The organism is uncultured Oceanisphaera sp. (genome assembly GCF_947495715.1).
In the GTDB taxonomy this organism is placed as follows: domain Bacteria; phylum Pseudomonadota; class Gammaproteobacteria; order Enterobacterales; family Aeromonadaceae; genus Oceanimonas; species Oceanimonas sediminis.
In genome coordinates this window covers 1-52319 of sequence record NZ_CANLZU010000024.1, presented here as the reverse complement: position 1 = coordinate 52319, position 52319 = coordinate 1, and the positions used below count along the sequence as shown (strand labels likewise).

The 52319-nt window shown below is 55.5% G+C and carries 49 protein-coding genes, 4 tRNA genes and 1 pseudogene; 24 read left to right on the top strand and 30 right to left on the bottom strand.

The annotated features are described in order from the left end of the window. Positions 1-119: 119 nt before the first annotated feature. The 4 genes from Q0753_RS14645 to Q0753_RS14630 all read right to left on the bottom strand — a co-directional run bounded on the left by Q0753_RS14645 (position 120) and on the right by Q0753_RS14630 (position 2773). Positions 120-196 (bottom strand) — tRNA-Val (locus Q0753_RS14645). Between the two features lie 47 nt (positions 197-243). Then, a tRNA-Val gene (locus Q0753_RS14640) sits at positions 244-320 on the bottom strand. A gap of 91 nt (positions 321-411) precedes the next feature. Beyond that, positions 412-1446: a DUF3080 family protein gene (locus tag Q0753_RS14635; RefSeq protein WP_298722683.1), complete on the bottom strand. Its 1035-nt coding sequence runs from the start codon at positions 1444-1446 to the stop codon at positions 412-414. After that, positions 1391-2773 (bottom strand): MATE family efflux transporter, encoded by a 1383-nt coding sequence (locus tag Q0753_RS14630; protein ID WP_298722692.1) that lies wholly within the window; start codon positions 2771-2773, stop codon positions 1391-1393. The genes Q0753_RS14635 and Q0753_RS14630 overlap by 56 nt, the downstream gene beginning before the upstream one ends. A 166-nt stretch (positions 2774-2939) precedes the next feature. On the opposite strand from Q0753_RS14630, the gene Q0753_RS14625 reads away from it, so the two are divergent. Then, positions 2940-3545 (top strand): riboflavin synthase subunit alpha, encoded by a 606-nt coding sequence (locus tag Q0753_RS14625; protein ID WP_298722680.1) that lies wholly within the window; start codon positions 2940-2942, stop codon positions 3543-3545. Positions 3546-3586: 41 nt separating this feature from the next. On the opposite strand, the gene Q0753_RS14620 is transcribed toward Q0753_RS14625, so the two are convergent. Genes Q0753_RS14620 through Q0753_RS14610 form a run of 3 tightly spaced genes read right to left on the bottom strand, consistent with a single transcriptional unit; the run spans position 3587 to position 5436 of the window. Further along, positions 3587-3790: a CPXCG motif-containing cysteine-rich protein gene (locus Q0753_RS14620; protein WP_298722677.1), complete on the bottom strand. Its 204-nt coding sequence runs from the start codon at positions 3788-3790 to the stop codon at positions 3587-3589. Between the two features lie 27 nt (positions 3791-3817). Further along, a complete protein-coding gene (locus Q0753_RS14615) occupies positions 3818-4564 on the bottom strand; it encodes a pteridine reductase (protein ID WP_298722674.1) in 747 nt (248 codons plus the stop codon). A gap of 8 nt (positions 4565-4572) precedes the next feature. Then, the gene (locus Q0753_RS14610; protein WP_298722671.1) at positions 4573-5436 is read right to left on the bottom strand and encodes a fructosamine kinase family protein; all 864 of its coding nucleotides are present in this window, start codon (positions 5434-5436) and stop codon (positions 4573-4575) included. A gap of 335 nt (positions 5437-5771) precedes the next feature. Between Q0753_RS14610 and thrS the strand changes: the two genes are divergently transcribed. The 10 genes from thrS (at position 5772) to Q0753_RS14560 (ending at position 15143) form a co-directional block, all read left to right on the top strand. Then, positions 5772-7706: a threonine--tRNA ligase gene (thrS, locus tag Q0753_RS14605; RefSeq protein ID WP_298722669.1), complete on the top strand. Its 1935-nt coding sequence runs from the start codon at positions 5772-5774 to the stop codon at positions 7704-7706. Further along, positions 7703-8245, top strand: coding sequence for a translation initiation factor IF-3 (infC, locus tag Q0753_RS14600; RefSeq protein WP_298722689.1), 543 nt, complete (start codon positions 7703-7705; stop codon positions 8243-8245). Before thrS ends, infC begins: the two co-directional genes overlap by 4 nt. A 75-nt stretch (positions 8246-8320) precedes the next feature. Further along, positions 8321-8515, top strand: coding sequence for a 50S ribosomal protein L35 (gene rpmI / locus Q0753_RS14595; RefSeq protein WP_298722666.1), 195 nt, complete (start codon positions 8321-8323; stop codon positions 8513-8515). 14 nt (positions 8516-8529) lie between these two features. Further along, the gene (gene rplT / locus Q0753_RS14590) at positions 8530-8886 is read left to right on the top strand and encodes a 50S ribosomal protein L20 (protein ID WP_071474079.1); all 357 of its coding nucleotides are present in this window, start codon (positions 8530-8532) and stop codon (positions 8884-8886) included. A gap of 155 nt (positions 8887-9041) precedes the next feature. Then, positions 9042-10025, top strand: coding sequence for a phenylalanine--tRNA ligase subunit alpha (pheS, locus tag Q0753_RS14585; protein WP_298722662.1), 984 nt, complete (start codon positions 9042-9044; stop codon positions 10023-10025). 15 nt (positions 10026-10040) lie between these two features. Then, positions 10041-12428: a phenylalanine--tRNA ligase subunit beta gene (gene pheT / locus Q0753_RS14580; RefSeq protein ID WP_298722657.1), complete on the top strand. Its 2388-nt coding sequence runs from the start codon at positions 10041-10043 to the stop codon at positions 12426-12428. Position 12429: 1 nt separating this feature from the next. After that, positions 12430-12735 carry an integration host factor subunit alpha gene (locus Q0753_RS14575; RefSeq protein WP_298722653.1) on the top strand — a complete coding sequence of 102 codons (306 nt, stop codon included), beginning with the start codon at positions 12430-12432 and terminating at the stop codon, positions 12733-12735. 120 nt (positions 12736-12855) lie between these two features. Next, positions 12856-13572: a Sir2 family NAD+-dependent deacetylase gene (cobB, locus tag Q0753_RS14570; RefSeq protein ID WP_298722651.1), complete on the top strand. Its 717-nt coding sequence runs from the start codon at positions 12856-12858 to the stop codon at positions 13570-13572. A 207-nt stretch (positions 13573-13779) separates the two neighbouring features. After that, on the top strand, positions 13780-14535 hold the full coding sequence (locus Q0753_RS14565; protein ID WP_298722649.1) for a hypothetical protein: 756 nt from the start codon (positions 13780-13782) through the stop codon (positions 14533-14535). Further along, positions 14532-15143 (top strand): DUF2987 domain-containing protein, encoded by a 612-nt coding sequence (locus Q0753_RS14560; RefSeq protein ID WP_298722646.1) that lies wholly within the window; start codon positions 14532-14534, stop codon positions 15141-15143. The genes Q0753_RS14565 and Q0753_RS14560 overlap by 4 nt, the downstream gene beginning before the upstream one ends. A gap of 243 nt (positions 15144-15386) precedes the next feature. Here the strand turns inward: Q0753_RS14560 and ttcA are convergent, their stop codons facing one another. The 11 genes from ttcA to ccoN all read right to left on the bottom strand — a co-directional run bounded on the left by ttcA (position 15387) and on the right by ccoN (position 25552). Next, complete coding sequence (gene ttcA / locus Q0753_RS14555) at positions 15387-16355, bottom strand: tRNA 2-thiocytidine(32) synthetase TtcA (RefSeq protein ID WP_298722643.1); 969 nt, start codon at positions 16353-16355, stop codon at positions 15387-15389. 71 nt (positions 16356-16426) lie between these two features. Next, entirely contained in the window at positions 16427-17338 is a 912-nt protein-coding gene (uspE, locus tag Q0753_RS14550) for a universal stress protein UspE (protein WP_298722640.1), read from the bottom strand. Between the two features lie 27 nt (positions 17339-17365). Then, positions 17366-18112: an FNR family transcription factor gene (locus Q0753_RS14545; protein ID WP_298722637.1), complete on the bottom strand. Its 747-nt coding sequence runs from the start codon at positions 18110-18112 to the stop codon at positions 17366-17368. A gap of 61 nt (positions 18113-18173) precedes the next feature. Then, a complete protein-coding gene (locus tag Q0753_RS14540; RefSeq protein WP_298722634.1) occupies positions 18174-18857 on the bottom strand; it encodes a sulfite exporter TauE/SafE family protein in 684 nt (227 codons plus the stop codon). After that, a complete protein-coding gene (gene ccoS, locus Q0753_RS14535) occupies positions 18841-19077 on the bottom strand; it encodes a cbb3-type cytochrome oxidase assembly protein CcoS (RefSeq protein ID WP_298722686.1) in 237 nt (78 codons plus the stop codon). Before ccoS ends, Q0753_RS14540 begins: the two co-directional genes overlap by 17 nt. 5 nt (positions 19078-19082) lie before the next feature. After that, positions 19083-21452 carry a heavy metal translocating P-type ATPase gene (locus Q0753_RS14530; protein ID WP_298722631.1) on the bottom strand — a complete coding sequence of 790 codons (2370 nt, stop codon included), beginning with the start codon at positions 21450-21452 and terminating at the stop codon, positions 19083-19085. Between the two features lie 2 nt (positions 21453-21454). After that, a complete protein-coding gene (locus Q0753_RS14525; RefSeq protein WP_298722628.1) occupies positions 21455-21940 on the bottom strand; it encodes a FixH family protein in 486 nt (161 codons plus the stop codon). A gap of 355 nt (positions 21941-22295) precedes the next feature. Further along, the gene (ccoP, locus tag Q0753_RS14520) at positions 22296-23270 is read right to left on the bottom strand and encodes a cytochrome-c oxidase, cbb3-type subunit III (RefSeq protein WP_298722625.1); all 975 of its coding nucleotides are present in this window, start codon (positions 23268-23270) and stop codon (positions 22296-22298) included. Further along, positions 23267-23485, bottom strand: a complete 219-nt coding sequence (locus Q0753_RS14515) for a cbb3-type cytochrome c oxidase subunit 3 (protein ID WP_298722622.1) — start codon at positions 23483-23485, stop codon at positions 23267-23269. Before Q0753_RS14515 ends, ccoP begins: the two co-directional genes overlap by 4 nt. A gap of 12 nt (positions 23486-23497) precedes the next feature. After that, complete coding sequence (gene ccoO / locus Q0753_RS14510; RefSeq protein ID WP_298722619.1) at positions 23498-24115, bottom strand: cytochrome-c oxidase, cbb3-type subunit II; 618 nt, start codon at positions 24113-24115, stop codon at positions 23498-23500. Positions 24116-24127: 12 nt separating this feature from the next. After that, positions 24128-25552 carry a cytochrome-c oxidase, cbb3-type subunit I gene (gene ccoN / locus Q0753_RS14505; protein WP_298722617.1) on the bottom strand — a complete coding sequence of 475 codons (1425 nt, stop codon included), beginning with the start codon at positions 25550-25552 and terminating at the stop codon, positions 24128-24130. Positions 25553-25860: 308 nt separating this feature from the next. Between ccoN and Q0753_RS14500 the strand changes: the two genes are divergently transcribed. After that, the gene (locus Q0753_RS14500) at positions 25861-26331 is read left to right on the top strand and encodes a hypothetical protein (protein WP_298722614.1); all 471 of its coding nucleotides are present in this window, start codon (positions 25861-25863) and stop codon (positions 26329-26331) included. 9 nt (positions 26332-26340) lie between these two features. Here Q0753_RS14500 and Q0753_RS14495 read toward each other — a convergent pair whose 3' ends face one another. Continuing rightward, positions 26341-27123 (bottom strand): dienelactone hydrolase family protein, encoded by a 783-nt coding sequence (locus Q0753_RS14495; RefSeq protein WP_298722612.1) that lies wholly within the window; start codon positions 27121-27123, stop codon positions 26341-26343. A gap of 157 nt (positions 27124-27280) precedes the next feature. On the opposite strand from Q0753_RS14495, the gene Q0753_RS14490 reads away from it, so the two are divergent. Continuing rightward, the gene (locus Q0753_RS14490) at positions 27281-28567 is read left to right on the top strand and encodes a site-specific integrase (RefSeq protein WP_298722609.1); all 1287 of its coding nucleotides are present in this window, start codon (positions 27281-27283) and stop codon (positions 28565-28567) included. A gap of 118 nt (positions 28568-28685) precedes the next feature. On the opposite strand, the gene Q0753_RS14485 is transcribed toward Q0753_RS14490, so the two are convergent. After that, the gene (locus Q0753_RS14485; protein WP_298722606.1) at positions 28686-29117 is read right to left on the bottom strand and encodes a hypothetical protein; all 432 of its coding nucleotides are present in this window, start codon (positions 29115-29117) and stop codon (positions 28686-28688) included. Between the two features lie 432 nt (positions 29118-29549). Here Q0753_RS14485 and Q0753_RS14480 point away from each other — a divergent pair. Next, positions 29550-29723 (top strand): annotated as a pseudogene (locus tag Q0753_RS14480) (transposase); the annotation flags it as partial. A 212-nt stretch (positions 29724-29935) separates the two neighbouring features. Here the strand turns inward: Q0753_RS14480 and Q0753_RS14475 are convergent. Continuing rightward, positions 29936-31147 (bottom strand): MFS transporter, encoded by a 1212-nt coding sequence (locus Q0753_RS14475; RefSeq protein WP_298722603.1) that lies wholly within the window; start codon positions 31145-31147, stop codon positions 29936-29938. Positions 31148-31421: 274 nt separating this feature from the next. Here Q0753_RS14475 and Q0753_RS14470 point away from each other — a divergent pair, with 274 nt between their 5' ends. Next, positions 31422-31895 carry a hypothetical protein gene (locus Q0753_RS14470; RefSeq protein ID WP_298722600.1) on the top strand — a complete coding sequence of 158 codons (474 nt, stop codon included), beginning with the start codon at positions 31422-31424 and terminating at the stop codon, positions 31893-31895. A gap of 452 nt (positions 31896-32347) precedes the next feature. Here Q0753_RS14470 and Q0753_RS14465 read toward each other — a convergent pair whose 3' ends face one another. Both Q0753_RS14465 and Q0753_RS14460 read right to left on the bottom strand, forming a co-directional pair. Next, positions 32348-32551, bottom strand: a complete 204-nt coding sequence (locus Q0753_RS14465; protein ID WP_298722597.1) for a cold-shock protein — start codon at positions 32549-32551, stop codon at positions 32348-32350. Between the two features lie 167 nt (positions 32552-32718). Then, on the bottom strand, positions 32719-34335 hold the full coding sequence (locus tag Q0753_RS14460) for a diguanylate cyclase (protein ID WP_298722595.1): 1617 nt from the start codon (positions 34333-34335) through the stop codon (positions 32719-32721). A 208-nt stretch (positions 34336-34543) separates the two neighbouring features. Between Q0753_RS14460 and Q0753_RS14455 the strand changes: the two genes are divergently transcribed. The 4 genes from Q0753_RS14455 to Q0753_RS14440 all read left to right on the top strand — a co-directional run bounded on the left by Q0753_RS14455 (position 34544) and on the right by Q0753_RS14440 (position 38296). Beyond that, positions 34544-34831, top strand: coding sequence for an MTH1187 family thiamine-binding protein (locus Q0753_RS14455; protein WP_298722593.1), 288 nt, complete (start codon positions 34544-34546; stop codon positions 34829-34831). A gap of 262 nt (positions 34832-35093) precedes the next feature. After that, complete coding sequence (locus Q0753_RS14450; protein WP_298722591.1) at positions 35094-36329, top strand: DEAD/DEAH box helicase; 1236 nt, start codon at positions 35094-35096, stop codon at positions 36327-36329. A 27-nt stretch (positions 36330-36356) separates the two neighbouring features. Beyond that, positions 36357-37160, top strand: coding sequence for a PhnD/SsuA/transferrin family substrate-binding protein (locus Q0753_RS14445; protein WP_298722590.1), 804 nt, complete (start codon positions 36357-36359; stop codon positions 37158-37160). Positions 37161-37348: 188 nt separating this feature from the next. Next, complete coding sequence (locus tag Q0753_RS14440; protein ID WP_298722588.1) at positions 37349-38296, top strand: class I SAM-dependent methyltransferase; 948 nt, start codon at positions 37349-37351, stop codon at positions 38294-38296. Positions 38297-38469: 173 nt separating this feature from the next. Here the strand turns inward: Q0753_RS14440 and Q0753_RS14435 are convergent, their stop codons facing one another. From Q0753_RS14435 to Q0753_RS14425, 3 genes are all read right to left on the bottom strand, one after another. Next, on the bottom strand, positions 38470-40551 hold the full coding sequence (locus Q0753_RS14435; protein WP_298722586.1) for a sensor domain-containing diguanylate cyclase: 2082 nt from the start codon (positions 40549-40551) through the stop codon (positions 38470-38472). Positions 40552-40585: 34 nt separating this feature from the next. Next, entirely contained in the window at positions 40586-41176 is a 591-nt protein-coding gene (locus Q0753_RS14430; protein WP_298722584.1) for a biliverdin-producing heme oxygenase, read from the bottom strand. Between the two features lie 173 nt (positions 41177-41349). Then, on the bottom strand, positions 41350-42870 hold the full coding sequence (locus Q0753_RS14425) for a PAS domain-containing methyl-accepting chemotaxis protein (RefSeq protein WP_298722583.1): 1521 nt from the start codon (positions 42868-42870) through the stop codon (positions 41350-41352). A gap of 396 nt (positions 42871-43266) precedes the next feature. On the opposite strand from Q0753_RS14425, the gene Q0753_RS14420 reads away from it, so the two are divergent. From Q0753_RS14420 to fabA, 3 genes are all read left to right on the top strand, one after another. After that, positions 43267-43998, top strand: a complete 732-nt coding sequence (locus Q0753_RS14420) for a hypothetical protein (protein WP_298722581.1) — start codon at positions 43267-43269, stop codon at positions 43996-43998. Positions 43999-44199: 201 nt separating this feature from the next. Beyond that, positions 44200-46155, top strand: coding sequence for a Lon protease family protein (locus Q0753_RS14415; RefSeq protein WP_298722579.1), 1956 nt, complete (start codon positions 44200-44202; stop codon positions 46153-46155). Between the two features lie 104 nt (positions 46156-46259). Then, positions 46260-46790 (top strand): 3-hydroxyacyl-[acyl-carrier-protein] dehydratase FabA, encoded by a 531-nt coding sequence (fabA, locus tag Q0753_RS14410; RefSeq protein ID WP_298722577.1) that lies wholly within the window; start codon positions 46260-46262, stop codon positions 46788-46790. 66 nt (positions 46791-46856) lie between these two features. Here the strand turns inward: fabA and rmf are convergent, their stop codons facing one another. From rmf to rlmKL, 4 genes are all read right to left on the bottom strand, one after another. Further along, the gene (gene rmf, locus Q0753_RS14405; RefSeq protein WP_071474110.1) at positions 46857-47033 is read right to left on the bottom strand and encodes a ribosome modulation factor; all 177 of its coding nucleotides are present in this window, start codon (positions 47031-47033) and stop codon (positions 46857-46859) included. A gap of 534 nt (positions 47034-47567) precedes the next feature. Further along, complete coding sequence (locus Q0753_RS14400; protein ID WP_298722565.1) at positions 47568-49493, bottom strand: ABC transporter ATP-binding protein; 1926 nt, start codon at positions 49491-49493, stop codon at positions 47568-47570. Continuing rightward, complete coding sequence (locus Q0753_RS14395; protein WP_298722562.1) at positions 49490-49723, bottom strand: glutaredoxin family protein; 234 nt, start codon at positions 49721-49723, stop codon at positions 49490-49492. The genes Q0753_RS14400 and Q0753_RS14395 overlap by 4 nt, the downstream gene beginning before the upstream one ends. Beyond that, positions 49723-51822 (bottom strand): bifunctional 23S rRNA (guanine(2069)-N(7))-methyltransferase RlmK/23S rRNA (guanine(2445)-N(2))-methyltransferase RlmL, encoded by a 2100-nt coding sequence (gene rlmKL, locus Q0753_RS14390; protein WP_298722559.1) that lies wholly within the window; start codon positions 51820-51822, stop codon positions 49723-49725. The genes Q0753_RS14395 and rlmKL overlap by 1 nt, the downstream gene beginning before the upstream one ends. Before the next feature lie 179 nt (positions 51823-52001). Between rlmKL and Q0753_RS14385 the strand changes: the two genes are divergently transcribed. Continuing rightward, positions 52002-52078, top strand: a tRNA-Met gene (locus Q0753_RS14385). Between the two features lie 53 nt (positions 52079-52131). After that, positions 52132-52208: transfer RNA gene (locus Q0753_RS14380), tRNA-Met, on the top strand. Positions 52209-52319: the final 111 nt, after the last annotated feature.

The following is a 52319-nucleotide window of genomic DNA, read 5'->3' as shown; positions in this document are numbered from 1 at the left end:
CGTCCTAGTGGATTCGAACCACCGACCCCTACCATGTCAAGGTAGTGCTCTAACCAGCTGAGCTAAGGACGCAGAGTATTGGTGTTAACGTGTTGTCTCACGATGTATCCACAATGAAGTGGTGCGTCCTAGTGGATTCGAACCACCGACCCCTACCATGTCAAGGTAGTGCTCTAACCAGCTGAGCTAAGGACGCAGAGTGTTGATGTTAACGTGTTATCTCACGATGTAGCCACAATGAAGTGGTGCGTCCTAGTGGATTCGAACCACCGACCCCTACCATGTCAAGGTAGTGCTCTAACCAACTGAGCTAAGGACGCATACTGTCTTGAAGCGAGCGGTATACTAGCCAAGGGCCGTGGGCGGGGCAAGCCTTTTTTCTTATTGAACAAGCGGATGAGGAACTATTGCTCAAGTCGGTGAAATATCGCACCGTTCAAGAAAGCGCTGCCATAGCCGGGCGTGCTCCAGGGTCAGGGTTCGATAGCGACGATAGATTTCGCTGTTCAGTCCTTTACCAAACTGGGTGCGATACAGCGTCATCTGCGCTTGCCTGGCCGAAGGCGGGTACAGTGTGCTTTGCAGCAAGGGAGCCAGCTGTGCAAACTGTCGGTCAATTTGGCCGAAATAACGCTGAATACCGTCGATATAATAACGTTGCATGGCATTGCGCAACCGTTCGGCTCGGACTTTGCCACCTCGCCGGCAGTCAAGTTGTTCCAGTTGTCGCAGAAAAGCCAGACTCTGCTCGAGGTAGTGAGCGGCGCTGTGCAGGGAGTAAAACAGTCGACCGAGATAGTCATTGCGATAAAGCCCACTCAGTGCCTGGTTTAACTCCTTTGGGGTCAGCATCATCACGCTGGACTGACCTTTGGCCTGTAACTGCAGCCGCTCGAACAGGCTGAAGGCATTGACCGTTTCCTGGTAGCCATCTTGCTGTTCAAAGGCCAGAGTTCGCAGGCGAGGGGTGAGAGCCGCGCGAATATCCGGCTCCGCCACCATCATGTTCCAGTGATAACCGGGTAACAAGGGTGACTTTTGGGCGGCTATCTGGTGCAGCCAGTCGGTTAATTCCGCATCCTCGGTATTGGCCAGACAACGTTGCAGGCCTTGTTGAAACCGCAGATGATAAAGCAGCTGAACGGCGGCGGTCTGGCTCTTGCCGACCGGGCTGTTGTGTTCACCGACCAGCGTCAGCAAGCCGCACCGGCCCAGCTTGAGGGCGTCAAGCAGCCCGGTGCTGATCCTGGGCTGCTGTTGTTGTAACTCCCGCTGAGGGGGTAACGGCGGCAAGGCCGACGCCTGACTCAAGGTGGGCTCTTCCACCTCCAGTACATGAGCAACCCGCTTCAGATAAGTCTGAAAGTGCGCTTCCAGTTCATTGGCCGGGCTACAGGCCGTCAACCAGAGGCAAGCCAGCGCGATGACGATGTTCGACCCGTACATAAATAACCCGTAGTCTCCATATCAGCATGAGTGCCGCTACCGATAAGCCTATCAGAAAACCAATCCAGAAACCGTGTGGCCCCATGGCCGGCACCAGCCAGTCGGTCAGGCCCAGCACCATGCCCGCCGGCAGGCCGCATAGCCAATAGGCCACAAAAGTTATGTAAAAAATGGTCTGGGTATCCTTGTAGCCACGCAGGGCGGCGGCAGCAATTACCTGGGCCGAGTCGGAAATCTGGTAAAAAGAGGCCAGCAACAACAAGCCGGCGGCAAGATCCAGCACGGCAGTGTTGTCGGTATAGAGGGCACCAATCCAGTGGCGGCCCCATACGGTCATCAAGGCGGTCAGTATCGCCACGAGACAACCAAATACGATACCGGCAATGCTGATCATTCTGGCCTGCTCTGCCTTGTTTTCACCCAGGCTATGACCCACGCGGATGGTCATGGCCATGCCCAGACTCAGAGGAATCATGAAAATCATGCTGGAGAAGTTGATGGCAATTTGATGGCCGGCCACCACCTCGGAGCCGAACGGTGCCAACAATAACGCCACCACGGTGAACAGCGTCACTTCGCAAAAAATGGCCATGGCGATGGGAAATCCCAGGCGAAACAGGCGACCAATCCGGGGCCAGTCGGGGGAACTCAAGCGCGTAAAGACGTTAAACGAGTGCAACAGGGGAGAGCGGCGGGTATAGATGACCATGGCCACCAGCATGGCCCAGAATACCAGCGCCGAGGCATAACCACAGCCTACGCCGCCCAGGGCCGGCATGCCCAGTTTGCCGTGAATCAGGATATAATTGGCCGGCACGTTAATCGCCAGGCCGATAAAGCCGATGACCATGGTAGGCAGAGTATGCGACAGCCCCTCGCTGAAGTTACGCAATACCTGATACAGCGCATAGCCGGGCATGCCCCACAGAATGCCGTGCAGGTAACCGGTGGTTTTTTCGGCCAGCAGTGGCTCCACATCCATCCAGTGCAGGGCTTGAGGCGAATAATACAGTGCCAGCATGGCCGGTATTGTTACCAGTATGGTCAGCCAGAACCCCTGATGCACGGCCCCGGCGACCTCACCATGACGACGAGCGCCATTTAATTGCGATATAATGGGCGTCAACGCCATGATCACGCCCTGTACCAGCAGGATCAGCGGCAGCCAGAAACTGGTGGCCACCGCCACCGCGGCCAGATCGGTGGCACTGACCTGACCGGCCATCAGGGTATCGACAAAGCTCATGGTGGTCTGGGCGACTTGCGCCACCATGATGGGACCGCACAGTCGTAACAAACGGGGAATTTCGGCAATATAAGGCTTTATGGCCATGGTGTTCTCGCTTGCTGTAAGGGGATTAGGCTGTCGAAAGCGGGGTTCGCCAACCGATAAAGAGTGGAAAGTAGATGGAATATCGACAATGCCTGGGAATATAACCTTGATGAAGGCATATTCCCACTATCTTCAACTGACGATTTAGCTGGAAAAAACCATGTTTACCGGAATAGTACAAGGGCAGGGCACACTGCTTGATATCATAGAAAAACAGGACTTTCGCACCCACCTTGTTCAACTGCCACCGACCATGCTGGCGGGGCTGGAGCTCGGTGCCTCTGTGGCTCACAACGGTTGTTGCCTGACGGTGACCGCCATTGATGGTGACTGCATTGCGTTTGATCTAATGCAGGAAACCCTGCGGGTGACCAATCTGGGTCGGTTAAACGTGGGGGACAGCATCAACCTGGAACGAGCGGCACGCTTTGGTGACGAGATAGGCGGCCATGCGATGTCCGGCCATATCATGGCACAGAGTGAGCTGTTGGAGCGGCTCGTGACACCAACCAATACCACCTTGTGGTTTGCGCTGCCGGCCTCCCTTGCCAAATACGTTTTTACCAAGGGGTATATCGGCATCGACGGTATCAGCCTGACATTGGGAGAAGTGCGAACAGACCGCTTTGCGGTGCATTTGATACCGGAAACCCTGGCGCGTACCAATCTGGGCCATATAGAGCCGGGCTGGTTGATTAATATAGAGATTGATCCGCAAACTCAGGCGATTGTGGATACGGTAGAGCGGGTGATGGCAACGCGTTAATATTATGCCAACATACAATGTGTTACCTAATCAAGACATGGTCAGAAATACTGCTCATCATCGGCATCAACGCTAAGCTCAACGTTATCGCTTAATTCATTACGTTTAACAACAATGTGCATGGCGTTACAACACGCCATGCAGTCTTCGTAGTAATCCTGATCGCCTTCGGACGCATCAACCACGATGCGAGTATGATGACCACAGTGAGGGCAGAGGATGTTTTGCTCAAAATAGTCTCGCATCGGGTATTTCCTTATGTCGGTTTCAATTCAGGCTTCGGCTAATCCTCGGCTGGAACGTCCGCCATCGAGGGCGATAATCTGCCCGGTCAGGTAACGCGGTCCCGCCAACAGAAAGGCGACCGTCTCGGCAATTTCGCTAGGCTCACCCAGTCGAGCCATCGGAATGGATGCCAATACTTGCTGTTTCTGTTGCTCGGTCAAGGCATGAGCCGGCCAGATAATGGCCCCGGGTGCGATGCCGTTGACCCGAATCAAGGGAGCCAGCTCTTCCGCCAGTCCCCGAGTCAGAGTGGCGAGGGCATTTTTCGCCATGGTGTATAACAGATGATCTTTCAGCCCTTTTTCTGCATGAATATCCACCATATTAATGATAGAGCCCCGGCTGTCTCTCAATGCCGGTACCAATGCCTGACTCAAAAAGTAAGGGGCGGCAGCATTGGTAGCCGACAAATCCAGCCATTGTGCCGGTGTACCTTCACCGAAAGGGGTGGGGTAAAAGCTGGAGGCATTGTTGATCAAACCATCGAGGCGGCCGAAGCAGTTCAAGGCTCGGTCGGCCATGCCGCTCAATTCATCGAGTCGGGTCAAGTCCTGGCATAACAGACAAACGCTGTCTGGGCGCTTACTGTTCAGTTCCTGCATCAGGGCGGTGGCCGGCGCCTCACTACGGTGATAATGCAGCACCAGTCGATATCCCTGCTGATGCAAATGGCGGCTTATTTCGGCACCAATGCGTTTGGCGGCACCGGTGATCAACACCACAGGTTGCGGCATAGCGTCTCCTAACTGGCAATAATACGATACAGGCTGTCTTTGGCCTGAGCGAGATATGGCTCGCCGAAATGATTAACATGGTTAAGCAAATGGTAGAGATTGTAAATATCTCGCCGCTCCCTGTAACCCGCTTCCAGCGGCCAGACTCTATTGTAGCCTTGATAAAAGACCTGAGGGAACTGGCCAAACAGCTCTGTCATGGCAATATCGGTTTCTCGGTCACCAAAATAGCTTGCCGGATCAAACACCACCCCCACGTGATCGCAAAAGGCGACATTGCCCCGCCAGAGATCGCCATGCAGCAGTGAAGCCCGGGGCTGGTGATGGATGAGATGCAACTTGATGCCGCCGATGATTTCTTCAATGTCTCCCAGCCGGATATTCTTCTCTTCCAGCAACTTCAACTGCCAACCGATGCGTTGTTCGGCAAAGAACATGGCCCATTTTTTGTGCCAGCTATTGGGTTGTACCGACAAACCGAGAAAGTTGTCTTCATCCCAACCGTACATCGGCTGATGCTGGCTCTGATGCAGCTGCGCCAACTGACGGCCGAACATATACCAGTCTTCTTCCTCCGCATCACCGAAAGACAGGTATTCCAGCACCAGAAAACTGGTGGCGGCGGTGGTACCACTGCAGACAGGCCGAGGAATGGTCACCGTCTGGCTGCGTCGTAAATGGTCCAGGCCGTTCCACTCGCCTCGAAACATATCCACCCGTTCCTTGTCGTTCAGCTTGACGAAATAACTGTGCCGGCCGTCCGAAATCCGGAACGCCTGATGAATATCGCCACCGGAGAGCGGCGTTTTCTCGCAAATGATAAAATCTTTGCCGGTTGCTTCTGCAATCTGATGCGCGATCACCTGCCACATAATACCTCCGCCGGGGCTGGGTTTGCCCACAGTATAGGCCAGGACCCAGGCACCCAAGTCAACCGGGATAAAAATCCAGGCCGAACAGTAAGTGAAGATCATCACACGGGGCAGGGCAGCGTAATAATGGTGCGGTCATGGCAGAAAAAGAGCAATTCTGCTAAGGTCTGTGGCTTTCAACCTGTGCCGCCGGGCTGTGTTCGCATCCCCGGGCGCGCCGGACTGGCAGAGTACGCCAGATGGTTGATGCAGTCGTGAAGCTTTTCATTAAATAGGTTCATTTTCATACACTACATGTGCGCTTTGGTAGGGTGCACCACTGTTAAGGACATTTCATGCCGACAATTACTCTTCCCGATGGCAGCCAACGCCATTTCGAACAAGCCGTTTCCGTACTCGAGGTGGCCCAGGATATCGGCCCCGGCCTGGCCAAGGCCTGTATCGCCGGGCGTATCGACGGTCAGTTGGTAGACGCCTGTGAGCTGATAACCAACGACGCCAAACTGGCCATCATTACCGCCAAGGATCAGGATGGTCTGGATATTCTCCGTCATTCCTGTGCCCACTTGCTGGGTCATGCCATCAAGCAGCTGTGGCCGCAGACCAAGATGGCGATAGGTCCGGTGATAGACAACGGCTTTTATTACGACGTCGACCTCGACCACGTATTGACCGAAGAAGACATCGAGAAGCTCGAAGCCCGCATGCTGCAACTGGCCAAGACCGAGTATGCCGTCATCAAGAAAAAGGTCAGCTGGCAGGAAGCGCGAGACACCTTTGCCGCGCGACATGAACCTTACAAGATTGAAATTCTTGAGCAGAATGTCAGCCAGGACGACAGCCCCGGCCTTTATCACCACGACGAATATGTCGACATGTGTCGTGGTCCTCACGTGCCCAACATGCGCTTCTGCCAGCACTTCAAGCTGCAGAAGGTCTCCGGTGCCTACTGGCGCGGCGACGCCAAGAACAAGATGCTGCAACGCATCTACGGTACCGCCTGGGCCGACAAGAAGGCACTCAAGGGATATCTGTTGCAGCTGGAAGAGGCCGCCAAGCGGGATCACCGTAAAATAGGCAAGCAGCTCGATCTCTATCACATGCAGGAAGAAGCGCCGGGCATGGTGTTCTGGCACAACGACGGCTGGACCATCTTCCGCGAGCTGGAACAGTTTGTACGCGACAAGCTGCGTGAATATCAGTACGAAGAAGTGAAGGGTCCCTTCATGATGGATCGGGTGCTGTGGGAAAAATCCGGCCACTGGGACAAGTACGCGGATCATATGTTCACGACCCATTCCGAAAGCCGGGACTATGCCATCAAGCCGATGAACTGCCCGGGTCACGTGCAGATCTTCAATCAGGGCCTGAAGTCCTACCGCGATTTACCGCTACGCATGGCCGAATTTGGCTGCTGCCATCGTAACGAGCCGAGCGGCGCCCTGCACGGCCTGATGCGGGTGCGGGGCTTTACCCAGGACGACGCTCATATCTTCTGTACCGAAGCGCAAATTCAGCAGGAGGTGTCCGCCTGTATTCAGATGGTCTACGACACTTACGAAACCTTCGGTTTCAGCAACATCGCGGTCAAGCTCTCGACTCGTCCCGAACAGCGTATCGGCAGTGACGAAGTCTGGGATCAGGCCGAACTGGCACTGGAGCAGGCGCTCAAGGCCGCCGGTATCGAGTATGATCTGCAGCCGGGCGAGGGCGCTTTCTACGGTCCCAAAATCGAATTCACCCTGCATGACTGTCTGAACCGGGCCTGGCAATGTGGCACCGTTCAGCTCGATTTCGCGCTTCCGGGCCGTCTGGGAGCCAGCTATGTGGGCGAAGACAACGAACGTCACGTGCCGGTGATGATTCATCGTGCTATCCTAGGGTCAATCGAGCGCTTTATCGGTATTCTGATCGAAGAGTACGCCGGTCTGTTTCCGACCTGGCTGGCTCCCAATCAGGTAGTAGTGCTCAACATTACCGATAATCAGGCCGATTACGCTCTCAATCTGGCTAACAGCCTGAATAATGTTGGCATTCGGGCCAAAGCGGACTTGAGAAATGAGAAGATAGGCTTTAAAATCCGCGAGCATACCCTGAAGCGGGTACCTTTCATGCTGGTTTGCGGCGACAAAGAAGTCGAAGCCGGCAAAGTAGCGGTTCGTACCCGGAAAGGACAGGATCTAGGCGTCTTCAACGTAGAAGAGCTGACCTCGCTGATACAGCAGGAGATCCATACTCGCGGTAAGAAAACAGTGGAGGATAGGTTATAAAAGGCGCTAAAAGAGGGAGCAAACCAGCTCCTCGCAATCGACTGAATGAAGAAATCCGACTGCCAGAAGTTCGATTAGTCGGCCTGGAAGGCGAACCCATGGGTGTGGTCTCCATTGCTGAGGCTCTCGAAACTGCAGCCACTGCAGGTGTAGACCTGGTGGAAATCAGTCCCAATGCCGAGCCGCCCGTCTGCCGCCTGATGGACTACGGCAAGTTCCTCTACGAGAAGAGCAAGGCGACCAAGGAACAAAAGAAAAAGCAGAAACAAATCCAGGTCAAGGAAATCAAGTTCCGACCCGGTACCGATGATGGCGACTACCAGGTAAAACTACGCAACCTGGTTCGCTTTTTAGAAGAGGGCAACAAAGCCAAGGTCACGCTGCGTTTTCGCGGTCGTGAAATGGCGCACCAGGAGCTCGGTTTCGATTTGCTCAACCGTATCAAAACGGATCTGGACGAATTGGCCGTGGTCGAGGCCTTTCCCAAGCTGGAAGGGCGTCAGGCCGTCATGGTGCTTGCCCCGAAGAAAAAACAGTAAGGTTTTACAAGTAGCCGGGTAATGGTTATCCGGCTCGCCTTGTCTGTTTGTTGTTATTAACAATGCGGAGTTGTTATGCCGAAGATGAAGTCAAACAAAGGCGCTGCAAAGCGCTTTAAGAAAACAGCGAGTGGCTTTAAGCGCAAGCAAGCCCACCTGCGTCACATCCTCACCAAGAAAAGCACCAAGCGTAAGCGTCAGCTGCGCGGTAAGTGTCTGGTAGCGGCGTCTGACGTTGCCCAGATCAAATCCATGTTGCCGACTGCTTAAGAGGATAGTGAATAATGCCAAGAGTTAAACGTGGTGTGACTGCACGCGCTCGTCACAAGAAAGTACTGAAACAGGCCAAAGGTTATTACGGTGCTCGTTCACGCGTCTATCGCGTAGCGGTACAGGCAGTAACCAAAGCCGGTCAATATGCTTACCGTGACCGTCGTCAGAAAAAACGTCAGTTCCGTCAGCTGTGGATTGCCCGTATCAACGCGGCAAGCCGTCAGAACGGTCTGTCATACAGCCGCTTCATCAATGGCCTGAAAAAAGCCTCTGTTGAAATCGATCGCAAGATCCTGGCTGACATCGCCGTACACGACAAAACCACCTTCACCGCTTTGGTTGCCAAAGCAAAAGAAGCCCTGGTTTAAGTCGCTTAGACGATAAATAAAAAAGGAGGCTCCGGCCTCCTTTTTTGTTGCTCCTTGCCAGGCTCAGAGGTGGCAGGAACGAGACATATCCTTTATTATCAAGACCTTTCAAATTATTCAGTGTCTGCATCAAGCGGGCAAGTAACGAGGAATACATGGATCAGCTGGAAGACGTGATCGTCAAAGCACAGGCGGAGATCCAGGCTGCCGCCAACGCCGCCGAACTGGATGACATCCGGGTACATTATCTGGGTAAAAAGGGCTTCTTTACCGAGCAGTCCAAGGCCCTGGGCAAGCTGTCTGCCGAAGAGCGTCCCGCTGCCGGCCAGATTATCAACCAGGCCAAACAGGCCGTCAGCAACGCCATTAACACCAAACGAGAAGCGCTGCAGCTGGCAGAGTTGAACCAGAAGCTGGCCAGTGAAACCCTGGACATTACCCTGCCGGGCCGCCGTCAGTCTGCCGGTGGTCTGCATCCGGTCAGCCGCACCATCAAGCGTATCGAGTCGTTTTTCGGCGAGCTGGGCTTTCAGGTTGCCGAAGGGCCGGAAATCGAAGACGATTTCCACAATTTCGATGCCCTGAACATTCCGGCGCATCATCCGGCCCGTGCCGATCACGACACCTTCTACTTCAACCCCAAGCTGATGCTGCGCACCCAGACTTCCGGCGTGCAAATCCGCACCATGGAACAGCAACAGCCGCCGATCCGCATCATCTCACCGGGTCGCGTCTATCGTAACGATTACGATCAGACCCACACCCCGATGTTCCATCAGGTAGAAGGTCTGCTGGTCGACGAAAACGTCAGTTTTACCCAGCTGAAAGGGGTGCTGCACGATTTTCTGAACAACTTTTTCGAAGAAGACCTGCAAATCCGCTTCCGTCCCTCCTATTTCCCGTTCACCGAGCCCAGTGCCGAAGTGGATGTGATGGGCAAGAACGGCAAGTGGCTGGAAGTGCTGGGCTGCGGCATGGTGCATCCCAATGTACTGCGCTCGGTGGGTATCGATCCCGAGCGTTACAGCGGCTTCGCCTTCGGCATGGGTGTCGAGCGTCTCACCATGCTGCGTTACGGCGTGAACGACTTGCGCGCCTTCTTCGAAAATGATCTGCGTTTTCTCAAGCAATTCCGGTAAGCGGCAGGAGCAATAATGAAATTTTCAAAATCATGGCTGGATGAATGGGTCAACACCGGCCTCAACGCCGAGGCTCTTGCCGAGCAAATTACCATGGCCGGGCTGGAAGTGGATGGCATAGAGCCGGTTGCCGGCGACTTCAGCCAGGTCATAGTGGGTGAAGTGGTTGAATGTGGCCAGCACCCGGATGCGGACAAGCTGCGGGTGACCAAAATCAACGTCGGCGGTGACGAGCTGCTCGACATCGTCTGTGGCGCGCCCAACTGTCGTCAGGGCCTGAAAGTGGCGGTGGCGGTGGTCGGTGCCGTGCTGCCCGGTGACTTCAAGATCAAGAAAGCCAAGCTGCGCGGCCAACCGTCCCACGGCATGCTGTGCTCTTACGGCGAGCTGGGCATCGAGCTGGACTCCAGCGGCATCATCGAACTGCCGGCTGATGCCCCCGTGGGTACTCCGGTGCGTGAATATCTGTCCCTGAACGATGTCACCATCGAAGTGGACCTGACCCCCAACCGCGCCGACTGCCTGAGCATGGCCGGTCTGGCTCGGGAAGTGGGCGTACTGAATCAGCAGGATGTGAACTGGCCCGAGATCCCGGCGGTCACCGCCACCATCGATGACCAGGTCAGTATCGAACTGAACGCCCCGGCGGCCTGTCCTCGTTACCTCGGTCGCGTGGTCAAGAATATCGATGTCAAGGCCAGCACCCCCATGTGGATGCAGGAAAAACTGCGCCGCAGCGGCATTCGCAGCATAGATCCGGTGGTAGACATCACCAACTTCGTGCTGCTGGAGTGGGGCCAGCCGATGCATGCCTTCGACCTGGCGACCCTTAACGGTACCGTTAGCGTACGCATGGCAGAGCAGGACGAAAAACTGACCCTGCTCGACGGCAACACCGTCAGCCTGAACAGCGATACCCTGGTAATTGCCGACCAACAGCAGGCGATTGCCATGGCCGGCATCTTCGGCGGTGAAGCCACCGGCGTGACCGAAAACACCCAAGACGTACTGCTGGAGTGTGCCTTCTTCAGCCCGCTGGCCATTACCGGTCGTGCACGCAGCTATGGCTTGCATACCGACTCATCCCACCGTTTCGAACGTGGCGTCGACTACCGGCTGCAGCACAAGGTGATGGAGCGGGCGACGGCGCTGTTGCTGGACATCTGTGGCGGCGAAGCCGGCCCGATAGTGGAAGCCGCAGCCGAGTCGGAACTGCCTCAGGCCAATACCGTCACCCTGCGACATGCCAGGCTGAATCGCCTGATCGGTATCGACATCGACGCCGCTCAGGTGACCGACATGCTGGCTCGTCTGGGCCTGGATGTCACCACTACCGCCGATGGCTGGCAGGTAGTGGTACCGAGCTATCGTTTCGACATCGGCATCGAAGAAGATCTGGTGGAAGAAGTGGCCCGTATCTACGGCTACAACAATATTCCCGATGTGGCCCCGGTGGCCGGCCTGACCATGTCTCGCCATCAGGAAGCCAGACTGCCCCTGAACCGACTGAAAGATGCGCTGGTCGACCTGGGTTATCAGGAAGCCATTACCTACAGTTTCGTGGATCCCGCTCAGCAGCAGCATCTGTTCCCGGGCGTCGACACCATGATATTGCCCAATCCCATCGCCGCCGACATGTCCGCCATGCGGGTCTCGCTGTGGACCGGGCTGATCCAGGCGGCGGTTTACAACCAGAACCGTCAGCAATCACGGCTGCGTCTGTTTGAGCAGGGCCTGACCTTTGTGCCGGACCAGCAGGCAGAAAACGGCGTGCGTCAGACTCCGGTGCTGGCCGGTCTCTTGCTGGGCCCGGTGGTCGACGAGCACTGGGACATGGCCGGCAAGGGCGTGGACTTCTTCGACCTCAAGGGCGATGTCGAAAGCCTGTTGGCCCTGAGTGCCAATGAGTCGAGCTTCTCCTTTGCCCGTACCGATACCGGTGCCCTGCACCCGGGCCAGTCGGCGGCATTGCTGCAACAGGGCCGTCAGGTCGGTCTGCTCGGTGCCGTGCACCCCAGTCTGCTGCGCAAGCTGGGTCTGAAGTCACAAGCCTATGTATTTGAAATCGAACTTTCGGCACTCACCGGACGCCGGGTGCCGGAAGCGGTAGAGGTGTCTCGCTTCCCCGCCAACCGCCGTGATTTGGCGCTGGTGGTCGATCAATCGGTAGCCGCCGGCGATATCCTTGATTTAGTTAGGAAAGTTGGCGGAGATCAATTGGTTGGATTAAACTTGTTTGATGTATACCAAGGGCAGGGCATTGCCGACGACAAGAAGAGCCTGGCGCTCAGCTTGGTGTTGCAGGATACCCACAGGACTTTGGAAGAAAAGGAAATTGCCGATACCGTGGCGCGAATTGTCTCGGCACTTTCCGACGAGTTTAGTGCTTCCTTGAGGGATTGATATGGCGTTAACCAAGGCCGACATAGCAGAGCATCTGTTCACCGAACTTGGCATGACCAAGCGTGATGCCAAAGACATGGTGGAGGCGTTTTTCGAAGAGATTCGCGCTGCTCTGGAACAAGGTGAACAGGTCAAGATTTCCGGTTTCGGCAACTTCGAGTTGCGCAACAAGGGTGAGCGTCCCGGACGCAATCCCAAAACCGGAGAAGACATTCCCATCTCGGCCCGGCGGGTAGTGACCTTTCGGCCCGGTCAGAAGCTCAAGGCCAGGGTAGAAACCGTACCACAGCTCGACGATTCAGAATAAGAACCAAGCCAGGCCGAGAGCCTGGCTTTTTTGTCTCTGCTGCCGAATTTTAGACTAAGGCCGCATTGGCCGACGGGAGCTTATGCTGTTAGCCTAGGCACAGGATCATCAAGCGAAGGTATGCGGACAGTGCACAAAGGCAATATCGTTATTCTCACCGGTGCCGGCATCTCGGCCGAGTCAGGCATCAGAACGTTCAGAGCCAGTGACGGCCTGTGGGAAGAACATCACATCGAGGATGTCGCTACTCCCGAAGGCTACCAGCGTGATCCCGAGCTGGTGCATCGTTTTTACAATGCCCGCAGAACGCTGTTGCAGACCGTCAACCCCAATGCCGCTCATTTTGCCCTGGCCAGATTGGAAGCCGAATGGCCGGGACAAGTTACCGTGGTCACCCAGAATATCGATGACCTGCACGAAAGAGCCGGCAGCAACACCGTATTGCACATGCATGGCGAGTTGCTCAAGGCCCGTTGCCCACACTCCAATCAGACCATCGACTGGACGGGGCCGTTACACACCACGGATCTGTGCCACTGCTGCCAGTTTCCCGAGCCGCTGCGGCCGCATGTGGTGTGGTTTGGCGAGATGCCGCTGTTGCTGGATCGCATTTACCATGCCCTGAGCGAGGCCAGCTTGTTTATCGCCATCGGCACCTCCGGCAATGTTTATCCCGCCGCCGGTCTGGTGCATGAAGCGGCGATGCATAACGCCCACACCATAGAGATCAATCTGGAGCCCAGCCAGGTCAACAATCATTTTGACGAGCACCGCTACGGACCGGCTACCCGGAAAGTGGCCGAGTATGTGGACGAACTGCTCGGTGCCCAAAAGTAGCCAGGGTAGATTCTCCCCCGGAGAAGACCTGTTGGGCACCTAACCCGGCCTGATGGGAATGATCACAAAAATCAGCAATATAAAAATCCCGCGCTCAGCGGGATTTTTATATTTAGCGGATTCCCCATTTTTAATAATGGCTTGGCGCTACTGCCTCGGCCTGCTTACTTCGTTATAATGGCACCACTTCAAGTAAGAGACCGCATTATGAACGAACCACGATTTGCCCGGCTGCAACAATCGCTGGAGCAGGGCTTTACGCTGACTCCCAAGGCTATTTTTCAGGAGGCCTGGCAGCGTATTCAGAGCGCCAAGATGCCGATACTGCTGGCCACCGTCGGTGTGGTCGGCTGCTGGCTGCTGTTGAACCAGTTACTGGTAACGGTAAGCGGCGAGGGCGAAGAAACCTCATGGAGTCTGAGCCTGCTGGGCTTGCTGATTTCGATGATCATGGCGCCGATGAGTGGTGGCCTGGACATGATGGGCGTGCACAGATCCGTCGACAGACCCATACGCCCGAATCAGATCTTCGACTACTTCCGCTATCTGTTGCCCCTGGCCCTGGCCAGTATGATCATGGGTATTATCAGCAGCCTGTTTCTGCCTCTGGGGCAGAGCCTGGGACTGCCGCCCATGCTGTCGATGCTGCCGACGCTGATCCTGAGCGTGGCGCTGATGTTCACCTTTCCGTTGATCCTGGAAAAGGGCTTGAGTCCGGTACAGGCCATTACCACCTCGCTGCGGCTGTTTGCCCGCCAGTGGCTGGTACTGCTGTCTATCCATTTGATGATGATGTTACTGTTCATGGGCGCGGTATTGACCTTCGGCATCGGTCTGATCTGGGTCGCCCCCTTGTATATCGTGGTGAAAGGCATTCTCTACCGGGAAGTCTGTGGCGTTGAAGGGTTACCGGATAGCCAGGCTCCTTCTTTTCATACCCCCAAGGATCGTTTTGACGCATGAAGTTCTCTTTTATCATTACCACGCTGGCCCTGACTGCCACCATTATCACGACGACGGCGCAGGCGACACCGTTGAGCCTCGGTTACAGCGGGTTTTACAAATACATGGCCAAGGTAGAAAAGGCCAAGGTGGAGCACGCCGAGCTCGGTTTTTATCTGAGTCGCGCCGACGGGCAGGGGCTCTGTAACATAGAAAGCGGCATGGTTCGGGTGGACGACACCCTCAAGAGTGAAGTCAAGGTACTTCCCCACGGCCAGTTTGTACTGCCCTACGACAAGCAACTGGATCTGGACAAGGCGCTGGTTGAACTCGAAGTCACCGATACCGCACAGTGTGATATCTCCATTCAGATTCAGGCAAACCTGGCCGGTGGCGAGGTGTCCATGGCACAACTGCGCCAGGTAGAAGATGAAATGTATCGTCTGCTGCAGAAGATGGCCGGTTGGCCGGGAAGATACTTTGTGCCGGAACTGCAGGGCATCAAGCTGCATACGGCCGAGCCGGGGCAACGCCTGAACGGCCTGGAACAGCAACAGTTGAACAAGGCCGAACTGGCTGGCGAGCGCAGCCTGTCCTTGCCGGCAGTACGGATCACGCCCTGGTTTTAAACCGTGAGTAGCAGAAGGTGAGGGGGGCTCAGGTCGTTGTAGTGATCCAACTCACTGGTTACAAAAAGACATGCAGCAGCAGGTTAATCCGGCTTTTACATTATGGCGACATAAGTATCTGCACGCTAAAATATAGCCTCGGTAAAATAAGAGACCTGGCAGGATAAAACCCTGCTCTTACCGTTCAGCATCACCAATAAAAAAGGCGCCGTAGCGCCTTTTTTGTTACTTCATATTAAATCGTTATTTCACTTCGATGATATCGAGCCGCTCGCCCGGTGCCGACGCGGTGTCTTCCTCGTCTGCATCGATAAAACGCGGCGCCACCTCCGGCTTGTCGAAACCGATGTCGCCGCCGTCGATTACGCCCGAATCGCTGTTGATGCTCTTGAAGTCAAACTGCTGATGATCCAGCAGATGAGAGGGCACCAGATTCTGCAGCGAACGGAACATGCTTTCGATACGGCCGGGGAAGCGTTTGTCCCAATCCTGCAGCATGTTCTTGATGGCCTGGCGTTGCAGGTTTTCCTGCGAGCCACACAGATTACAGGGAATGATCGGGAATGCTTTCGCCTCGGCAAAGCGCACCAGATCTTTTTCTTTACAGTAAGCCAACGGGCGGATCACCACATGCTTGCCGTTATCGCTGACCAGCTTGGGCGGCATCGACTTCATGGTGCCGCCATAGAACATGTTCAGCAACAGGGTTTCGAGAATGTCGTCTCGGTGATGGCCAAGCGCAATTTTGGTGGCCCCCAGTTCGGTGGCGGTGCGATACAGAATACCCCGGCGTAGCCGGGAGCACAGCGAGCAGGTGGTTTTTCCTTCCGGCACCTTGTCCATCACGATGGAGTAGGTGTCTTCTTCCACTATTCTGTATTCCACCCCCAGTTCATCCAGGTAGGCGGGCAGCACATGCTCGGGAAAGCCCGGTTGTTTCTGATCCAGGTTCACCGCGATAATGTCGAAATGGATCGGCGCATGGGCTTTCATGTTGAGCAGAATATCAAGCATGGCATAACTGTCCTTGCCACCGGACAGACACACCATGACCCGATCACCGTCTTCAATCATGTTGAAATCGGCAATGGCTTCGCCCACATTTCGGCGCAGTCGCTTGTACAGCTTGTTGAAGTTGTATACCTGCTTGGCAGTTTGAACTGACTCTGTGTGAGCCGCATTGATTGGTTCGGAAGTGGCTTGTTCGGTCATGGTAACCCCGGCAAAAAAACTGGGGCTATTATAGTGACTGGCGCCTCAAGGGCAAGGCGCCAGTCGCCAGATCAGGCATCGGGCCGCAGCACCAGTACGTCACAGCTGAGTTTGTCGATCACATGCTCGGCGGTATTGCCGAGCAAAGCGGCAGACAGGCCGGTGCGCCCCACCGATCCCAGAATCACCAGGCTGGCGTTGGTCTCGTCGGCACAGTTCGGAATAACCTCTTCTGCCAGTCCTTCTTCCAGATGCAAGGCACTGGCTTCCAGATCGAAGCGCACCGCATACTCATACAGAGCACGCTCATGGTGCTTCTTCACCGCGGCATTATAAACCTGAGGATCGAAGTCGGGCAGCTCCAGCGCCATGTTGGTCGGGGTTATCGGGTAGGCGTTGACCAGATGCAGACTTGCCGACAGCAACTCGGCTACTTGCGCACTGACGCCGATAATCTTGTTGTTCAGTGCTTCCTGATCCTTATCGTCGCTACAGCAGTTGACGGCCGCCAGCACATTGCCGCCCATGGGCCAGTCTCGTTCCTTGACCAGCAATACCGGGCAGGGGCACTTGCGCAACAGATGCCAGTCGGTGGGGGTAAAAATAAAGGACTGGATCATGGCGTGCTTGTGGGTGCTCTTCACCACCAGATCATGCTCGCCATCCTGTACCTGCTGAATAATGGCTTCAAAGGGGCGGCTGTGCCATACCACCTTGATATCAAAATTAATCTTGCTGTCTTCATAGGGAGTAAGCAGGGTTTTCAGCCACTCTTCCCGGCCCTGAACCACTCCCTCACGCATTTCGTCCCGCTCGGTGCTGGACAGCATGGAGGTCATTTCATAGGAAAAGTCGTAGATGGGCAAAAACAGGGTAATGCCGGCCTGCTCCTGCAGGGCGGCAACAGACACGGCGCGATGCAGGGCCGGCTGGTTTTCTGCCACCGGATCCATGACCACCAGAATGTGTTGATACTTGATCATAAAGCGTCCCTTTCATGAAAGTAAGAATCAGGTCGGAGTGGGGGCGCCAGCCAGCTGGGCCAACGCCGGTAGATCCAGAATGCGAATATATTTGCCGTCCACCTCGATGAGGTTGTTTTTCTGAAAACGGCCAAGCAGGCGACTGACGGTTTCGACCGTCAGTCCCAGATAATTACCGATATCGCCCCGGGTCATGGTGAGACGAAACTCACGGGCAGAAAAGCCGCGCTGGGAAAAGCGGCTCGACAGACCATGCAGAAAAGCGGCCAGTCGTTCTTCGGCGGTTTTCTTGGACAGCAGCAGTATCATCTGCTGGTCGCCGTTGATTTCGTTGCTCATCAACCGCATGATTTGCTGTCGCAAGCGGGGCAACTTGCCCGACAGGTCGTCCAGCACCTCATAGGGGATTTCGCAGACCATGGAGGTTTCAAGCGCCTGGGCAAAAGAAGGGTGACTACCGGTATTGATGGCGTCGAAGCCGATAAGATCGCCGGCCAGATGAAAGCCGGTGATCTGCTCATCACCCTGTTCGGTAATGGTATAGGACTTGATGGAGCCGGCACGGATAGCATAAAGCGCCTTCAGCTCTTCCCCGGCCTTGAACAATTCCTGGCTTTTCTGAATCGGCTTCTTGCGTTCTATGATGTTGTCCAGCTCGTCCAGCTCATCGGAATTGAGCCCGAGCGGTATGCACAACTGGCTGATGCTGCAATCCTGGCAGTGGATGGCACAACTGCTCGCGGCAGTTTTAATTGTTTTTGTCTGATTTCCCATAGCTCAATACTTTAGTGGTATCAATACGTAATCATAGCATTAATAATCGGGGCATAATAGTTTAGTAAAACAGCGAAAAAGCCTGATAAAGCGTGAATAAACCATAAGAAATCAACAAGATACCAGAAGCCTGGCGAAAGCCGGGATGATTGAGCCAATGGCGCAACTGGCCGGCCAGGCCGCCTAATGCCAGCAGGGTGGGCAGGGTGCCGATGCCAAACAGCGCCATCACCCGGGCACCTTCCAGCGCGCCGCCAGCCACCGCACTCCAGGTCAGTGCCGAATAAACCAGACCACAGGGTAGCCAGCCCCAGATCATGCCGAAGGGCAGAGCCGCCAGCGGATGCCTGAATGGCACAAAGCGTCCGGCCAGGGGTTTGAGGTGGCGCCAGAGGCCATTGCCGAGTTTTTCCAGCCGCAACAACACAAACCACCAGCGTGCCAGATACAGGCCAAGCAATATGGTCATCACCCCGGCCAGCACGCGTAGCAATACCAGCCCCTGCTTGCCCAGGCTGACGTCCGCCAGACTGGCGAACACGCCGCCGACCAGGGCGCCGGCCAGGCTGTAACTGACGATTCGCCCGGCATTGTAGCTAAGCAGGTACACCCAATTCCAGCGGCGCTGGCTGGCAGGAATGGCCATGGAAAAGGCCGCCGCCACACCGCCGCACATGGCAATGCAATGACCGGCGCCCAACAGGCCGATCAACAAGGCCGCCCAGGCATCAAGCTGAGTGGTCATGCGGATCCTTCTGTTGATTCGCGTGCGGTTGTGCTTGTTGATCCTGTGGTTGGTTACCTTGTGCTCGACGATGGGCGGTGTCGTCATCATCAAACAGGATATTGCTGCCATGGCGATCCAGGTCTTCAAACTGGTCGCTTTTTACCGACCAGAAAAACACCGCGATAGCGATGGCGACAAACACCATGGCGATGGGGATCATCAGGTACCAGACTTCGATATCGTTCATAAGCGTGACAGTCTCAGTGAATTGGTCATCACAATCAGCGAGCTGGCCGACATGCCGACCATGGCAAACCAGGGCGACACCTGGCCCATGGCCGCCAGCGGCAGCACCACCAGGTTATAACCCAGCGCCCAGCTGAAGTTTTGTTTGATCACCCGCCGGCAACGGGCGGAAATATGACGGGCAATCAGAATGCGCCGCAGATCGTCCGACAGCAGCAGGGCATCGGCACTGTTTTTGGCGATATCGGTGCCGCCGGCCATGGCAAACGACACATGTGCCCCGGCCAGTACCGGCGCATCATTGATGCCATCACCGACCATCAGGCAGATATCACCGGCCTGGTCGCAGCGGCGCAGATAGGCCAGCTTGTCATCGGGGCTGGCATGTTTGACCAGCTTGTCGGCCCCAAGCCGCTTGGCGACCTGCTCGGCCTGACCGGAGCTGTCGCCGGTCAGAATGGTGGTCGCAATGCCGAGCGCCCGGCATTCATCAATCAAGGCACCGGCTTCTTCACGCAGCGGGTCGGTCAACTCGAAACGTGCCACCAGCCCCTGCTCATTGGCCAGATAAACGCAGAGTTCGGCATCCTGATTCTCCGGTGCCAGCCAGGCGCCACTGCCCAAACGCCAGCGAGTGCCCTTTACCTGGCCACAGATGCCGCGGCCGACCCGGTTTTCCCGCTCGGTCACCATCAACGCCTGCTCACCAAAAGGGGCAAAGGCTCGGGCAATGGGATGCTCCGACTGGGCTTCCAGCGCGGCGGCCAGCGCCAGCACCTGCGCTTCGTTCAGCTCGGCGAGCAGGGTTACAGAGGTAACGGCGACCTCGCCCCGGGTCAGGGTGCCGGTTTTATCGAACACCATTCGGTTGACCTTGGGCAGGGTATCCAGCACGTGGGAACGGCGCACCAGTACGCCCGAACGACTCAGCCGTGACGTCGCCACGGTCAAGGCGGTGGGGGTTGCCAGCGACAAGGCACAGGGACAGGTCGCCACCAGCACCGACAACATGACCCAGAACGCCTTGTCGGCATCGAGCTGCAGCCAGACCAGATAGGTGGCCAGGGTAACCAGCAACAAGGCCGCGACAAAATAGCGCGACAGCTGATCGGCAATCAGCGCCACCTTGGGCTTTTCCGCCAGGGCGTCGTCCTGGGCGCGCAGAATTTCCGATACCCGGGCCTCGTCCAGCGAGCGCAATACGCGCAGCCGCAACGGCGACTCCACGTTGGTGGTGCCGGCAAAGACCGTATCGCCCTGATGCCGGGTTACCGGCAGGTGCTCACCGGTCAGCATCGACTCATTCACGCTGGTACTGCCGCCGAGTATTTCGGCATCGGCCGGAATCTGGCTGCCCGGGGCCACCAGCACAATCTGGCCCGGCTGCAGGGTTTTGGCGGCGACTTCCTGCTCGCCGTTATCGGTTTCTACCCGGGCCAGCATGGGCACCAGCAAGGTGAGGTTGGCGGTGGTTTCCGAGGCCCGGCGTTTGGCGCGTATTTCCAGAAAACGGCCGGTCAGCAACAGAAAGGCAAACATGGACACACATTCGTAATAGACATCACCGGTCTGGGTAACGGTGGCATAGACGGAGGCGACAAAGGCAAATACCATCGCCAGCGACACCGGCAAGTCCATATTCAGCGCCCGGTTTTTAAGGCCACGCCAGGCATTGCGATAAAAGGGCAGGGCGGAATAGCTCATCACCGGAATCGACAGCCACAGGCTTATCCAGCGAAAGTATTCGACCAGATCCGCATCGGTGCCCGGAAACAGATCTTCATACAGCGCCAATGCCACCATCATCACCTGCATGCTGGCGATGCCTGCCACGCCCATGCGCAGCAGATACGACTTCACTTCCCGGTTGTAGGCCTGCTCTTGCTGATGGGGCTGAAAAGGCCGCGCCTGATAGCCGATATCGGCAAAGGCGGCCAACAACCGGCTCAGGGGCACCTGTTCATCATGCCAGCGCAAGCGGGCCCGCTCTGTGGTGGTATTAACCTGAATCAGCGCCACCCCCGGCACCCGTGCCAGATGACGCTCGATCAGCCAGGCACAAGCGGCACAACTCAGGCCCGAAATGGAGAGCTGTACTTCTTTGAGGTTGTCTTTATTGCTGACGAAGTCTTGCTGTATTTCGGTCAGATCATAATGCTGCAGCTGTTTCAGCTCATCGGGAACCGCATCGGCCTTGGGGGCGAGGGCGGAACGGTGCTGATAATAGCTGCCCAGACCGCATTCGATAATGGTGTCGGCCACCGCCAGGCAGCCGGGGCAACAGAAGTGGTGGTTGACCCCTTCCAGCGCCAGTTGATGGGGTCTGCCGGTGGGAATGGCCTCACCGCAGTGAAAGCAGCCGTCCACACTCAGCTCCCGGCGCGAATGAGCAGCCGATTGGCGATCGGCAGAACGATGCGCTTTTGCATGCGCCAGTGACCATCGAAGGCTTCAATCTGCAGGTTCCACTGACCTTTCATCAAGGGCTGTTCCAAGCGTGCGCGATAGACACCATTCGCATCACTGGTCATCAGTATCTGTTGATCCTGCTTGGCAAGGGTAGGGTGGTTGAAGTTCACTCTCACCGCCTCTCCGCTATTGTGCCGGCCTTCCATCTTGAGTATCAGCTCATCATTCTGATAGCGCAGTTCGGCTATCAGCTTCAGCTCGGCGGCCTTGTTCAGCTCGCTGATGTCCTTGTTGATGGCCCGGCCTTTTTTGTAGTAGTCATCGACCACCATGCTGTCGGCCCCGGAGCTGGCCAGGTGAAAGGTATAAAGGCTGGCCGCCACCGCACACAGCGGCAACACGATAAGAAACCAGGGCCAGAACTGCTGATACCAGGGACGTTGCATAACCAATTCCTACGACAAAAAAAGCGGTGAATAGGGTCTGTTGACCTTTCGCGATGAAATTTTGTTCGAGTTAAACGCGTTTTTATCGCGGCGAGAGAGGTGTAGCCTAGTCATTCTAAGCAAAGCCCTCTCAACAAAGAGAAAAACGTGTTTAGCCGAACCCGCAGGGCAGCGCTTGTGGGGTCTTGCTACTGCGTTATCGCTTATTTATGTAGAGTGACTACACGGCATAAGCGCTGCCTTGTATCAAGCCCCCACAAACTGCTGCAAAAATCATCTCGAAAGATCAACAGGCCCTAATATAACAAAAAAAAGCCCCGACCAGCGGGGCTTTTTCACCAAAGCCCGGTGGGCCTTATTTACTGTTGTTCAGACTGTAAACATATGCGGAAAGCAGATGAACCTTGTCTTCGCCCAGAATGTCTTTCCAGGCAGGCATGACGCCGGCACGGCCGTTGCGCACGCTGTCTGCTACCGCGGCGCGAGAGCCACCATAGAGCCAGATACCATCGGTCAGGTTGGGCGCACCCACGGCCTGGTTACCCTTGCCGTCCATACCATGACAGGCGGCACACATGGCAAAGCGGGCTTCGCCTTTCTGTGCTTCTACCGGGTCAACCTTGCGGCCGGACAGGCTCAGTACATAGGAGGTCACTTCACGCACGCCGTCTTCGCCGAGGCTGGCACCCCAGGCCGGCATGGCTGCTTTACGGCCATGGAGCAGGGTTGCTTTGATTTGCTCGGGCGAACCGCCATACAGCCAGTCGGCATCGGTCAGGTTGGGGAAGCCGCGAGCACCGCGGGCATCCGAGCCATGACACTGGGCACAGTTCTGCAAAAACAGACGCTGGCCCACCTTGGTGGCATCTTCGTCCATGGCGATGTCGGCAATGGCACGATAGGTATTACCGTCGGCTTCATAGGTCAGCTCACGGAACTTGGCGCCAAACACCTCATCGGCCTTGACCATTTCCCGCTCGTACTGCACCAGCTTGCCTTCTTCACGCGCTTCGGTTGAAGCGGCGCGATATTCTTCCAGCGAACGTACGTCCTGGTTGGAACTCTGCCAGCCCAGCAGGCCCTTGAAGTTACCCAGACCCGGATACAACGCCAGATAGAACAGCGCAAACACCGACATGAACACGAACAGATACGACCACCACTTGGGCAGCGGGTTGTTCAGTTCGGTAATGCCGTCATAGGTATGGCCGGTAGGTGCACCTTCTTCCATCCCCATTTTGTCGCGAGAACACCAGACCAACAGGGCCAGACAACCAAAAATGGTCCCCAGGCTGATGATGGTGACAAACACACTCAGAAAAGTACTCATTTTTTATTAGCTCCTGCGCGATCCTGCTCAGTCCCCGAAGGCGTTCCGCTCGCCTGGTTTTCATCATCAAAAATAGAGTTGGCTATTGCATCGAACTTGTCTTTGCGTCGCTTACCGTAGGCCCACCAGACCAGGCCAATAAACATCACCATCAATACCAAAGTCTGATAACTGATCAGCGTTGGCTTGAGCGCTTCCAGGGTACTGAAATCCATAATCGACTCCGGTTATTTAAGGGCGTGGCCCAAAGACTGCAGATAAGCGATGATGGCATCCATTTCGGTTTTGCCCTTCACCGCCGCCTCGGCACCGGCAATATCGGCGTCGGTATAGGGAACACCGAAGCTGTCCCGGAACAGAGCCAGTTTGGCCGCCGTATCCTTGCCGTCCAGTGTGTTCTCTTCCAACCAGGGGAAGGCAGGCATGTTTGACTCGGGCACCACGTTACGCGGGTTGAGCAGATGCACACGGTGCCACTCGTCGGAGTAACGACCGCCTACGCGCGCCAGATCCGGACCGGTACGCTTGGAACCCCACAGGAAGGGGTGCTCCCACACGCTTTCACCGGCCACGGAATAGTTACCATAGCGTTCGGTTTCGGCACGGAAGGGACGGATCATCTGACTGTGACACACATGACATCCGTCACGGATGTAGATATCACGGCCTTCCATTTCCAGCGCGGTATAAGGGCGCAGGCCCTCAACCGGTTCATTGGTCTGCTGCTGAAAAAACAGCGGCACAATTTCTACCAGGCCACCGAAGCTGATGGCAATAATCGTGAATATCACCAACCAGGTGGTATTGGTTTCAACCAACTCGTGACGATTGTTTGGGTTCTTCATTCACAAGTCTCCTTATGCCGGTTGGGGAATGGCTTGCAATGAACCTTTCGGTGCATTGATGGTGCGATAGGCGTTATAGGCCATCAGCAGCATACCGGTCACGAAGAAGCAGCCGCCAAGGAAACGCACGAAGTAGAACGGATACGAGGCTTGCAGACTTTCTACAAAGCTGTAGGTCAGGGTGCCGTCGTCGTTCACTGCACGCCACATCAGACCCTGCATTACACCGCTGATCCACATGGACACGATGTACAGCACGGTACCGATGGTCGCCAGCCAGAAATGCGTATTGATGAGCTTGTTGCTGTACATACGCTCCTGACCGAACAGGTTGGGGATCAGGTGATACACGGCACCAATAGATACCATGGCAACCCAGCCCAGCGCACCGGAGTGCACGTGACCTACGGTCCAGTCGGTGTAGTGAGACAGGGCGTTAACGGTTTTTATCGCCATCATGGGGCCTTCGAAGGTGGACATGCCGTAGAACGACAGCGACACGATCAAGAAGCGCAGAATGGGGTCATAACGCAGTTTGTGCCAGGCACCGGACAGGGTCATGATGCCGTTGATCATGCCGCCCCATGAAGGAACAAACAGGATCAGTGACATGACCATACCCAGAGACTGAGCCCAGTCGGGCAGGGCAGTGTAATGCAGGTGGTGAGAGCCGGCCCAGATATACAGGGTGATCAGTGCCCAGAAGTGCACGATGGACAAGCGGTAGGAATATACCGGACGACCGGCCTGCTTGGGTACAAAGTAGTACATCATGCCCAGGAAGCCGGCAGTCAGCAGGAAGCCAACCGCATTATGGCCGTACCACCACTGAATCATGGCATCGGCAGCACCGGCATACATGGAGTACGACTTCATGCCCGTCAGCGGAATCGCCATGCTGTTGACGATATGCAGTACGGCTACGGTCAGAATGAAACCACCGTAGAACCAGTTAGCCACATAAATGTGAGACGTCGCACGCTTGTACAGGGTTCCGAAGAACACGATAGCGTAAGCCACCCACACCACGGCAATGGCGATATCGATTGGCCATTCCAGTTCGGCATACTCTTTGGAGGAGGTATAACCCTGAGGCAGGGTGATAACCGCCGCCAGAATGATAGCCTGCCAGCCCCAGAACACGAACGAGGCCAGCGAACCGCCAAACAGGCGAGTCTGACAGGTACGCTGCACGACATAGAAGGAGGTTGCCATCAAGGCACTGACACCAAACGCAAAGATAACCGCGTTGGTGTGTAGTGGACGCAACCGGCTATAGGTTAGCCAAGGTGTTTCGAAGTTGAGGGCAGGCCAGATCAGCTGTGCCGCAATGAGCACACCCAACGACATACCGACGATACCCCAGACTACGGTCATCACCGTAAACTGGCGAACTACAGTGTAATTGTAGTTTGGTTGATTATTAGTTTGATTCATCGTTATAGTTCCGCTTCCACTGCTGTTATTCAGGTTTGCGCTCACCCAGGGTGATCACGTAGGAAGGATTGAAGACAACCGTTTTTCATTTCGGTATCAGGTACCTGAACGGCTTCGTTAACATGATGCTAACAAAGCAAATCGGGAATACTGAATACACAGGGCGATGATAAATGAGTGGCTGCAAAAATAACAGTATAAACAGTAATATGATTACCACTTAACCAACCCCATAACGCATAAAAAAACTACCTTGATCAAGATCAAAGATGGGAGTCAATTGTGTGCGATACAGGAACTGAATTGGCATGAGAGATCGACTGACAGGCCCCAAACTGGTGCAAATACTGCTGGTATTGGGGATTTTATCGAGTGCATTCTGGCTTCGAACCTACTTTAACGACGATGACGGCACCGCATTAGAGAAAGGTAATACTGATTTTTGTGATATATCTCACAAAAAGTGCCGGGTTGAGTTGCAGGATTTGTGGGCCGAAGCACAGTTGCAGGCCGATCAATTGCAACCGGAAGCCCCGTTTCAGCTTGAAGTGACCCTGTCCGACCCCAACGTCAAGGTCACCCGCAGCCGTCTGGAAGGAGAAAGTATGTACATGGGTACGCTACCGGCGCTGGTCAGCGAAAGCACGCCGGGTCACTGGCAGGGACAAGCTCTGGTAGGAGCCTGTACCGAGCGCAGCATGGTGTGGGCCTGGGTACTGGATGTCGAACAAAATGGCGAATCACGCCAGCTCAAGTTCCTGTTTGAGGTCGAACGCTGAACACCTCCATTACTCAAACGTCTCTTGCAGAAACGTCTGCAGTTGGCTCCATGAGTCCAGATCGGCCGCCTGATCATAGCCCACCGGCATCTTGAACTCGGCCGCCACCCGATCGGCGTCCGGGTTGGTAAAGGCGTGCAGGGCACCGGGATAATTCACCAGCAGATAATCGGCGCCGGCCGTTTCCATTTCCTGTTGAAAGGCGGCGACCTGATCGGCGGGAACCAGCGGATCCGCGGCACCATTGAACACCGCAATACGCGTCTTGCTATTCGCGGGCAGGGGATTGGCCCTGGGCGTCAGGGATCCATGAAAACTGGCGACCGCCGCCAGAGGCGCACCATTACGCGCCATGTGCAATACCACGCCACCGCCATAACAGTAACCAATGGCGGCAATAGGACTGCTGGCCACCCGCGGATGCCGGGCCAGTTGTTCGCGGGCCGCGTTGAAACGACGCTCGGCCAGGGGGAGGGAAGCCAGTGATGCCTTGGCGAATTCACCGGCCTCGGCAGGGTGTGAGGCTTCTTTGCCGTCACCGTACATGTCCAGTGCCAGGGCAACATAGCCGAGTTCGGCCAGCATCTCGGCACGACCACGAATATAGTCATTCAGTCCCCACCATTCATGCACCACCAGTACACCGGGCCGCGGGGAGGTCTGACTGTCATCAAACGTCAGATAGCCCTTGAATTCCTGACCATCGACCCGATAACTCACCGATTCACTAACCACCGCCGCCTGAGTCGAAAACCCCAGTAGCGCGGCCACCATCAAGCCGTATCTGTTCATAATGTCTGTCCGGGTTGTGACTGATGCATAAGCATAGAACAAGTGATGGTTGGCATGGAGAGAGTGACTAATGCCGATAACTGTATTTATCGGCATTAGTCTTTATGAATACGTTACACTGTGCATCCATACAGCCGACCTCGGAATCATCAGTCCTATGAATGCCCCCGTATTACCGCTGTTTGATGCCCCCCAGTTTCTCGAAGAGGGCAACAGCGTCGTTAACCAGCATATTGCCGATATCACCCTGAATGCGGTACCCGATGCCGCCTTTATTTATGAGCATGCCATGGACTGGCTGCTGGAAAGCCGCTTCAACGAGAACAATTACAAGACCTACCGCAGCGAGCTGACCACCTTTTTACACTGGTGCTTCGACGTCGAGCAGGTTTCGCCCATCGAATTGAACCGTCGGGGCATTAACCGTTACGTGGAGTATTGCCTGGCGCCACCGACGGCATTGATTGCCTACCGTAACGTGGCCCAGTTTGTACTGAACAAGGACTGGGGCGAACGCCAGCCCAACCTGCAGTGGCGGCCATTCCTGGGTAAAAAAGTCGACGGTATCGAGCAGCCATACCGGTTGAGCGACAAGGCGCTGAAAACCAAGATGGCCATCCTGTCTTCCTTCTATGGCTACCTGATCAACGAAGAAGTCACCGAGCGAAACCCGGCCGTGATGTGGATGCGTCACAGCCGTTTCGGCTCCAGCCCCGTGGTGGTGGCGGGCCTGGGTGACGAAGACGAAGTGCGGGTATTCAGCGATCTGCAATGGTCCTATGTGATGAGTACCGCGCGTCTGCTGGCAGAACAAGCGCCCGAGCGGCACCAGCGTTCCCTGTTTTTGATCTCCCTGATGTACGGCTGCTACCTGCGTATCTCGGAAGTCGCGGCAAGGCCCGGTTTTTCGCCGGTGATGAGCCAGTTTCGCCGCGACGGTCACAGCGGGATCTGGAGCTTTCATATTCCGGTCAGCAAAGGCGGCAAAAAACGCACCGTGGCCGTATCCCGCGAACTGCTGGAAGCGCTGCAGTGTTATCGCCGTTATCTCAAGCTGTCGCCTTTGCCGGCACCCAACGACGCCACGCCGCTGTTTGTGCGCCACAGGGCCGCCGGTCGGGGGCGGGATCAGGGTCTGCTTAACGCCAACCTCGGCATACGCCAACTGCGCGACCTGCTCAACGAACTTATGGCCGCCGCCGCCGATGCCGCCGCCGAAGACGGTTTTGAGCAGGACGCCAGTGAAATGCGTAGCCTGACCGTACACAGTATTCGCCACACCGGCATTACTCACGACATCAACTATAACGGCCGACCCTTGTCTCATGTGCAGGCCGACGCCGGTCACGACAGCATAGACACCACCTCGCAATATCTGCACACCGGCAAGGTGGAACGCCATGAAAGCGCCGCCGGTAAGCGACTGGACAGGCTTGATACATGAACGAAGACGCCGGGCCCTGAAGCGGCCCTTTCCCGGCATAATCATAACTTCGCATAATGTATATTATGTTAAATAAGGTTTATGAATCTCTGAACTTCAGGTCTGTGTTGTGTGGGTTTCAGTTAAAAGTGAGATTTTTACAAAGCCATGAGATCCACCATCCAGTCACCTGCCCCTGATCTGCTGCGCAAGATTGCCGGTACCAGATATAAAAAACGGGCCGCCAGTTGTTCCGGCGGCCCGTCGGCGCAATAGCTTGTGTCGTTTCAGAGATGAAATCCCGGAAGTCTTCATTCTCCAGCAAGATCCGGTTGCTCGACTGCCAGTCCACATCATCACGGGCTAATGCCGACAGCATCCTCGGTTCTTGCTCAACGTTTTGATCGGATAATGCACGTGGCCACCAGATCCATGCCTGTTGCTCTGGTCGCTCTGTTTCGGCTGACAACATCATCAGTGCCGGACAGTCGGTATTCAGCCATACATTCATTGCGGCTCCGATGATTAAGCTTTGGAAATCATCTCGGCGGTTATGGCGCCAGATGCTCATAACCGCCTAAGGCCATGCTCATGTAGCTGGCTGATGTGGGTTTCTCTTTTTATTAGCACTCAACCGCTAGACCAGGCCCTTCGGGCCCTGGCGTGTTATACCGGCACCCTCTATTTACCATAACGCAGTAGTTTCCGTATTGTCAGACTGATCAGTGGCTATGCGAACACTAGTTCCAAGCTGTGGCCGCCTGGTAGCAAGCTTGCTTCATTATGGAAGACTGTTCTGAAAGCTCCATTCATGATGCTGGACGCAGTATGACTCCAGACACAAGATCATTATCGCCATTTGATGGATACCAACTCAGCAAAGGCCAAGCCTTGGATTTACATCAATCCCCTGCCCTTGAGCTCACTGGCAGCAGTTAGCAAACAAGTCCTTTGGGGTATCGAATGCCATTCACAATCCATGTTTGACGAGACTTATCCCATGAATCGCAAGTTCGTCGAGGCAGTACTCTGGATTGTTCGAACCGGCTCTCCTTGGCGGGACTTACCCGAGTTTTATGGCAATTGGCACCGTGTTTACGTTCGTTATAGCCGTTGGTCGCACAAAGGAGCCTGGCTCAAAATAATGGAATCGTTATCAGAAGATGCTGATTTTGAATAACTCATGGTCGAACGGCGGGTGAAAAACTACCAATCGATGTTGAGTCTCGTATCAGCAGTTATCTGGCTGGCATAATTGAGAACGCACCCTAGTCAGGGCGACGGGATCGGGAAGGTAAACGTCGGATAGAAACTTTTACCTTCGCGTTCCAACGCCAACCTATTTTAAGATTCTTGATATTTGGCATAATAGTAAGCATTTGCTTACTGTTATGCCGATTTTAGCTCTTCGGGCAAGGCAATACGACGAGTGACAATGTGGGAAATAATAACACAGCATAGTCCGACAGTGATCAGCGTAAATGAATAACCCATAAATTCGGTCAGCACACCGAATAACAAACCACCCAATGCACCACCGCCAACATTAATCGCTCCCCACAGGCTCATAACCCGGCCTCTAAATCCACTTGCCACTGAAACCTGAATAAGTGATTGAGTGCCTACAGCACAAACTGTGGCACAAAAACTTAAGCCCCCCACAATGAGCAACCCTAGTTCAAAACTATTGGTATAACTGAACAGCACCAACAATAAACCTGAAGAAATAGCCCCCAGACGCATCGCCGGAAATAAGCGATCGGCACTAAAGAATGACAGCAGTAAACCCGCAATAATCGCACCTATCCCCGCTGCTGAATTAAGCCAGGCTAAGGCTTCCACTCCCCTATCGTAGAGTACCTCAACCGCTGCGGGCAAAATTTCCAGCAAGCCCCGACCTAACATCGCCGAAGCCGCAATCAGCATTAATAAGCGAAGGATCAGAGCTGAACTCAGGGCATAATAAAATCCGGCCTTTATATCCATGAAAAAGGTCAATTTCTGTGCCTTTGATACTCGCTGGCAGTTATCGAGTTTCAATAATAATAATACAATAGTTAGTGGTACATAACAGGTAGCAACTACCGCCAGCGCGGTGGCATTGCCCTGATATTTAATTAGCAGCCCTGCAATAACCGGCCCAATAAAACGTGAAGTATTGTATAAAATTGCATTAATGGCCACGGCCTTAGGCATGTTTTCGGCACTGACCAATTCTGGTACTAAAGACAGCCGTATCGACTGATAGGCACTATTGGCGACGCCGATCCCAAGAGCAAACAACAACAGCATCAGCGCATTCACTAACTGTTGCCACACCAACCAGGCCAATAACAGCGATAATAGCCCAAGTAAAATACTGGTGACGACGGCCGCCTGACGACGGTTAATACGATCCACCATTGCTCCAAACAATGGCCCGACCAAAATAGTCGGGAAAAACATTAAAAAGGCCAGCATTCCCAACCAGCTTTCTGAATGAGTCAGATCCCACATCATCCAGCCCAGTGTCATGCGTTGAATCCAAAGACCCTGAGTGGAAAAGATACTGCCACACAAATAGGTCAGATAATTATGTTCAGTAAAAATAGAGCGCTGCACTGTCTGTTACCACCCTCATGAAAAACCGGGCATCATACAGCAAAATCAACCGGCGCCATATCACAGTAATTCCGAGTAAAGGCAAATAATACGGCCAATCCAGCAGCTATGCTGGCAAATAGCGTTATGTGAAAAATAAACTTATCAAAAAATAAAAAATACTCATAACAAAAAAAACGCAACAACTTTACACGACTCGGTACTCCCAGTAGCATACCGGCATTAAACTGTCGTTAAAAACAGTTAACCCAACAGAATCAAGGTCACAACCCTCATGTCAGATAATATCAATGTCATCACTCAGAAAATTGAAGAAAAATTTAATGATATCGAGCACCAAATTTTTTCTGGCGATATATTCTCGCAATGGCGAGGCTCATTTGAAGTAAAAAAAGTTTACGTAAAGAAAGAAAACGCCGACATTAAGTGCGATCTCGACATCAGGTTAAAGCACTGGCCTGAAGGTGTTTCAGTTAAAGTTTACAAACACAAGGCGCTGGCGGTTCTGGCCTATGTTAAGGATCAACAGCTGTGCCAGGAGCACCTGAACACCGAGCCGGTACCTTGTAAGTTCTGGAAGGATGCCTTTTATTTCTCACATATTGCAGGTTTGGATCAAGGCCGCTATGTCCTGTTAGAAGGCAATGAGATGGCTGATCAAGATACCAGTACTTGCTTGAGCAAGCTAAAAATGCATATCGAAGAAATTAATAACATTTTGGGAGCTGATACTACTGACCTCAGTTAAGTAACTATTGAAGCCTTTTTCTATCTGTTTCATATCCTTACCGCTTAAGGTACGCGAGCAAAATCCCGATAAGGTACAGACTTTGCTGAATGACTGGTACCGGCACAAGGCCAGGGATGTGTTTGTCCGCAGGCTGGACGCCATGCTGGATCAGGCATTATGGGTAACCGGCCGCCCGCCTATTATGGTGTAGACGTTCGACCCTTGCGATGTTTCTGATGTGAGAGGTTTTATTGATACAACCATGTATGTTGGCATAATATAATGTTAATGGATGGCTCACATTATCTGGCGCCAGCTACAGCTTCTTCTATGCTGATAAGTTGCCAGTGGAACGACCTGCAAACAACTCGGTGCTCGAAAAGAGGCAAGACTGCCTGATCCGGCATGGCTTTAAACACAAAAAAACCCGCCGAAGCGGGTTTTTTAGGTCTTGAATTACCGAAGGGTAATTACAGAGCCTGAATCTGTGAAGCCTGAGGACCCTTGGCACCTTCGGTAGCGGTGTAGGATACTGCCTGGCCTTCTGCCAGAGTCTTAAAGCCGCTGCCGACGATTTCGGAGAAATGCGCGAACAAATCCTTGCCGCCATCAGCAGGAGTAATAAAACCAAAACCTTTTGCTTCGTTGAACCACTTAACGGTACCGTTAGCCATTTTATCTTACCTTTATTTTAGTGAGAGCTTATGCTCGAAAAATGCAACAAATATCAAAGAAAGGAAGTTTGGTGACTGTAGTGCCGTAAGGAACAAACAATATACAAAGGCCGCGCTAACTTGAAACTCTATGCTGGAGCGCACTCTACGCGGGCCAGGGGGTGACGTCAAATACTATCGTGCTGATTTATGATGCCGCCCTCCTCGCCACGCCCGTTGCGATCGGCTTCTGTCAAAAGCGGCTTCTTGGCCTGATACATGGCTTCATCGGCGTGTCGTAACAGGCTATCGGCATTGGTGCCATTCTGGGGATACAGACTGACACCCAGGCTGCCACTGATGCACACCTGCTGGCCAACGACGGTAAACGGTTGTTGCAACGTCTCCAGTATGCGATCGGCAATCATGTCGATATCACCGACATGATCAATATTCTCCAGCACAATCACGAACTCGTCCCCGCCGAACCGGGCTACCGTGTCTTCTTCACGCATACAATACAACAGCCGTTTGGCCACCATTTGCAGCAAGAGATCGCCGGCGGCATGCCCCAGAGTGTCATTGACTGATTTAAAACCGTCCAGATCAATAAACAGCACCGCCATCGAAGCTCCAGTACGTCTTGTATGGCTCAGCGCATGCTCCAGCCTGTCCATCAGCAGGGCACGCGCCGGCAAGCCGGTCAGTGCATCGTGGTGGGCCCGTTCGAGTTGCTCCCGGGTTTCTTCGGTTTTCCATTTCCAAAGCACCAGCCCCAATATCAGGATAATAAGCAGGGTAATGATGAAAAAAACGATCAATGCCTGTTTTTCCTGCTCGACGGTTCGCCCTCCTCCCAGCCATTTTTCATGCAATTGCTGAAAGGTTCCATTACGCCGCAGTATGCTCATACCCTCGTTAATCTGCGCCAGCAATGCCCGGTTACCTTTGGTCACTGCAAAGCTGTAGGCATGGGCAGAGCCAACCGAGCCGGTAATCACCATGTTGGTCAGTTTATGCTGCTGAATTTGATACAGTGCGATGCTTTGCAAGGTCAGCATGGCATCGTGATGGCCCGCCGAAAGCTGCGTTAAGCCGGTTTTTATATCTGCCACCGTGACCAGGTTGCGCTGACCGGCCAGTAGATGGCGATGGGCAAAGCCCCCTTTTATGGCAACGACCTCCTTGTTCTGCAAATCTTCGAGGCGATAGATCTCGGCGTTATCGTCTCTGACGATCATCACCACCGGCGAGAGATGATGTGGTTTGGCAAAATCAAACAGGGCGTCACGTTCCGGTGACGAAATAATGGTGGCCATATCGACCTCACCCGTCTGTAGCTGTTGCAGTACCTGCGCCAGCGGCATGGCCCTGAATTCCACTGCAAAGTTCATGGTGTCGGCAATGTCACGCATGAGGTCAATATTAAAGCCGATGGCCCGATTGGTAATGCTGTTTGCTTCGAATGGAAGTGACTGCTGATTGAGTGCATAAACAAATACCGGTCGTTCCGTCGGCTGTGCTGCCGTCGTACCGCTCAATAACAACAGTAACAGTACAAGTTGCTGTCCATGAGATATAAGACCCAGTAGTCCTGACATAACCGGACGCTTCCGGCCGAATCCGTATTTTGTCACTAGCACCGCTCCCAAGGCGTGGTCATCGCGCTTGATTGTGTTGTTTTTTATTTTTTTGTGCGTGTAACCAAAGAGCACAACATTGTTGGACAGGGATTCTATCCTAATTACGCTTTTATTGTTGTTACCAGGCATTAAAAATATTGCATTTTGACTCATCCAATTCATATCACATCGCATGTTGCCATTATATGCTTTACGATCAAATTTTCATGTTGGCATAATTATTATGTTTTCGTTACTCGTTGCGCCGGTGCCTTGGCTCATCATATGTGGCCATTATAAAACGGCAGACTGGTCCTTGTGCCATCGCAGTGCCCGGGTTGAAGATAAGCGTCATCAGCAACCAACGAGGACAATAGGGATGTATGTACTGATGGATATCATGGTATCGCCCGGCGGCGTGGGCACCTCGGTGTCACCTTATGTGGCCATGTGCCAGAAAATTTTTGAACAGGCAGGCCTCACCCACAGCATGCATGGCTACGGCACCAATGTAGAAGGTGAATGGGAAGAGGTAATGGCGGCGGTAAAACGCTGTCACGAGGAGCTTCATGCCGCCGGCGCGGTGCGTATTACCAGCCACATGAAGCTCGGGACCCGAATAGACAGAGCACAGACCATGGCAGACAAGGTGACCAGCGTGCAGAACAAGCTGGCGTGATTCGAACAGCAAGATGAAGCGCAAGCAGCGCTTTTGCTCCACCTTTTATCTGAGCTCACGCAGGGAGGTTAATGCCGGGTTGGCCTCCTTGCCCGTCAAATCAGTCATGTGTCAGCATTTTATTCTGCATGGTCTGCAATTATCCCGGGGGTATACTCGGCGATGCAGATTTTTGTGCTACTTACATGCCCTTAATCAAGGCCGTTTACTTGTCCGCGTTCGCTGTTTAGACTTTCGCTCCACTCTCTCTGTTGGTATTGCCATGACTTTTTCCGAGCTAAAGCTTCATCCTGATCTGCAGGCCGCCTTGCCGAGCCATTATCAGCAGCCAACCCGCATTCAACAATTGGCCATTCCGGTGATCCTGACCGGACAGGATGTGCTCGCGCTGGCCCAGACCGGCAGTGGCAAAACCCTCGCCTTTGGTTTGCCTTTATTACAGATATTACAGCAAACAAAGCAACAGCAAGAGCAGACTCAACCCCAGGCATTGGTACTGGTGCCCACACGCGAGCTGGCAACGCAAATCAGTATGGTGTTACAGCCGCTTGCTCAGGCCATGAATATCGGCATAGTGACGCTTTGTGGTGGAGTGGAACAAGAGCAGCAACTGGCCGCGCTGGCGACTGGCCCGCAACTGCTGGTAGCAACACCCGGTCGCTTGCTGGACTTACTGGAACAACAACTGCTTAGCCCGGATACCATTACACAGCTGGTGCTGGACGAAGCCGACCGCCTGCTGGAAATGGGCTTCTGGCCGGATATTCAGAAAATATTGGCCAGGCTGCCCGCGCAGCGGCAGACTCTGCTGTTTTCGGCAACCCTGCCCGCCGAGCTGGATGATATCGCGACCCATTTGCTTACTAACCCCGCTCGACTCGAAGCCCATGCCGGCAATAGCCTGGTCACTGAGATGGAAGAGCGTTGTTATCTGGTCAACAAGGGCAGCAAGGCGCAGGCGCTGATTGCCCTGCTCAAACAACATGCCTGGTCGCAGGTACTGGTGTTCATCAATGCACGCGACAGCGCCGATGCCCTGGCCAAGAAGCTGAACAAGGCCGGTATTCAGGCCGCGGCGCTGCACGGCGACAAGGATCAGCAAGTGCGGGAACAAACCCTGGCCGCGTTTAAAGACGGCCGCTTGCGGGTGCTGGTGGCGACCGATCTGCTGGCCCGGGGTATCGATGTCACCGCGCTGCCGGTGGTCTTCAACCTGGATCTGCCCACCAGCGCCCCCGTCTATATACATCGAGTAGGCCGTACCGCCCGCGCCGGTCGCAGTGGCCTGGCCATTTCGCTGGCATGCCACGCCGAGGCTGAAGCGCTGGCGGCGATACGTACGCTGACCGGATCCGAGTTGCCGCTGCAGGCGCTGGACGGCTTCCCGGTCACGGATCAGGCCGCCAGTGGCGAGCGCAAGCGTCCGCCCCGAGACAAACAGGCCAATCGCCGCAGCGCCGGCAAGCGCAGCATCAGGCAGTTCAAATCGTCACGTTGAATCTTCGATATACAAGGAAACCATCACGTGCGACTGATCGCGAGTTTACCCTGGTATGATTTGCCCGTGTTGCGGCCACGGCTGGATGCGTTCTGGTCCGTATTGAGCCATAAGTTGAGCCACGAGTTGAACAAGGATCTGCAGCGTGTGAATACCGATCGCTTGCCGTTACCAGACAGACTGAATCGTCACACTCCGCTCATCGAACAGTGGAGCCACCCGGGTTTGCTACTCAGCCAGTGTTGCGGGCCGGACCTGTTTACCCCTCAGGCACGGGAGCTGGTGCCCATCGCCCGCCCGGTATTCGGCGATCTCGACTGCACTCCGGGGCAGTATTTCAGCTATATCGTCAGCGCCAGCCATAAACCGTTCAGGCGGCATGACCTTCACCGCCCGAGCCGCTTCGTCATCAATTCCGCCAGCTCCCGCTCCGGCTGTGCCGCCCTGTTTGAATGGACAACGACCAACGGAATAGACTGCGATCAGGTCATGATCAGCGGCAGCCATGCAAGCAGCCTGGAATATCTGCGTAACGGTAGCGCCGATGTGGCGGCGATCGATGCCCACAGCTGGCCCTTGCTGGACAGCCGCGGCATCAGCATCATCGGCAACAGCACAGAGGCGCCCACTCCACCTTTCGTGATGCATCGGCGCAGCCCCATTACCCCCGGGCTGATGCAGGCGGCGTTGAGCAGTGCCATCCGACAGGCAGGCAACGCCATCAATATCGAGGCGGTGATCGGCGCCAGCCGCCAGACCTATCAGCCCATCTCCTCGGCCTGGCACACTCATCTGCCCGTTGGCGCCAGCCCCTGCTGTGCCCTGACATAGGCAGAATAATTTCTGGAACACCGAGTTATCCGCAGGCAATGCGAACAGGAGACGCCGGGGCATCAAGGAGGACAAATGCGATGGGTATCAGTAGATTTACCTCTACCGGCGCCGCCAGTACGGCGGCGGTGGTCTAATCAGGAAGCGGCCGCTAGAATAGCGCCCCTGTTTCACCAGCCGAGAACCCCATGGATACCTACGCCCTGCCCGTTTTTTATCGCCAACTGTGTGCCGCCTTCGAACAGGCCCAAGATGAACACCCCGATGAGATTCGGCGGCTGTTTCATGGCCGGGGCCGCTGCTGGCCGGGGCTGGAGCAGCTCACCGCCGACTGGCTGGATGGGCAGTTGCTGGTGTCCTTGTTCAAGGAGCCAACAAGCGAGTTTCTGACCGAGCTTAACACCCTGCTGCACAGTCTGACCGAACAGGACGCCTGGCAACAGAGCGGTGCCCGCGCATTGGTGCTGCAACACCGCAGCCGGGAAGGGGCGCCGGTAGAAGTATTATGGGGAACGCTGGAGCCACGCCCCCGAGTGCGCGAGCAGGGCCTGCACTATCAGCTGGAGCTGGGCCGTAATCAGAATCACGGGCTGTTTCTCGATATGCGGCTCGGTCGCCGCTGGGTGCGGCAACAGGCGCGGGGCTTGCGGATACTGAATCTGTTTGCCTATACCTGCGGCTTTTCGGTGGCGGCCATCGAAGGCGGCGCCGAGCAGGTGGTCAATCTGGACATGGCCCGGGCGGCACTCAGCCGAGGCCGGGACAATCACCGGCTCAACCGGCACGATCTGGGCAAGGTGGCCTTTCTCGGTCATGAGCTGTTCAAGTCCTGGGGCAAGGTGCGCAAACTGGGACCCTATGATCTGATCATCATAGATCCGCCGTCATTCCAGAAGGGCAGCTTTGCCCTGACCCAGGACTATCACAAGATACTGCGCCGCCTGCCCGAGCTGCTGAGTGAAAACGGTCAGGTGCTGGCCTGTGTCAACGACCCGAATGTGCCCAGCCGGTTTCTGATCGATAACATGGCCGAGCAGGCGCCAGCCTTGCACTTTGTCGAGCGACTGGACAACCCGCCCGAGTTTGCCGACATAGACCCGGAGGCCGGACTCAAGGCGCTGGTGTTTGGTCTATAAAACATTGGACGCTGATGTTGAAGGGTCAGACCTTGAATTGAAGATCCCGTAGGCGCCAATTCATTCGGCGCAAGTCGGCAGACGACGGGGTATAAACAAATAGAACGCCAGACTCATCACCCGGCGTGGTTTGTATTGCCCTGCTTCGCAGAGCCTGCCAGCTAAAACGGCAGCTACGGGATGCTCCCCTGATCATCTTCGGTCATGACCCGGTTTCGCCCGGTCTGCTTGGCGGCATACATGGCCGTATCGGCCCGCTCCACCAGGCTCTTGCGGTCGTCTCCGGGGCGCCATTGACTGACCCCCAGGCTGATGGTCACCCGACCCGCGGCGCCGAAGTCGGTTGCACCGACCGCTTGTCTGATGCGTTCGGCCAGCGCTTTTCCGTCATCCAGGCCACAACCCGATGCCAGAATCACAAACTCCTCCCCTCCCCAGCGCCCCAGACAGTCATTGTCTCTCAGCGTCCTGGTGATGACCTCTGCCAGGGTAGCCAGTACCGCATCGCCCGTCTCGTGCCCGTGTCGATCATTGATGCGCTTGAAAAAGTCCACATCCAGCATCAGCAACGCCAATGGCTGCCCCAGACGTACCGCCAGACCGATATCGGTCTCAATCGCCTGTTCGATACGATAACGATTCCAGACCCGGGTGAGTGCATCCGTGGTGGCGATCCCTTCCAGGCGCCGGTTGACCTGAGTCAGTCGGTTATTGAGATCACTGATAGCCTTGACCAGAATCGCCACGGTGACATCTTCGCCGATATCCAGTGCCGCCCGTTGCTCCCGCGGTAACCAGGGATCGCTCTGCTCGTGCACCTCCTCTACCCAGGTTTCAAAGGAGCGCTGCGGTGACAGAATCCGCTGACCATCTTCCATCTGCGACATGGCCTCCAGCCGCCCGGCCCAGCGATAGCTTTTCAGTCGTTCGGCGCGGAACAACAACAACCAGTCTCGCTGTTTCGCATCCACGGGGAGCGGTACCGCCAACAAGCCGGCATATTCCGGCCGTCCGCATACGTCACTCAGCGGCGTCGAGGCCAGATGCTGACTGCACCATACCCCGCTTCCCTGATGATGCGCATTCAGCCAGGCTCCCACTCTCGACAATTCGTCTTTTGACGGCACCTGACCCGAGCTGCATATCCGCCCGTTATGGATCAGCGCCACCCCGCCGGCATTGAACACGTCCAGCCATTCCTTGCTCCGGTGCTGCAACAGCTCCCCGGGTTCCTGAAACCCTGTCTGAGCCTCACCCAAGAGCTCGCGACATTCCTGAACCCGTCGCAGGTACGCCGTTTCATCCCGGGACTTGAGCAGAAACAGCCGCTGGGTCGTCATCTGCACCAGGGTGTAAACCGCGTCACGCACCAGTGGCGACAAAGACGTCGGCGCCAGGCCATGACAGGCAAGCAGCCCCCAGAGGCCGCTGTCACCCTGAATAGCCACAGACAATGCCGCCTGTACGCCCATGTTGCACATATAATCCAGATGCCTGGGCGACACCGCCCGCAGCACACCCGGAGACAAGTCCAGCGGCTCCGGGTACTCGGGATCCACCGCCGGCACCAGCGGCACCGCCGCCACGGTGGCATCGGGAATGCTGCGCACCGGGTTGATCAGATAAAGGCCGCGCACCTGTGGCGGTATATCGCTGGCCGGAAACGAATGGCCAAGGTAGCCGGACGCCTGTTCACTGCGGCTTTCGGCAACCACGGTACCGTGCCAGTCGGCATCAAACCGGTACACCATGACTCTGTCATGACCAGTCAGTGAGCGAACGGCCTCTACCAGCAACTGCAGCAGTGTATCCTCAGTCTCGGCACCGGCGATTCGAGTCAGCCATTCATTCACCGCCGGCAGCAAACGCTGCTCTGTCATACCACCTACCCGCTCCAGCTCTATCAGTACCCGCTGGCGATGACGATAGGCGATGAGCCGGAAACGACAACGACAGCCATTAATCTGTCGGTGGATAGTCAGGGTGCCGGGCAGTCGCTCCCTTTGCTGCAGCTCCTGCCGCAGCCGATTGATCAACCTGGCGCCGAGTAGCTGCGAGGGTGTTGCCTGCAAGGCTTGCGATACACTGATCCCCAACACCTGTTCGATATTGGCGCTAATCTGCACAATAACCGCGAGTTCATGATCAAGACTCAGCAGGCAACCGGCAGGCTGAATGGCGCCGGGGGCATGTACCGCTTCACGGTTGCACTGCGCCTGTAGCGCAGTCAGTTCAGGAGTTGTCTTGGGAGGCACGGTATCATTTCCAGTTAAAGGGATATCTTCGGCATCAGGCACAACCGGGACTCGCTGCTGCCTGATATTCATCGAGACCTGACAGGAACAATTGAAACGCGGCATCGGCCGCCGTCATTGCAGCCGGCTGCTCGGCATCGGGACAATGCCGTTCGGCAAACGGCCAGAAGGCACTCCAGCTCTCCGCTTCCTCTGCAATGGAAAAATAACCACTCGGCACCCGGTCGCCCAGGCTGCGATGAACGTTGCGGGCGATAACCCGGCTGCCGAGCCGGGCTCCTTCCAGTACATACAGTAACCCGATGAGCTGCCCGGGCCGACAAACCGTTAGCATTGGCGTTTTATCGATAATTGGCAACGGCTGATTCATGGCGGTCAGATCGTCTGTCAGCGCCGGGACTCGGGGCTGCAGCGGATAGTCCAACTGCAGATGGTGCAAGCCGCGGGCGATGGCTTCTTCCAGCCGGCACTGAGCGGAATAGAGCGCCAGCAATGCCTGTAGGTAATCTTCGCTTGTCAGCCCGGAGCTGACAAGCGGACGTAACACCGAATGGCTGTCCAGACGATGATGAGCATCGCGGGTGGCCTGTCTGAGACAGGTACCCAGTGCACTGGTCACTTTCATGATACCTCTTGGAAATCATTAACACGCATCATCAAGGCGAATGATATGAGCGGAGATTATCGAGGAAAAGAACAGGTTTTTACATACAGGCACGCCAAAAAGAAACAGGCTTCGAACGGTGAACCCGCCGAAGCCTGTCTGTCGCTCATCAACAGGAGAGGCTGTGCCGCCCCTTATGCCGGTTTGAATCGGGTGACCAGCTCCTGTAGCTCACCCGAGATTGACTTCAGGTAGGTAATGGATTGCGAGGCATTAACGGCACTGTCGGCACTGGAGTCGGCCAGGCCGGAGATATTGACCACCTGGCGATTGATGTCTTCCGACACATGGGCCTGCTCTTCTACCGCCGCCGCCATCTGGGTCGACATATCGGCAATATTACCGACCGCATCCGAAATACCGTTCAGCATGACACCGCTTTCGATGACCCGCTCCAGTCCCAGTTCGGCATTGGTGGCCCCATGATTGGCCACATTCACCGCATTGTCGGCCCGCGTCGTCAGCTCCTTGATAATGGCGTAGATTTCCCGGGTGGACTCCTGGGTACGTTTGGCCAGATTTCGCACCTCTTCCGCCACCACCGCAAAGCCACGCCCCTGCTCACCGGCTCTGGCCGCTTCAATGGCCGCATTCAGCGCCAGCAGGTTGGTTTGATCGGCAATCTGTTCAATCATCTGGGCTGCGCTGGCAATGTTGGCGGTCTGCTCCGACACCGCAGATACCGAATGACTGATTTCCGCTACCGTATCACGCAATGTTTCTATCGACTTCTTGGTGACCTCGGCCAGGCCGGTGCCCTTGTTGACCAGCTCATTGGCCATCTCGGCCGACGCGGCGGTTTCATTGACATGGCGAGACACCTCGGCAATGGTCGAGGTCATTTCATTCATCGCCGTGGCTACCTGCAGGGTCTCCGCCTGCTGGCGTTCTATTTCCGAGCTGGTCACCTGCGTCAGTTCAAGACCGGTGTCGGTCTCGCGGGCGACATTGGTTGCGGCATTTTCAATGCGGGTGATCACGGTACCCAGGTGTGATGTCTGACTGAGAATGGCAACTTTCAACCGGCCGGTTTCCATGTTGTCATCGGTATAACTTTGTACCGCCAGATCATGTGAAAAGGCATTTTTCAACAGCGCATTCAATGACGCGACCGTAGACTTTCTGGCCAGTGTTACCCAACCGGCATAACCGAGCACACCGGCCAACAGCCACCCATGCGCCAGCATGGTATGACCATATAGCAGCAGTCCGGCCCAGCTTGTCAGCGCCAGCAGCAGAAACAGGTTTTCTGATGCGATATTCAGTCGAGGGGTGGTTGGTTTATTATTTCGTATGTTGGCATAAAGACGCTCGGCGCGGGCAACGTCCTCTTTCCGGGGGCGGGAGCGCACCGACTCGTAGCCGATAATGTGGCCATTGTGGGTCATCGGGGTTACATAGGCATCCACCCAGTAATAGTCCCCATTCTTGCACCGGTTCTTGACCAACCCCATCCAGGGTTTACCGGCCAACAGATGCGTCCACATCATCTCAAAGGCCTGTACCGGCATGTCAGGGTGCCGCACTATGTTGTGGGGCTGGCCCAGTAACTCATCCCTGGCAAAGCCGCTCATCTCAACAAAGGCGTCGTTACATTCGGTGATATTGCCGTTTTTGTCGGTCACGGTAATCAGTTTTTCACCGTTGTTAAACATTCTCTCTCGGTTGGTCACGGGGAGATTTTCTCTCATATCACTACCTTACTCAAAAAGCAGAGGTAAATGGTCAGCATGAAGTACGAAAAACACGCACGACTGATGGCTGAATGAAAACATCAGCTTGCGGCATGACAGCGCTCATACAGGGCCATAAACCTACAATAAAGATACTACAGGCAGGATAAAATCACGGAGGTACACTTGGCGATCCATCTGTCCAGAAGTTTGTTCCATACGGCTTGTTATATCGGCGTTAAAATGCAATAAAAACAGCCTGACTAACGAGGTTATATCGACAGTAAAGTCGATATACTTGAGCATTATCACAGTTTTACCACAAAAAATCAGCAGCCTCGGTTATGATCCGGGCAACAAACGGCAACAAGAGACACCATGGATATCATTATCTCGGCCAGTAATGCCCTGACCAAATGGATGCAACTGACCTTGCCTCGGCAGCCCAGCCCCGATGGCAAACGCATCGGTACCCAACCGCTGAGCACCGGCTTTGCACAGGTCGCCTGGCAATGTCATGTGCTGGAGCACGGCAACAAGCGCGGGGCTCGCTACCATACGGTTATCGCGGTAGAAGCCTATAGCCGCTATGCCATTCTGCTGCCTTTTACCCGGCCGCCAACCCAGGTCGAGCTGGAAAAGGTGCTGCTGGAACGCTGGGGCAACGAAGCCTTGCACCTGGCGCTGAACAGCGGGGCCATCAACGACGACGAGCTGCCACTGATGGCAGATTGTTTTGCAGGTCAGGCCTGTCACACCCGCTGGGTCAACAACACCGACCTCAGTATCAACGGCCATATCGCCGATGCGGGGCAATGGGTGCAACAGACCCTGGCACACGAGGGCATGGAATACCTGGACGACAATCACTGTTATGGCCTGGGCATGCACATCAACCAGCTGTACAAAACCGTAGGGGGCCAACGCACCAAGGCGTTTCGGCCCATGATACGCTTGCTGGACGATGCCCTGTTTCGTTTTGGCTCGGGCCTGGCGGCCACCAGCTACCCCGACACCCGGGTGGGTGACTTTCCCTGCCCGTATCCGGATCAGCCGGTGTGCAATAACGTGGTGGAGCTGGCACCATACCGCCGCCGACGGGCCCGCTGAGCAAAACAGGCGGCGCCGTATCCTTTACCGCAGTCCGGAGCGCCGTGGCGTATCATCCCATCAATGATTAAATTACCGGCAATTACGCCGGCAAACGGCCATGAAAACGCGCTTTTTAGCGCATATTGACCATAGCGCTGTCGACCCCGGGCGTGGCTGCAGTATACTGACGGCAATTTACCAATGTTGATGAGTTTTTGAGTGCAGCCACTGAGTCACGTCGAACTGAACCCCGTCTTTACACTACCCGAACTCTCCACCCTGAACGATGTGCCCTCGCGGCCGTTCAGCGCGCTGCAGGCCCGGGTAGATTCCGCCTTCGCCACCCTGTCGGAACTGAACGCGGTCAATCCGGTGCTGTTACTCAACGGATTTCCGGGTACCGATTATGAAGAGCTGGTGCAGGATCTGGTCAGAAAGCATGCCAAGCATGCAGACCTGTTTGACCTCTGCTACGCCGAAAACCTGAATCATCCTCAAAAACCCATCTGGTTACGGTTGAAAGCCGGCACCGGCCTCGAGTTCTGTGAACTGGTCGGCCAGTTGCTGGAACTGTCGTCCCGCCACCTGGAAGCCGAGCACGTGGTGCAGCGGATCCTGAAAAAGCAGGGCAACGACGAAAAAGTTGCCGACTATCTGTCATTGCTGTCGCAGCATGTGGCCGCCGGTCAGGGCTTTAGCCACCCCGTATTGATCAACCTGATGGTGCACCGGCACGACAATACCATCCCCATTGTTTATGCCCGTCAGTTCACCCCCGAGCAGCTGTTTGGTGCCATCCACTTTCAAACCGAGCAGGGATCTGTGTTCAGTCACCATCATCTGCTGGAGCCGGGCCTGATCCATCAGGCCAACGGCGGTTACCTGATAGTACCGATTGAAGAGTTGCTCGATCAGCCCAACCTCTGGTTTCGGCTCAAGCATGCCCTCGCCGCCCGTCAGGTAGAATGGAGTCGGGCGGCAGAAATGACTTCGTTCTACTTTCAGCCCGAGCCACCGCCGCTGGATATTCATCTGATCCTGGTCGGCGATCGACTGTCGGTGGCCGAGCTCTACCTGCTCGACCGGGAGCTGGATACCCTGGCGTTTTTGCGGGCCGACATTATTCCCGAATGGGATGTACGCGATGATCTCCCCTCTTACCTCGGCTTTCTGTCTCACCTGCGCCAGAAACACCAGCTGCTGGACATGGACACCGGCGCCATACTGCGTCTGTGCGGCTATGGATGCCGGCTGACCGAACACCAGCACCGGTTATCTCTGGTCGAATCCCAGCTGGTGGCCATGATGCAATTGTCGGACGTCATCGCCCGGCGCGAGCAGAGCGAACTGATTACCGAAGCCCATGTGGTGCTGGCTCAGCAAGAGCAGGATCACCGCCTGAGCTTTCTGGTGGAACAATCGGATCTGGGCGTGCGTGACGGCCAGTACCTGCTGCAGACCAGCGGCAAGATCGTTGGCCAAATCAATGGCCTGTCGGTCATACAGATCACCGGCCACCCGTACGACTTCGGCGAACCGGTACGACTCACCGCCACCGTGCACCTGGGCGATGGCGACGTGGTGGATATAGAGCGCAAGGCCGATCTGGCCGGTCATATTCATGCCAAGGCGATGATGATCATCCATGGCTATCTGGCCAACCTGTTCGGGGCCGAGCATCCTTCCCCCCTGTCCGCCAACCTGGTGTTCGAACAGTCCTATCACGAGATAGACGGCGACAGCGCCTCGCTCACCGGCCTGTGTGCCCTGCTCTCGGCCCTGGCCAAAGAGCCTATTTATCAGCACTTTGCAGTAACCGGCGCCGTGGATCAGTTTGGTCATGTGCAACCGGTGGGCGGAGTAAACGAGAAAATAGAAGGCTTTTTCCGGCTGTGCAAAATTCAGGGACTCACCGGCAAGCAGGGGGTCTTGCTGCCGGCCAGCAACCGGCTGCAGCTCAACCTGTCGGATGAGGTCAGTGCCGCCATCGAAGCCGGCCAGTTTCATATTTATCCCGTCGCCCATGTCGAGCAGGCCATCGAGCTGCTCACCGGCAGCGTGGCCGGCGATGTCGAGCAACCGGATACGCTGTTCGGCCGCATTCGTGACCGCCTCGATGAACTTAACGGCCATACTGTGGAAACCGGCTTTTTACGGCGCCTGTTCCGACGCTGAAGTAATCAGACTGAAGTGATCGGACTTGTCTGGCGAACAACTGTTCGCTAAAGTGGCGCCAATTTGCAATCCAGGCCTTGGCCTGAACAAAACGGAATAGTGAAATGTCTTCACAAAAAGAACTGGGTAAACATTCCTTTACCAGAGAAGAATTGCTGGCCTGTAGCCAGGGTGAATTATTCGGCCCGGGCAACAGCCAGTTGCCGGCCCCCAACATGCTGATGATGGATCGCATCATGCGCATCAACGACGATGGCGGCGAACACGGCAAGGGCGAGATCATCGCCGAGCTGGATATCAATCCGGATCTGTGGTTCTTCGATTGCCACTTCCCCGGTGACCCGGTCATGCCCGGTTGTCTGGGCCTGGATGCCATGTGGCAGCTGGTCGGTTTTTTCCTGGGCTGGAAAGGCGGCCCCGGCAAGGGCCGTGCTCTGGGTGTGGGTGAAGTGAAGTTCACCGGTCAGATCCTGCCGACCGCCAAGAAAGTCACCTATAAAATCACCCTCAAGCGGGTGATCTGGCGCAAGCTGGTCATGGGCATCGCCGATGGTATCGTTGAAGTCGACGGCCGCGTGATCTATGAAGCAAAAGATCTGAAAGTCGGTCTCTTTACCGATACGTCCAGCTTCTGATAGAGAAGAGTGAAAATATTAAGGCCCCGACATGTCGGGGCCTTTTTTGTTGAAACGGTAATATCTTTATTTTATGAAGAGGCCCGAGCCCTTGTCTTCCATGGCATCTCGCCAACCCCCCAGCCAGTGTCCCTTGGCATCGAAATCATTATAGGGGCATTGCTCTTTTGCTCGACCACTGACGCCAGCCTGATAACCGCGGGTACGTGCTCTTTCCAGACGGTCACGTTTTTGTCTCTTCATAGGTATAACCCTCGTATAATCAACAAAAAGTGCACGGCAGCGTTACCACCGCCGCCCCTTATCAATAAGGGAATTAGGGCCCGAGATCAAGACTAATTTTTAACCAAAAGTGTGGTTTCGAGATTAACAACTGATATTTATGACATTTTAATGAAGGCCGAGAAAATCAAAGCTGTGAAATGTGAGTTACTTCACTCCGGCAATCTCATAGCAATTTGAATAAACATCTGATCATTTTCAAAACCGAGATCAGAGGCAGCACAGGCGACTCCGCAGCATTGGGGAGGATGAAGGGTTTTACTCCAGCGACCATCACATGACAGGACGTCATGTGCTGAGCGTCGCAGGGATGCGGTTCAGCGTGTCGGGGGAGTGAACCCTTCGTTCGACCTTTACCTAGCAGCCAAGTAGATCAGTTAGTTTTCCAGATTGGTATGAGTTGGGAATGACGACGGAACCATAGTTATTGCGCGGAATAGCAAGATGCCCGCATCGGCGGGCATCTTGAAAGTAAAGAAGCGTGATGTCGGCGGCTTAACCGGCGGACATGGCTTCCAGCTCTTCCCATCGGGCGAAGGCCACTTCCAGCTCGGCTTCCGTATCGGCCAGTTGCTGCAGGGTCGACTGCGTCTGCGCTTCGGGCTGGCTGAAAAAGTCCGGCGCATTGACCGTTTGCTGCAATGACGTTATCTTCTGCTCCAGCTGTTCCAGCTGCAACGGCAAACCATTCAGCTCTTGCTGCAGTTTGTACGACAGCTTCTTGCCCGGCCTGGGTTTGTTCTCGGCCTTGTTGTCAGCTTTGTTGTCGGGCTTGGCTGCCGGCTTGGCGGCTTTTTCTTTCGCTACCGCCACCTCGGTCTGATAGGACAACTGATGCTGCATGTCCTGATAGCCACCGACAAACTCGCTGACCTTGCCCTCGCCTTCAAACAACCAGCAATGGGTGGCGGTGTTATCGATAAAGTCCCGATCGTGGCTGACCAGCAGCAGGGTGCCTTTGTAATCGGCGAGCAACTCTTCGAGCAGCTCCAGGGTTTCGACGTCCAGATCGTTGGTTGGCTCATCGAGCACCAGCAGGTTGCTGGGCTTGAGGAACAAGCGAGCCAGCAGCAGGCGGTTTTTCTCGCCGCCCGACAGCGCTTTCACCGGGGTACGGGCGCGCTTGGGCTCGAACAGAAAATCCTGCAGGTAGCCGAGCACGTGGCGGCTGCGACCATTGACTTCCACTTCCTGCTTGCCTTCGGCCAGGTTGTCCATCACGGTGCGCTCGGGATCCAGCTGTTCCCGATACTGATCGAAATAGGCCACGTCCAGCTTGGTGCCACACTTCAGAGTGCCATGCTGAGCTTCCAGTTTACCCAACAGCAACTTGATGAGGGTACTCTTGCCGCAACCGTTGGGGCCCACCAGGGCAATTTTGTCGCCGCGCTGCACCAGAGTTGAAAAGTTCTTGAGCAACGGTTTACCTTCGTAGGCGAAGTCGATGTTCTCGGCCTCGAACACGATTTTGCCGGAACGACGCACATCGTCCAGGGTCACGCTGACCTTGCCGACGCTTTCACGACGCTGACTGCGCTCATTACGTAATGCCTTGAGGGCACGAACCCGACCTTCGTTACGGGTGCGGCGCGCCTTGACACCCTGGCGGATCCAGGCTTCTTCCTGCGCCAGACGCTTGTCGAACAGCGCATTCTGCTCGGCTTCTACCCGCAGCGCTTCTTCCTTGCTGACCAGGTAGTCGTCATAGTTGCCGGGCCAGCTGGACAGCAGGCCGCGATCCAGATCCACGATGCGGGTGGCCATCTTGCGAATAAAGGCACGATCGTGGCTGACGAAGACGATGGCGCCCCTGAAGTCCACCAGAAAGCTTTCCAGCCAGGCAATGGCGTCGATATCCAGGTGGTTGGTCGGTTCGTCCAGCAGCAGAATGTCCGGATCGTTGGTGAGTGCACGGGCCAGGGCCACCTTGCGCAACCAGCCGCCCGACAGGTCGTTCAGCCGGGTATCACCGTTCAGGCCGAGCAGGGTCAGGCTCTGATTGATACGGGTGTCAAACTGCCAGCCATTGGCATGCTCTACCTGCTCTTGCAGCCGCATCAGCTCGTTCATGGCTTTTTCCGAGGTGTCGTGACACACCAGATCCAGCTGATGATGATACTTGGCCAGCAAGGCCCCCATCTCGGCAAGACCACCGGCCACATAGTCGAACACGGTTTGATCGTCGGCGACCTTGGGGGGATCCTGCTCGAGTCGGGCGATATTGATGTTCTGCTGCAGCTGACGACGGCCGTCGTCAAGCTGCAGTTCGCCGGCAATCACCTTCATCAGGGTCGACTTGCCGGCACCATTACGGCCCACGATACAGACCCGTTCTCCGGCCAGTATATTGAATTCCAGCCCGTCCAGTAACGGGGCATCACCAAACGCCAACTGGGCGTTTTGCAGGGTTAACAAACTCATGAAGTCACTCGGTTAAAGGCAATAATATCGGCGGCGCTAAAGGGCCAGTCCAGCTCGGCGCCATCTTGGCGGCGCAAAACCGGAATCCGTACCGCGTAAGCGGCCAGCCATTGCTCATTGTTGATAATATCTTGTTGCTCTGTGTCACCAGCCAGGCCGCACTGCTCAAGCAGTGCCCAGGCCTGTTCGCACAGGTGGCAACCATCGGTAGAAAACAGCGTCAGGCTCATCATCGGCTCCGGCGAATTTCCCAGCAGTTATGAATGTGCGGATTACGGGCGAAATCTTTCGGCAGGCTGGCCTTGGTAATGTCTTTGGCCACCAGGCCCAATTCTTCCAGCCCGGCCATGTCCATTTTGAAATGACGCTTGTTGTTGGAAAAAATCAGCAGGCCATCCGGGCGCAGTCGATTACTCAGCAACCGCAACAACTCGATATGGTCACGCTGCACGTCGAAGGCATCTTCCATTCGCTTGGAATTGGAGAAAGTCGGCGGATCGACGAAGATCAGGTCGTAATCGTCACCCGGCTTGCTCAACCAGTTCAGGCAGTCGGCCTGCACAAACTGGTGGCGACGACCGGTCAGACCGTTGAGCTGCATGTTGCGCTCGGCCCAGCCCAGATAGGTTCTGGACATGTCGACGGTGGTGGTGGATTTGGCGCCGCCCAGGCCGGCATGCACGGAGGCGGTGCCGGTGTAGGCAAACAGATTGAGAAAATCCTTGCCCCTGGCCAGTTCGCCCAATTGTTTGCGGATGGGTCTGTGATCCAGAAACAGGCCGGTGTCGAGATAATCGTACAGGTTGACCAACAGGCGGGCGTTGTGCTCCTGCACTTCCAGCCACTGATCGCGACGATCCAGCTTTTCATACTGTTCCCTGCCCTGCTGGCGCGAACGGACTTTCAGTATCACCTTGCTGCCCTGTACGCCGGTAACCGCCATGGTCGCCTGCACCAGATCGTAGAAACGACCACGGGCCTTGTACTCGGGAATGGTTTTCGGTGCCGCGTATTCCTGAATGACGATATAGTCCTGATAACGGTCGATGGCGGCGTTGTATTCCGGCAAGTCGGCATCATAGAGTCGGTAGCAGTCAATCTGCTCGTTACGGGCCCATTTCTCCAACGCCTTGATGTTCTTGGCCAGGCGGTTGGCAAAGTCTTCCGCCAGCGGGCGTGCCGCCCGGGCATCTTCGGCAATTTGATAGTTACGCAGTTCACAGGCCAGGGCGCCGTTGAACAGCTTGTAGATTTTTTCGTGGCGCAGACGCAGGCAGCTGAGCAGCTCGGGCGAGCTGGAAATCAGGCTGACGTGCCAGCCCTTGAACTGATCGCGCAGGGTGTCGCCCAGCTGCTGATGCAGCCCCAGCAAAGACGGAAACTCGCTCAGGCGTTCACCGTAAGGCGGGTTGGAGATCAACCAGCCGGGCTCGGCGGCGGGGTTGATCAGGCTGGTGACGCTGCCCTGGGCAAAACGGATAAGCCCGGCGACGCCGGCAGACTCGGCATTTTCCTGGGCGAAGGCCAGTACCCGCTTGTCCTGGTCGAAACCATAAAGCCGGGTGTTGGCCTGTTTCATACCCCGGGTCGCACGTACCGTGGCCTCGGCGCTGATCTCCTGCCACAGGGCGCGATCGTGACCGCTCCAGGCCATGAAGCCGAAACGCACCCGCAACAGGCCCGGCGCCTGATCGGCCGCCATCAAGGCCGCTTCTATTAATAAGGTACCGGAACCACACATGGGGTCGACCAACGGCTTGGTAATATTCCAGCCACTGCGCAGCAGAATGGCCGCGGCCAGGTTTTCCTTCAGGGGGGCTTCACCCGCCTGTTGGCGGTAGCCCCGTTGGTGCAGCGCCGGGCCGGACAAGTCCAGGGTAATGCTGAGTTGATTACGCTTGAGGTGCGCCAGAATACGAATGTCCGGCGTGCGCTTGTCCACGTTCGGTCGCTCGCCCCAGCGCTTGGTCAGCCGGTCGACGATGGCGTCCTTGATCTTGAGCGCCCCGTACTGGGTATTGGTGATGGCATCATTACCGCCAGAAAAGTCCACGGCAAAGGTCTGCCCTGGTTGAATATGCTGCTCCCACTCGATATTGGCCGCGCCCAGATAAAGGTCCATATCATCACGCATGGTGAAGTCGGCCAGTTGCAGCATGATACGCGACGCCAGTCGGGACCACATGCAGGCACGGTAAGCGGTGGCCAGTTCACCCTTGAAGGCCACACCGGCCACGGTTTCCTGAAGCGAGGTGGCGCCCAGGTTTTTCAGTTCTTCGGTGAGTAAGGATTCCAGGCCCTTGGGGCAGGTAGCAAAAAACGGCAGCATAGTCAGGCTTTTCAAATAAAAGAGGGCCGCATTATACCTGAACCGCCGCCGGTCTGTAAGAATTGCCGCTTATTGCACGCAATATCGGCAGCTTGCGGCATTATTCAGCAGACAAAACAAAGTTCTGGCAACGCCCTTGCATTCGGTGATGTGGATCACTAGTATACGCAGCCTGAGGACGCGGGATGGAGCAGTCTGGTAGCTCGTTGGGCTCATAACCCGAAGGTCGTCGGTTCAAATCCGGCTCCCGCAACCAACTCAGCAAGCAGTACAGCAAGACCAGAAGTAGTAAAAAGCGTAAGTCATGGACGCGGGATGGAGCAGTCTGGTAGCTCGTCGGGCTCATAACCCGAAGGTCGTCGGTTCAAATCCGGCTCCCGCAACCAACTTGAGCAAGCAGTACAGTAATACCAGAGTAGTAAAAGCGTAAGTCATGGACGCGGGATGGAGCAGTCTGGTAGCTCGTCGGGCTCATAACCCGAAGGTCGTCGGTTCAA

What these genes read in the sequence shown, in the direction of transcription:
- Q0753_RS14635 (WP_298722683.1), bottom strand. Translation starts at nt 1,446, where the DNA reads ATGTACGGGTCGAACATCGTCATCGCGCTGGCTTGCCTCTGGTTGACG.
- Q0753_RS14625 (WP_298722680.1), top strand. Translation starts at nt 2,940, where the DNA reads ATGTTTACCGGAATAGTACAAGGGCAGGGCACACTGCTTGATATCATA.
- Q0753_RS14620 (WP_298722677.1), bottom strand. Translation starts at nt 3,790, where the DNA reads ATGCGAGACTATTTTGAGCAAAACATCCTCTGCCCTCACTGTGGTCAT.
- Q0753_RS14615 (WP_298722674.1), bottom strand. Translation starts at nt 4,564, where the DNA reads ATGCCGCAACCTGTGGTGTTGATCACCGGTGCCGCCAAACGCATTGGT.
- Q0753_RS14610 (WP_298722671.1), bottom strand. Translation starts at nt 5,436, where the DNA reads ATGTGGCAGGTGATCGCGCATCAGATTGCAGAAGCAACCGGCAAAGAT.
- thrS (WP_298722669.1), top strand. Translation starts at nt 5,772, where the DNA reads ATGCCGACAATTACTCTTCCCGATGGCAGCCAACGCCATTTCGAACAA.
- rpmI (WP_298722666.1), top strand. Translation starts at nt 8,321, where the DNA reads ATGCCGAAGATGAAGTCAAACAAAGGCGCTGCAAAGCGCTTTAAGAAA.
- rplT (WP_071474079.1), top strand. Translation starts at nt 8,530, where the DNA reads ATGCCAAGAGTTAAACGTGGTGTGACTGCACGCGCTCGTCACAAGAAA.
- pheS (WP_298722662.1), top strand. Translation starts at nt 9,042, where the DNA reads ATGGATCAGCTGGAAGACGTGATCGTCAAAGCACAGGCGGAGATCCAG.
- pheT (WP_298722657.1), top strand. Translation starts at nt 10,041, where the DNA reads ATGAAATTTTCAAAATCATGGCTGGATGAATGGGTCAACACCGGCCTC.
- Q0753_RS14575 (WP_298722653.1), top strand. Translation starts at nt 12,430, where the DNA reads ATGGCGTTAACCAAGGCCGACATAGCAGAGCATCTGTTCACCGAACTT.
- cobB (WP_298722651.1), top strand. Translation starts at nt 12,856, where the DNA reads ATGCGGACAGTGCACAAAGGCAATATCGTTATTCTCACCGGTGCCGGC.
- Q0753_RS14565 (WP_298722649.1), top strand. Translation starts at nt 13,780, where the DNA reads ATGAACGAACCACGATTTGCCCGGCTGCAACAATCGCTGGAGCAGGGC.
- Q0753_RS14560 (WP_298722646.1), top strand. Translation starts at nt 14,532, where the DNA reads ATGAAGTTCTCTTTTATCATTACCACGCTGGCCCTGACTGCCACCATT.
- ttcA (WP_298722643.1), bottom strand. Translation starts at nt 16,355, where the DNA reads ATGACCGAACAAGCCACTTCCGAACCAATCAATGCGGCTCACACAGAG.
- uspE (WP_298722640.1), bottom strand. Translation starts at nt 17,338, where the DNA reads ATGATCAAGTATCAACACATTCTGGTGGTCATGGATCCGGTGGCAGAA.
- Q0753_RS14545 (WP_298722637.1), bottom strand. Translation starts at nt 18,112, where the DNA reads ATGGGAAATCAGACAAAAACAATTAAAACTGCCGCGAGCAGTTGTGCC.
- Q0753_RS14540 (WP_298722634.1), bottom strand. Translation starts at nt 18,857, where the DNA reads ATGACCACTCAGCTTGATGCCTGGGCGGCCTTGTTGATCGGCCTGTTG.
- Q0753_RS14525 (WP_298722628.1), bottom strand. Translation starts at nt 21,940, where the DNA reads ATGCAACGTCCCTGGTATCAGCAGTTCTGGCCCTGGTTTCTTATCGTG.
- ccoP (WP_298722625.1), bottom strand. Translation starts at nt 23,270, where the DNA reads ATGAGTACTTTTCTGAGTGTGTTTGTCACCATCATCAGCCTGGGGACC.
- Q0753_RS14515 (WP_298722622.1), bottom strand. Translation starts at nt 23,485, where the DNA reads ATGGATTTCAGTACCCTGGAAGCGCTCAAGCCAACGCTGATCAGTTAT.
- ccoO (WP_298722619.1), bottom strand. Translation starts at nt 24,115, where the DNA reads ATGAAGAACCCAAACAATCGTCACGAGTTGGTTGAAACCAATACCACC.
- ccoN (WP_298722617.1), bottom strand. Translation starts at nt 25,552, where the DNA reads ATGAATCAAACTAATAATCAACCAAACTACAATTACACTGTAGTTCGC.
- Q0753_RS14500 (WP_298722614.1), top strand. Translation starts at nt 25,861, where the DNA reads ATGAGAGATCGACTGACAGGCCCCAAACTGGTGCAAATACTGCTGGTA.
- Q0753_RS14495 (WP_298722612.1), bottom strand. Translation starts at nt 27,123, where the DNA reads ATGAACAGATACGGCTTGATGGTGGCCGCGCTACTGGGGTTTTCGACT.
- Q0753_RS14490 (WP_298722609.1), top strand. Translation starts at nt 27,281, where the DNA reads ATGAATGCCCCCGTATTACCGCTGTTTGATGCCCCCCAGTTTCTCGAA.
- Q0753_RS14485 (WP_298722606.1), bottom strand. Translation starts at nt 29,117, where the DNA reads ATGAGCATCTGGCGCCATAACCGCCGAGATGATTTCCAAAGCTTAATC.
- Q0753_RS14470 (WP_298722600.1), top strand. Translation starts at nt 31,422, where the DNA reads ATGTCAGATAATATCAATGTCATCACTCAGAAAATTGAAGAAAAATTT.
- Q0753_RS14465 (WP_298722597.1), bottom strand. Translation starts at nt 32,551, where the DNA reads ATGGCTAACGGTACCGTTAAGTGGTTCAACGAAGCAAAAGGTTTTGGT.
- Q0753_RS14460 (WP_298722595.1), bottom strand. Translation starts at nt 34,335, where the DNA reads ATGAATTGGATGAGTCAAAATGCAATATTTTTAATGCCTGGTAACAAC.
- Q0753_RS14455 (WP_298722593.1), top strand. Translation starts at nt 34,544, where the DNA reads ATGGATATCATGGTATCGCCCGGCGGCGTGGGCACCTCGGTGTCACCT.
- Q0753_RS14450 (WP_298722591.1), top strand. Translation starts at nt 35,094, where the DNA reads ATGACTTTTTCCGAGCTAAAGCTTCATCCTGATCTGCAGGCCGCCTTG.
- Q0753_RS14440 (WP_298722588.1), top strand. Translation starts at nt 37,349, where the DNA reads ATGGATACCTACGCCCTGCCCGTTTTTTATCGCCAACTGTGTGCCGCC.
- Q0753_RS14430 (WP_298722584.1), bottom strand. Translation starts at nt 41,176, where the DNA reads ATGAAAGTGACCAGTGCACTGGGTACCTGTCTCAGACAGGCCACCCGC.
- Q0753_RS14425 (WP_298722583.1), bottom strand. Translation starts at nt 42,870, where the DNA reads ATGTTTAACAACGGTGAAAAACTGATTACCGTGACCGACAAAAACGGC.
- Q0753_RS14420 (WP_298722581.1), top strand. Translation starts at nt 43,267, where the DNA reads ATGGATATCATTATCTCGGCCAGTAATGCCCTGACCAAATGGATGCAA.
- fabA (WP_298722577.1), top strand. Translation starts at nt 46,260, where the DNA reads ATGTCTTCACAAAAAGAACTGGGTAAACATTCCTTTACCAGAGAAGAA.
- rmf (WP_071474110.1), bottom strand. Translation starts at nt 47,033, where the DNA reads ATGAAGAGACAAAAACGTGACCGTCTGGAAAGAGCACGTACCCGCGGT.
- Q0753_RS14400 (WP_298722565.1), bottom strand. Translation starts at nt 49,493, where the DNA reads ATGAGTTTGTTAACCCTGCAAAACGCCCAGTTGGCGTTTGGTGATGCC.
- Q0753_RS14395 (WP_298722562.1), bottom strand. Translation starts at nt 49,723, where the DNA reads ATGAGCCTGACGCTGTTTTCTACCGATGGTTGCCACCTGTGCGAACAG.
- rlmKL (WP_298722559.1), bottom strand. Translation starts at nt 51,822, where the DNA reads ATGCTGCCGTTTTTTGCTACCTGCCCCAAGGGCCTGGAATCCTTACTC.